This is a genomic window from Paraflavitalea sp. CAU 1676, from assembly GCF_029223285.1.
Lineage (GTDB): Bacteria > Bacteroidota > Bacteroidia > Chitinophagales > Chitinophagaceae > Paraflavitalea.
The window spans coordinates 519,042-576,712 of record NZ_JARHUJ010000006.1; the positions used below are offsets into that span (position 1 = coordinate 519,042).

Below are 57,671 nucleotides of genomic sequence, written 5' to 3' on the forward strand. Positions count from 1 at the left end.
GTCAGCATAAAGCTCGATTTGCCGGTGCTGCCAGAGAAGGAAACGTTGTGTTCCATAGCATTGTGTGTTTTCTTATAGAGCTCCTTGAACCAGTCGGTGCTTTCATAATAAACATATTCGCCGGCTCCATTCACTTCTACTTTGGGTAAGCTGGGGTCTTTTGACCTTTTCTCCAGTTCGGCGAGATAGGCCTGTGAAAACTTCACGGTCTTATTGACGTTCTGCGGTGTTTGGGAATAATCGTTCCAGGCAGTCCAGGCCTCGTTGAAGATCTTGGCAAACTGGTAGCCATCAGTCACGAGATCAGGCACACGGATCGGCTGCTTGATGGAATAGTTGGCAGAATAGGTAATGCTGGTTTTATCTTTTGAAGGGTTTTTGGTGGTGATCAGCACTACACCGAACACGCCTCTTGCACCGTAGATGGCTGCGGATGCCGCGTCTTTCAGTACCGATACCGTCGCTACGTCGGCCGGGTTGAGTAGACTGGGGTCGCCTTCTACCCCATCGATCAGCACGAGCGCGTTACCACCCTGGCCGATGGAGGTGTTACCGCGAATGTTGAAAGCGGCAGCCTGGATGGGTTTACCATCACCTGGTCTGATGTTCAGGTTGGCTATGGCGCCCTGCAGTCCCTGGTTGATATTGGGCAAGGAGCGGTTATTGAACACCTCGCCGCTCACCTGGTCAACGGCGCCGGTAAGGTTGAGTCGTTTTTGTGTACCATAACCTACCACGACTACATCGTTCATGCTGCTGGCGGCGGGATCGAGTTTTACCGACAGCGTGATCATTTCCCCTTGCTTATACTGATAACCTTCCAATACTTTCTTCTCATAACCAACAAATGAAAAGGTGAAGGAGAAAGCGCCGCCATCGGGGAGCGTGGCGAAGGTGAATACGCCATCTGCACCCGTTTGCGTGGAGCTCGAGTACTTGCTGTCTTTTTGCTGTACCTGAACGGTTACAGAAGGTAGGGGTGTTCCTTTTTCATCTTTGATAATGCCTTTTACGGCAGGCTGTTTCTCCTGCGAAAAGCTTTGGTGCGCCAGCAGCAGCCATAGCAGATAGCCGACCAGCTTTGCACATTGGTGAAAATGTTTCATGATATGTATGGTTTTGTGAGAATGCGCATTATTATCCCATATACCCGTGAGGTACAGGGATGCTCATAAATGCCGAATCGTTTATTGCTCGCTCAACCGGTAAACAGTTCCATCATAGGAAACTGTGATGTTGTTCAATCCGGCAATCGTGCTGAACACATCTTCCAGACTTTGCTGCTTTGAAAAGTTGCCCGTGAATCTTCTTCCTGTCAGGTTGATGGTTTCGGGATCGATAATGACCTTATATGCCTGGGCAATTTTTTTTAATACTGCGGGTAATGGAGTATTCGCAAAACGGATTTCTGTTTTACTCTCTGTAATAGTACTATCGATAGGATCAGGTATGATGGTCTTTGAAATTGCGTGCATAACGGGAATAATTCTGCGAAACGTGTTGCTGCCCTGCAAAAAAGCGCAGGATTGACCTGGCTTGAGGTAAACAGTTTTGCCAGGCAGCAGCAATGGCTTCAGCGCTACTTTTCCTTCCAGCAGCTTTACCGTGGAGCGTTTGCTGCTATCATAGGCGCTAATGCGAAAGGTAGTGCCCAATGCGGTGGTGGAAAACCCTTTTGCATACACGGTAAAGGGACGTGCTTTGTCTTTCGCTACTTTGAACAATGCTTTACCGCGAAGGGTAATATCCCTTTTGTTATTATCAAATGGCTGGTTGCAAATGATCTCGCTGCGTGCATACAGGGTTACCACCGAACCGTCGTCGAGTGTATAGGACACTTTATGCCTCGTATCGTTGCGGAATGTTGTTGCCGGGTTGACATAAACAGGAGCGGGCTTATTGGTAGCTGCAGTTTCCTGCATGGCCGGCTTCTTCCACGGGTACACAACCACGACAAAGGCTGCTACGGCGGCAGCTGCTGCCACCCTGATCCAGGGCCTTGACAAGATAGAACGGACCTTGGGTTGATTGGCGGCTTGTATGTTGGTAAATAACCGATTGCTATCCGCTTTATCCATGGGGTGGGTAGCCGTAAAGGTTTCCCATTCCTCATCAGGCAACCATTGGTCCAGTGCTTCCGGATGCTGCAACAGGTATTGCTGAACGCCGGCAGCCTCTTCGGCTGTGCATTTATTTTCGAGAAAGCGATTCATCATTGCTGGCGTTACCTGCATAAGGCAATTAGCTTGTACTATGTAATACGTTCCGTGTATTCCTTTGCACCCACGGTAACTTGAATTATTTTTTTGGAGATGATACTTGTCTCGTCGCAGCCCATCGGGCTGGTGGTTTTCTAGCGACAGCATTTCTACAGTCCGTCGCGGCCAGCCATCAGCAAGATCACCAGCGGAATGTATTCGTGCATCTTTCTGATCTCCCGCACCGCCCGGTTAATCTGGTTCTCCACGGTTTTTTTGGAGATGGAGAGACTATCAGCTATTTCTTTGTTGGATAATCCTTCGAGGCGAAAGCTGATGATGCGGCGGCGCATGGGCGATAAATGAGCCAGGCTGTCGAGCAAGGCCGATAATTGGCGGTCTTCTGCAGGTGGCGGCGAAGCTTCTTCGGCTATTTCGTGATAGGCGAGCGATTGCATGGACACCGTGCGGGTTTGTGCATGGCTGCGCAATATGTCTATGAGGCTTGTTTTGGCGATGCGGAATATTTGCCAGGATATCTGCAGGGTATCGTTGAGCCTGCTGCGATACCGCCAGAGTTTGATGAAGGTGAGCTGAACCAGCTCCTCGCTGATATCTACCGATTTCGTCTTGTGCAGGAAATACGCGTAGAGTTTTTCATGAAACAAATCATAAGCTTGCCGGAAGGCGAGGTCATCACCATTCCGGATGCTAGTTATCAGTGCCCTGTCCATTAGCTCCAATTGATTCGTTGGCAAGTTAGTTAGGATATAAAGTTAGCCGGATTAAGTGATTGTTAAGTCCATACCTGCGAAAACGGTTGAGTGCACGCCAGTAGCCGGTTTGCGGCTATTCGGCCAGGTGACCAGAGCGGGTTCCGGGGCAGAAAATATTTGGCTAAAAGGACCGATCGGTCTATTTTTGTTCTCCATGGCCACCAAAGCAGAAAGGACGAAAGAATACATTATTGAAAAGGCAGCTCCGCTTTTCAATAAGAAAGGATATGCGGGCACTTCCATGAACGATATCATGGAAGCGACCGGCCTGGCAAAAGGTGGGCTGTATGGTAACTTCAAGAATAAAGACGAGATAGCTGCTGCGGCCTTCAGCTATTCGTACCAGCGCCTGAAAGAGGATCTTGGCTCCAGGGTGGGACCGAAGAAAACGGCCACCGAGAAATTGCATGCCATTTTACAGTATTACAGGAACTATACGATCAACCCGCCCATCGAAGGGGGCTGCCCGTTGATGAATACAGGCCTGGATGCCGACGACAGTTATCCTTTTCTCAAAAAGAAGGCGAAGGAAGCCCTGCTCGAAATGCTCCATACCCTGCAACGGATCATCAAAAAAGGGGTAGACAATGGAGAGTTCAGGTCCGATCTCGACATTCGCCGGGAAGCAGAGATCTTCTATGCGCAGATTGAAGGAGCTATCATGATGGCAAAGGTGTCGGACGAAGTATCGCTGCTCAACCGCATGCTCGACAACCTGAAGGAGCGTATGAAAGAAGTATATAGGGTGTAACCCTTTTTTTTGTCGTATAAAAGACCGATTGGTCTAATTTAATAAACAATAACCTTTTGTATGGAACTTCAAAGCAGTTACAAAGTCCGGTTCAATGATTGTGATCCGCTTGGCCACCTCAACAATGCCCGGTATATCGATTACCTGCTCAATGCACGGGAAGATCACCTGGCGCAATACTACCATATCAGCCTGCCCCAGTTTCACCGGCAGGGCCTGGCCTGGGTAGTCAAAACCCACGAGATCCAGTATTTGCGGCCCGCTTATTACAATGAAAAAGTAACGATCGTGTCACGCTTGCTGGAGGTTACCGATACCTACCTGTTGGTAGAAATGGTGATGTACGATGAGAAGATGCAATCGCCCAAGGCGGTGTTGTGGACCAACTTCACCTGCGTGGATCCACAAACGGGTAAGCGGAAAAGCCATACGCCCGAATTTATGGAACTCGTGAAGACGATGGATGTTCACCCGGAAGATGCTATGGGCGGATTGGCCGAGCGCGTGCGTACGTTGCAAACGCTTGCCAAAGCCAATGCGGCCTGAGATGGGATTGGCACGGGAAAGATTCGTACGAAGGTGGAGACGGCTAGGCAACTTTGTTGCTTCGCCAGAGTTGATCGTCGACCCACGCACGCCTATCGAAGAACCACAAAATGTCCTTCAGTGCAGCCACCCTAAATTTTGAACGTGACGTTCATGCGGCACCCCTTGCCGGGTGCCGATTCCAGGTCTACCTGGCCGTTAAAGATCTCGGCCCGGTTGATGATATTGGTAATGCCGATGCCCGTACGCCGCTGCTGGAGGTCGAACCCTTTGCCATCGTCCGTAACAGACAGGATTAGTTGGCCGGCCAGCTGCCGGATAGAGATATCGATGTGCTTCGCTGCTGCATGGGTTTGTATATTGGTCAGCTGTTCCTGCAGAATGCGGAATAGGGTCATCTTTAGTTTATCATCCAGATTATGCTCTTCAGGTAATGAGAAGTCGACCCTGATATGGAACGACTTGCCCAGCCGCACGCTTTCTACCAGGTTCTCGATCGATAGCTGGAGGCCGATCTCCTGCTCATAAACATGGATCAAAGTTTTAGATAGTTCCCTGATCTCATTCATGGCATTGATGATGATCGACTCGGCCCGGTCGATCATGTGCGCCTGCTCGGCAGGATTGTCCCGCCCATATTCCAGGCAAACCTTGGCAGTGCTCAATATCTGCTTGACATTGTCGTGCAGCTCGCGCCCGATATGGGCCCTTTCCTTTTCCTGCGCATCGAGGGCTGCCTGCATGATCTCGCGCTGGCGGTTAAGCTTTTCTTCCATCAGCTGATGCCGTAATTCTTCCGACTCCAGGATGAGCCGTTCGGCTTTCTTCCGTTCGCTGATATCGCGGAAATTTCCTACCAGTGCATTGATGCCCGGCATATCCAGCAGGTTTGTAGCGATCCCTTCCACCCATAGTTCTTCCCCATTCTTGTGGATCAGCTTCAGGTAAATGGTAAAAGGCTGCCGGGGAAACTTCGAAAGCTCGCTTAACAGGCTTGTGGCTTCATCTACACTATCGGGGTGTATGAAGGTGTATACACTTTTATACAGGTATTCTTCTTCCGAATAGCCAAGGTATCTCTTAACCGATGGTGAGCCGTAGATAAAACAGCCTTCACCGTTGGCCATCATGATAAAGTCGGCACTGTTCTCGATGAGAGAACGAAACCGGATCTCACTCTCCTGCAGCATGCGGCTATTGGTAATGGCCTCTGTAACGTTGCGGGCAAAGCAGGAGATGCCATTGATGACGTTACCCTTTCGCATAGGGTTGATCGAGATCTCGAAGTAGGTAAGCTGCCCGTGTATGATGAAGTTAGAGAGGAAACGCTGTCCCTGCCCTTTGAATGCCTGTTGATAAATATCGTTCCACTCTTCGGTTTTGGAGGGATCGAAAATGCCAAGCACGTCAAGCATTTTATCGCCTGGGCCTGCATCGATGCCGATCACATCTTTAATCAGCTTCACCAGCGCACTATTAAGCACGATATAACGCATTTCGGTGTCGACACTCCAAACGTAACCGTCGAGGTTTTCGACGAGGGCGTCGAGGTTGGCCGCTTTTTTATGGATCTGTGGTGCCAGCGGACCAGCAATGAGGTATTGTTCTTCTGCCGCAGTAATGGCGGTTCCAGGAGCACTTTGCATAATACAGGTATTACTCAGTTAAATGGTTACACTATCTACCTGAATCAGAGAATCTTAGCCTTGATAATGGTATGCGTACGCGTGGTTGGGTGGCGAATGGAAGTCTATAAAATTAAAAAACTATACATTAAAATGCTAATATTCTTTTAAGGGGAACCCTGTAGAAGCAAAGGTGGTTAGGATGCCTTCTTTTTCTGTACCAGGTAAAGGCCGACGATTACCAACAGCATACCTGCAATGGCATAGAGACCAATAGGCTCTTTCATCATAACATTGGCGATAATATATCCCGATACAGGGCAAAGGAAAAGCCAGAATGCTGCTTTAACGGCATTGTCGCGCAATAAATAGAGCCAGAGCTGAACCGCCATAATGGATACAGGAATAGCGAGCCACAATACGGAACCGAAAAAGTGCTTATCCCATACATTCTTAGAAGGCTCGAAGGTAATGGCAGCAACTGGCAGCAGGAAAATGCCGCCCAGCAGCGTTTGCCAGCCATTAATGGAGAGTATATGCAGGTCGCTCCAGGGTTGGCGCGAAAAATACAAAGTACCTACAGAATAAATAAGCATGCTGCTCATGAGCAGGCCGATGCCGAACGGTGTAGCCATACTGTGTTGTATCAGCGGCCAGGCGGCGAGGGTAACGCCGGCGCTGCAAAGTAACAGGCTGATCAGGGTAGCAGGCTTTAATCGTTGTCCAAACAATATTGTCGACATCAAACTGATAAACACCGGGTTGGTAGCGATAGCCAGCGAGCCCAATCCGGGCGATACTTCCTGCATCGCCACAATATAAATACCGAGATACAGGGATATATTCAGCAATCCATAGATGCAGAGTTGTTTCCACTCCTTTCCTCTGGGCAGGCGTTTGCCCATGATCACGTGAGCGATCAATAACATCACCCCGCCTGCCAGGAAGAAACGCGCAATACAAATGGTAAAAGGCTGCGCCGATTGCAAACCGATCTTGGTAGCCGTGGCCGCTGATGACCACAATACGGCAAAGGCCAGGCCGATCGCAAACAGGAGTAACCCTTTCGATTTATCTGCATTCAATGTCGCTTCTTTGTCTGTCACACGATTTAATTTGATCCCTGATGGTCAATGGTTAAATTATCCTGTTATGATCAACAGGGCGCAAAAATAACACTGTAAAAGTTAAACACCCAATTAAGGCCCAATCAGGGTAAAAGGGGATTATTATGTGGTTTGCATGTGATGATCCCTGCCATTATACGATGCTGCTATACTTTTGCGGGGCATTGCATCGTTCATACGCTGCTCATTATTGCGTATGTTAATAATTTCTAAATAGTGTGTGCAACGTAGGGGTAAGGAAATCCTTCGTTGTCATACTCCAAACAAACTCTAGTATGTTACGTTCTTCCATTAGAATTTTATCCTTGTTCCTAACCCTGCTAACTTTTCATGATGCGCTTTACGCGCAGGGTGGAAAACCATTGACCATCAGTGGCTATGTTCGCGACGCCGCCAGTGGTGAAGTGCTCATCAATGCAACTATCACCGTAAGCCCGGTAAATGCTACCGTACAATCCAATGCCTACGGCTATTTTTCCGTTACCCTTCCCTCCGGTAAATACACCGTCAATGTGAGCTATACCGGGTATAGTTTATATAAAACAGAGATCGATCTTACCGAAAGTAAAGCACTCGAGGTTACCATGCAAACAGCCGCTGCCGAAATGGACAAGGTAGTGGTGACTGGTGAAAAAAGACTTCGCCGAACCAATACCGTGGCACTGGGCATTCAACAACTCAGCATGGGGCAGATCAAAAAGATACCCGCCTTTATGGGTGAGCCCGATGTAGTGAAAGCCCTGTTGACGCTGCCCGGCATTACTTCAGTAGGGGAAGGCGCATCTGGTTTCAACGTGCGGGGTGGCAATGTGGATGAGAACTTAATTATCATGGACGAAGCGCCGGTGTACAACAGCTCGCACCTGCTGGGCTTTTTCTCGGTGTTCAATCCCGATGCCGTAAAGAATGTAACACTGTACAAGAGTGCTTTCCCGGCAGAATATGGCGGCCGCACTTCTTCGGTACTCGACATTCGTATGAAGGAAGGAAATAACCAGAAGCTTACGGTGAATGGCGGCATCAGCACCATCTTCAGCCGACTGTCTATAGAAGGCCCTATCCAAAAAGATAAATCATCTTTCATAATTGCCGGCCGCCGTTCTTACATCGATGTGTTGTCTAAACCATTCCTGAAAGAAAAGGACCGCGACAATAAATTGTACTTCTACGATCTTACCGCCAAAGCCAACCTGGAGATCAATGACAAGAATACCATTTACCTGAGTGGTTATTTTGGCCGTGATGTATTTGGTTTTGGTAATGAAGCCGGCTTCGAGTGGGGCAATACAACCGGTACCTTCCGCTGGAACCACCTGTTTAACCCCCGGTTGTTCCTCAATACCAGTGTTTACTACTCCAAATACGATTACAAACTTTTCTTCAGCTCCACCCAAAACGATGAAGTGGATGAGAAGTACGATTGGAACTCGAATATTCAAACCTACGGTGTTAAACCCTCGCTTACCTGGTTCATCAACAACAAGCACCAGTTGAAAACGGGCGTGAATGTCGTGTTCTACGATTTCTATCCCGGCAAAGGCGTAGCCACCAGTGAAGGCGTTAAGAACGATATTACACTCAAGAAAAGATTTGGATCAGAAATGGCTGCTTACCTCGAAGACACCTGGAAGCTCAGCCGCAAATGGCAGATACAGGGTGGCGTTCGGGTGAACCAGTATGCTTATCTTGGAAACACAACCGTATATTATTTCAGAGATACCACGGCCAATGTACGCAAGCCACTCGACCGTGAAGAGGTGGTGACCAGTAAAAAGAAGGTAGCAGACTGGGCATTCTTCGAACCCCGTCTCTCTGTTAGGTACGAGTTGAAGAAGAATACTTTCCTGAAAGCCGGCTACGCACGCAGTTCACAATACCTGCACCTGCTGTCGAATACTGCATCGCCTACTCCCGTCGATCTGTATTTCCCCAGTACCAATAATATCAAACCTTCTGTAACAGACCAGGTGTCGGTAGGTATGGTTACCATTCCCGAAGCGTTACCGCTGGAGTTCTCGGCTGAAGTGTTTTACAAGAAGATGGACGATGTGCTGGATTATATCGACAATGCCAATCTCGAGCTGAACCAGATGGTAGAGGCCGACCTGCTTACTGGCAAAGGTCGTTCCTGGGGTGTGGAACTGGAAGTGAAGAAGGAAACCGGTAAATGGCAGGGCTGGGTAAACTATACCTATTCAAGGTCCGAGCGTCAAACACCCGGCATCAGTAAAGGCGAATGGTACCTGAGCCGATACGACCGCACCCATGTGGTGAATGCGGCAGTTACTTACTCGCACAATAAGAAATGGGATTTCTCAGCCAATTTCAACCTGGGTTCCGGTACGCCGGCAACTTTCCCCGATGTAAGGCTGGATATCCAGGGTATTCCTGTTCCCTACAATAGTTCCGAAAAACGCAACAATTTCCGCCTGCCGGCTTACCACCGCCTCGATGTGGCCGCTACTATGAAAGGCCGTCAGGGCAAGAAATTCAAGCAGGAGTGGGTATTTGGAATCTACAACCTCTATGCCCGCCAGAATGCTTACACCATTTATTTCCGTCAGAACCAGGATGAGCCGCAGAAAAAAGAAGCGGTGCGTTTGTCGATCCTTGGCTCCTTCATTCCTTCTATCACCTGGAACTTTAAATTTTAACAGTACGACCATGAAGAATCTTAAATTATATATTGCTTCGCTGATCGCTCTTTATAGCCTATCCTCCTGCGAGAAAGTAATAGATGTGAACATGCCCGATGGAGAGAAATTGCCCTATGTTGATGCCTGGATCACCAATAAGCCCGGTAAGCAGACCATTAAATTTCTGCGGGCTGTCAATTACCAGGAAAACAAAGCGCCCGAAGTGGTTGCCGGAGCGCAGATCGTGCTTACGGATGTAACAGCCAATAAAACCTACGATTTTACTTTTAAGAACGGTGCCTACGAGTTCGATGCCGGAGCCGATGCCATCGGCGTCATAGGCCACACATACAAATTGGCCATCAACTGGGATGGGCAGCAGTTCGAGGCTTCCGATGTACTGACCCGCGTTACGAAGATCGATTCGATATCAGTAGAATACCGCGGCAAAGAAGATGTTGAAGGGGATGAAAAGGAAGGATACTACGCCGAAATGCATGCCCGTGACCTGGTCGGCGGCACCGATTACTCGTGGATACGCACTTATCGCAATGGCCAACTCAATTATCATGTAACAGAAATGGTGGCCATCGATGCCTCTTTCTATGAGAACGTATCCGACGGATACACCTTCATCGAGCCATTCCGCGAAGGCATTACCTCGGGCGAAGAGCCCTACAAAAAAGGCGATGTGGTAAAGGTGATGATCCGCAGCGTGAGTAAACCCACCTACGATTTCCTCGACCAGCTGATCGATCAGCTGTACAGCGGTGGCCTTTTTGCGAAAGTGTTGCAGAACGTGCCCTCGAATATTTTCAATAAACAGGCCGATAGCAAGAAAAAGATCTACGGATGGTTTGGCACGGTAGCGGAAACCGAATCCTCCAGGGCCATTAACTAAGCAGTATTAACAACAGGTCAATAGTGAATGATCCGGAACCCACCCTCGCCGCGCATATACTATTGACCTTTTTTCAACCTATAGCAATCTAAAAAACAAAAAAGATGAAACGGAGTATTCTTGTGCTGAGTGTATTGTCAATGTTTTTGTTGACAGTTTCCTGTAAGAAAAAATTAGTCGGCGAGGGACCGTCTGTTACAGAAACCAGGGTGGTCACCAATTTTACAAAAGTGTCGATGGGCTTGCCAGGTATTATGTACGTAACGCAGGAGCCTGGGTATAAGCTTACGATCGATGCACAGCAAAATATCCTGGATAATATCCGCTCGGTCGTTTCGGGCGGAGAACTCAAACTTTATTTCGATTGGGACAAGCGCATCGGTAAGCACGACAAGGTCATTGTTCGGGTAAGTGCGCCCTTGTATGACCGGTTGAACCTAAGTGGTTCGGGCGATATCAGTTCCAGTAAGCCGATCGATGCCGATGTACTTGATCTAACTATCAGTGGTTCCGGATCGATTATGCTGGCGGATGCTGATGTTTCGGGCATACTGCATGCTGCCGTATCGGGATCGGGTACCATCCAGGTCAACAGCGGGGTTGCCAAAACTGGCAACTTCGAGGTCAGCGGCAGCGGTAACATGGAAATGCTGGGTGTTGGTTTTGAAAAGGTGGAAGCTCATATTAGTGGTTCGGGTAATATCAAAGCAACGGTGAGCCAGGAACTCAAGGCGCATATATCCGGCAGCGGATCAGTCTATTATAAAGGCAGTCCGGTAGTCGAATCGCATGTTTCGGGTTCCGGATCTGTTAAAAAGGTACAATAACGGCATTCGCGTTTCAGGTAACCGGTGCAACGCCACCCAACGGGTTGTTGTCAGGATGGTATTAAACCATAGTGGCATGAGATGGATGAAGATATTGGGATTAATCGCGTTATTGGCAACCTTTTCCTGCAAAAAAGACCAGTCGGGCGAACTCCGTTATTTTGAAGTGGGGCTAAGGCATTTGTCCCAGGATTGGAGAGACAGCTCTTTTGTAGTAGCTACTTCCAACCCCAATTTACTATACCAGGTAGAAGAACAATTAAAGCTGCCTGTAGAGAAAAGAAGCAATGTGAGCGGCAAATTGCTGGAAGGCAATGCCGGCTACAACAGGAATGGCAGTCACGTTTTTACCTGGCACCTGGACGAAAACGACTGGCAGCTGGTCAACCTGAGTGTTGAGATCTACGACGGAAGTCCATTTTCCGATGTAGAGCAAAACAAGATGTATTGGATGAACGATGTGAAGCGTTTTGCCCCCTGGGGCTCCTATATTAAACGCGAAATCCCGCGCCGATAAGTATTATGTGTAGTATATCCCTGGTCATTAGGTTATCTGTGTTGGCCAATGGATATGCTACACATAATAAAATTTAGCATACTGTTTTGGCATAACCGGTACCGGTATCGTAATTTTGAGGCGCACGCTTCTGTGCCCACCCAAATACCTCGTTATGTCATCATCCTTTAAAAGGATAACCATTAAACTGCTGAAACTAGGCGGCATTTCATTCGGCATCGCAATCCTCCTGATGTTTCTGCTACCCTATATCTTTCCCGGATTCGTTTCCAACAAGATCAAGGATTGGGCGAGAAGCAGCATCAACTCCGAACTCGATTTTTCACGCGCCCGCCTTTCCTTCTTCCGGCACTTCCCCGCGCTTACCCTCACTTTGTACGACCTGTCCCTGAAAGGATCAGCACCCTTCGAAAAGGCCACACTGGTGAATTCGGAGGAGCTTTCACTCGGCGTAAACCTGATGAGCCTCTTTACCAGCCAAACCAGCATTGACAAAGTATTCCTCACCGGCGCCGATATCAATATCCTGGTCGACAGTAGCGGCCGGGCCAACTATAATATTTACGAGTCCGGCAGCAAAGACACTACCCTTTCAACCGACTCTTCTTCTGTAGCCCTGAAGATCGAAAAGATCCTGATCGAAAAAAGCCAGCTTGTGTACAACGACCAGTCGGTACCCATGGTGATCAATATGAAGGGGCTCAACTACGAAGGCACCGGCGATCTCAGCAAAGCCATCTTCGACCTGCACACACATATGGTGGTCGATTCGCTCGATTTTTATTACGACGGCCAGCCCTACGTACAATCCAAAAAGATCAATGCCGACCTCATCACCAAGATCAATACGAACTCTTTGACCCTGCTCTTCGAGCAAAATGATCTTAAGATCAACAAACTGCCCCTGCGCTTCAACGGCATATTTGAAGTGCTCAGCAGCGGGTATAATATGGATTTCACATTGAAGTCGGCGGAAAGCGACCTGCATGATATCTTCACCGGGCTGCCACCAGATATAACCCAGTGGCTCGACAAAACAGATGTAAGGGGCCATGGGGATATCGACGCCACACTCAAAGGAAAGTACAACGCCGATAGCAGCCAGATGCCCGACCTCGCCCTCAATGTCAAGATCAGGAACGGATATATTGCTCACGCGTCGGCCCCCACACCCATCTCCAACCTCTTCCTGAACTTTCAGTCAAAACTACCACATCTCAATACCGATAGCCTGCAGGTAACGGTGGACTCTATCTTCTTCAATATCGAAAAGGACTATTTCAGCTCCGTCATTCGTTTGAAAGGATTGAACACGCCCACCCTCTATGCAAAAGTCGCCAGCGAAATGGATCTCGAAAAATGGGACCGCGCCCTGGGTTTTGCCCCGCTTGACCTGAAAGGGAAATACAAGATCAACCTGGAAGCCGATGGAATGGTGGCCCGAACGGTCGTACCGAAAGGTCTCCGCGGTACAGATACAGTGCTCAGCAGCATTCCAAAGTTTACACTCCGCTCTTCCCTCTCCAACGGCTACATTAAATACAAAGACCTGCCACAAGCGGTTGATCATATTAGTTTCGACCTTAACGCTTCCTGCCCCGACCATGACTATAAACACACCAGCCTGGCAATAGAAAACCTGAATGCACAGGTACTCAATAATTTCATCAAAGGTTTTTTCAGGATGGGCAACAGCAAGGACTTCCCCATCAATGCCGAACTGAAAAGTGTATTCAACCTGGCAGACATCAAACATTTCTATCCGCTCGATAGTCTTTCGCTCGCCGGCAATCTCGATATCGACATTCAAACAAACGGGAAATACATCCCGGCCAAAAAAGTATTTCCGGTCACCACGGCGAAGTTCAGTGTGCAGAACGGATCTATACAAACGCCATACTATCCCTCCCCCGTGGAGCAGATACAGGTAAGTGCACTGGTGTCCAGCAAAAAAGGATCGATGACCGACCTGGCGGTAGACATCACGCCGGTTTCCTTCCGTTTCGAGGGGCAGCCCTTTTTCATGAAAGCCGATCTGAAGAATTTCTCCAACCTGCGGTACAATATTGCCTCCAAAGGAACGCTCGATATCGGCAAGATCTACCAGGTGTTTGCAGTAAAGGGATACGAAGTAAGCGGGCTGATAGAGACCAATCTTGCGCTGCGTGGTTTGCAAAGCGATGCTACGGCAGGTCACTATGACCGGTTGTTCAATGCAGGAACCATGAAGGTGAAAGACATGGTGTTGCGGGCGGATTTGTTTCCCCAGCCCTTCTTTATCCGCTCGGGCAACTTTCGCTTCGAGCAGGATAAAATGTGGTTCAATGCTTTCAAGGTTAATTACGGAAAAAGCCAGCTCACACTCGATGGTTATCTCAGCAATGTGATCAACTACCTGATGGTGAAAGGTTCGCCGCTGCAAGGCAATTTTGATCTTGCGACCAATTATTTCCTGGTCGATGAGTTCATGGTATTTGCCGACGACAAATCGGCTCCGTCGGCGCCTGCTACATCCGGCGCCGATGGTGTAGTGCTGGTGCCAACCGACCTGGCAGTTACTTTTAAAGCCAACGCTAAAAAGGTTCATTACAATGGCATTGACCTCAACAATTTCAAAGGGCAGGTAACCATCGACAGCGGCGCTGTGAAACTCCAGGAAACAGGGTTCGAACTGGTTGGTGCGCCGGTGGTCATGAATGGCAGCTATAAAAGCATCTCTGCCACCAAGGCCCAGTTCGATTATCATATCGATGCCAAAGACTTTGATGTGAAACGGGCTTACAAAGAGATCAAGCTGTTTCATGATCTGGTGCCGGCGGGCGCAAATGCAGAAGGCATCGTTTCGCTCGATTACCAGCTGGCGGGCCGGCTCAACGAACACATGATGCCCGTATATCCTTCCTTAAAAGGCGGCGGTGTACTGTCGGTCAAGAAAGTGAAGATGAAAGGGTGGAAGCTGATGAACACGGTGAGTAAGGAAACAGAAAAAGAGATCGCCGATCCCGATTTGTCGAAAGTAGAGATCAAATCGAACATTCTAAATAACCTCATTACCATCGATCGCACCCGCGTACGGGTTTCTCCTTTCCGGCTTCGCTTCGAAGGCCAAACCAGCTTCGATGGCAAGCTTAACCTCAAAATGCGGATCGGCCTGCCGCCCTTCGGCATCTTCGGCATTCCGGTGCACATCAGTGGCACGCAGGATAAGCCAGTGATCAAACTGCGCCGTGGCAAAGATGGTCAGTTGGAACAAACGAAGGATGATGATGAGGCAGATACAACAGAACAATTGTAAGATTGGAGGCGACCTTTAAGGCGTTTGAGTCATAGTCGTAAGTGTTTAACGCATGGAACCATTCACGGCAACTATGATGGGTGTTCTGGAAATGCTTACTCCTCAAACCGGATGACGAATTCTGTATTACCCGCGCTGATCGTTCTCAGCGAAAACTCAAACCCGTGGTTGATCAGTATTTCACGGATCAGGGTAAGGCCAATGCCCTGACCGTCTTTCTTGGTACTGAAAAACGGTGAGAACAGTTGTTCTGCCTTGGATGCCGGAATGCCTTTGCCCGTATCGCGAATGATAAGGGTTTGAGGCCGGGCTGTGGTAATAAAAGTGATGGAGCCTCTTTCTTCGATGGCTTCAATGGCATTCTTAATAATATTGATCAGCGCCTGTTCCATTTGCAGGGAGTCGGCTTTGATAATAATGGGTTCTGCTTCAAGCTGAAATTCAAAAGCCACTTCTTTCTCTCCCGCTTTTAAGGTCATAAGCTGGCCAGTGGCATTTATCAGTTGATGCAGGTCGGTAGGTTTCAATTGCGGCTCCGGCAATCTCACAATTTCGGCAAAGTTGCGCATGAACAAATTCAGGTTGTGGTTGCGGTCGATGGCTACCTGCAGCGCCCTGCTGATGGTGGGGCTGTTCTCATGGGTTTGAAGCGTAGACTGCATAATGGAGTTTACCGGCCCCACGGTATTGTTCACCTCATGTGCCATCATCCGGATCACTTTGCCATAGGCTTTCTTTTCGGCTGCCAGCATTTCTGCCGTCAACTCCCCCAGCATGATGAAATAACGCGCAAAACCCCGGTCGATAAAGTGCGACTTCTGCAGCTTATAGGTCTCGATGCCGTTTACATGTACGATCTTGCTTTCGCCCGACCCAAGGCGACTGATCTCCTGAAGCAACGGATGAAAGATCGACTGCACCGGTTTGCCCAGCAGGGCCTTTTCACCCATGCCCAGCAAACGCAAAGCCTGTGGGTTGACCTGGTGAATACATTCGTCGTAGTCCAGGATGATGATGCCGGTAGGCGAGGTATTGATCAGTTTTTCGAGAAAGAAATGCTGTTGCTCCTGCTTGGTCCGCTCTTCACGCAACTCATCGATCATGGCATTGTACACGCTGATGAGTTCGTCCATCTCATATTTACCGGTCGTGAGGAATTTTACATTGAAGTCGCGGTCGCGGATGGCATCGATGCCCTGCATTAGGGTTTTCAACGGCGTGATCAGTTGCCGGTACAATTGCCAGGAAAACGCCAGCGATAGCAACACCAGCACCTCAGAAGCAATGAAAAGGATCTTATCTTCTTTGAATATGATGAAGGTAAGCACCAGGGTAACCAGGTGAATGATGCCAACAAAGAGAATATATTTAGTCCGAAGCCTCATCGAAAGGAATATTGTATTTCTCCAGGCGCCTGTATAGCGCGCTGCGGGTAATGCCCAGTGCTTTCGCCACCCGGGTGATGCGCCCTTTATGGAATTCCATCGCTTTGCGGATCATCTTTACTTCAAGTTCTTCCAGCGTAATACTACCCACTTCGGGCAACTCCAGGTTGCCTTTCTGGCGGGGCGATGTTTCCAGCTGCGATTGAAAATCGGCCACTTCAAGATAATCTTTTTTACTAACCAGTACGGACCGCTCCACGAGGTTCTTCAATTGCCTGATATTACCAGGCAAGGGCAGTTGCTTCAACCACTTCATGGCTTCCGGACTTACGCTGAGCCCCGGCCGGTTATAGATCTCCCGCAAGTTGTTGACGAAGAAATTGACAAGTAATGGAATGTCGCCGGGCCTTTCGCGCAGAGCGGGCAGGTGCACGGTGATCAGGTTGATCCGGTAAAGAAGGTCTTCCCGAAAGCTGCCCTTCGATACCATCTCATCCAACGAGCGGTTGGTGGCACAAACTACCCGTACATCGACCGTTTTTGTGCGGCTGCTGCCCAGCACCTCATATGTACGGTCCTGCAACACGCGCAACAGCTTAACCTGGCTGCCGGGATCGAGATCGCCGATCTCATCGAGGAAGATCGTGCCCTTATTGGCCATTTCGAAACGGCCCGTACGGTCGAAGCGGGCATCGGTAAAAGCGCCACGCACGTGGCCAAACATCTCACTATCGAAAAGCGAGGTCGAAATACCCCCAAGGTTCACTTTTACGAAAGGCTTGTTGCTGCGAAGGCTGTTGAGGTGAACACTTTCAGCGATCAGCTCCTTACCAGTACCGCTTTCTCCCATGATGAGCACGCTGGCATCGGTAGCAGCAACCCGCCCGACGGTTTCCAGTATGTCGAGCATCGACTCGTCTTCGCCGATGATTTGCTGAAAATTATACAAGCTGTCCAGCTTGCGTCGGCTAAGCTTCTCACTTTTCTTTTCCTGCAGGTTGAGCAAGGTATGCACAGACTGCATCAGGTGGTCATTGCTCCACGGTTTATTAATGAAGTCATTGGCGCCAAGCTTCATTCCTTTTACAGCCAGCTCAATGGTGGCCCAGCCGGTTATGAGTATCACGGGCACCAACGGATACAATTTCCTGATCTGCTGCAGCAGGGCCATGCCTTCGTTGCCCGATGTATCGATCGAAAAGTTCAGGTCGAGAATGATCAGCGCGGGGGCCTGCTTTTCCAGGAAGGCGATGGCAGGCACTGGTCCGTCCGCCACCTCCGTGGAAAATCCCTGCTGTTCCAGCAACAATTGCAGGGAGGTTCTTACCGCAATATCATCGTCTATAATGAAGATCATAAAAGCAAAAAGAATTCAAGTTACTGGTAATTCCTAACACGGCTATCCTATTCTTCATGCAATGCCACCGCCGGATAGATCGTAGCCGCCTGCTTGCCGGGATAGAAAGAACAGGCCGCAACCAGAAGGTAAATAAAGATCACCGACAGCCCGATGGCGATGAGGTAAACGCTGGCCGGCATATCGAACACATTCATCAAGGGGAATTGCACGGCGAAAAAGCAACCTACGATCAGCGCCATCGTCGCCAATACAAGCGCTTCACTCACAAGCTGCCGTGATACCGATTGGCCGGTGGCCCCAACAGCCCTGCGCAATCCGATCTCCCCGCGGCGCCGGTTGATATTGTACCACAGTACGCCAAAGAGGCCGAGCGCCACATTGACCACAAAAAATCCGGCAACGATCATCAGGATGATCATGGGCACCAGCGTCATGCTGTTCCTGGATACGAGTTTGTCGGTCAGGTGTTCGATCTCGAGTGTACCGTGGTTGATAAAATTGGGCAGTGATTTATACAGTCTGCTCTCAAAAGCAACATCAGCAGTCGGTTTTACCCGCACAAGCGCATTGCTAAGCCAATAATAGTCCGCTGTGTCTGCCCGCCTGTACAGTTCCGGTTCCACGAGTTGATAGTCGCCTTTGGTCTTCATGTCGGTTACCACACCTACAACCTTGTAGGGATGGTCCGACTCCTTATTTAAGATCTTGCCAATGGCATCTCCGTTTCCAAACCACCTTTTCTTTAGCTCCTCGTTGATCACTACAGGGCGGTATTTCGAGGCATTGTCTTCTTTCGAGAACCAACGGCCGGCGGCCATCTTCGCGCCCAACACCCTGGCATGCTCCCCTTCGCAGATATAATCGTTCAGGGTAATGCCTTTGCCGTCATAGTTAAAATTGTTTTGCATGGTGCTCATGGAAAAGGGAACATTGCTGCTGGTAATACTCACAGCTTCGATCTCCGGCATCGACTTGATCTGGTTGCGCAGGTTTTCGTAAAACAGGAGCAGCGAGTCGCGATTCGGGGGGCGCGACGGTATTTCAAAATGTATAGCCCATACCCTTTCGTATTGGAGGTTTAGGGGTTTTCGGTAGTTCTTATAATAATAGACCACCATCGTGAACACCGCAAAGATCACGAGGAACGAAACCAGGATCTCGAGCATCAGCACGAAGTTTTGCTTCTTTTTATTCCAGATCAGTTTAAACAAATGTTTCAGCATACAACTCAGTTGAATAGATAATAAAATGAACGACTAAGAGGCTTTGAGCGCCGTAACTACCTGCAGGCGCGACATGCGCCAGGCGGGATACACGCCCGAAAACAAGCCCAACAGCAGACAAGCCGCCAGGGTCCACAGCAGCACCGTGAAATTGATGGTGAGATACATACTCGGCAACACCTGGCTATGGTTCAGGATGGCGATAATGGTCGCCGAAAACGCAAGGCCCAGCAAACCGCCGATTAAAGTAAGGATGATGTTCTCGATGATGAATTGATACACCAGCGTTCGCGACGAGGCGCCAAATGCCTTGCGAACTCCTATCTCTGAGGAACGTTCCATAATACGGCTGATGTTGATGTTGATAAGGTTGAGTGTGGGGAGCAGGAGAATGAATAGCACAACAAGAGATAACCCCAACATAAATCGCGCCGTACCCGATTTTTCATCGGTACCCATCATGGTGCGGGTAAAGCTGGCAAGATAGGTATCTGCGAAACTATGGATCTTATCGAACTCGTCGCTATTAAGTGGATACCGGGCGATCACCTGCTGATATTCGGCCGCCATTTTGGGGAGATCTGCCGCCGACCGACCCTGCAATACAGCAAAGTATTCGCCGCCAAGATCAGTATTGTTCCTGTTCGACTTAGACAAAGTATAAGGAAGATACATGTCACCATAACAGAAAAGGAGGGTAATGGGCACACTTTTTACCACGCCGGTTACCCGGTACCGCTCGTTGTCGGTTTCGATATACTTGCCCACGGCACTTGCGTCGCCAAAATAATCCTGTCGTGTACGTTCCGAAATTACTGCAACATGATCGCCATTAGTGATCTCCTGCGCGGTGTAAGGTCTGCCCTCCAGGAACCGGAATTCATTCACCTCCCAGAATTCGGCATTGGTGTATTTTACATCAATGTTCAACTTCTTGTTGTTTACATAGGTGTTTGTTGCCGTAAAGATGGAAGCGATTCCTACTTTGGCAGGCGTTTTCATGGTATACACATACTTATTGAGAAAGTGAATACTCATGGGGCCGTTGCTAAAAGACTGTCTTGTACTATGCGTACGGATCATGGTACTGATGTACAAAGATTGGTTGCGCTTGGTGTCGGGGTATTGCGGGCTGAGGAGATGGTCGAGGAAAGACGTCAGCACGATCAGGATGGTGAGCGTAAAGCTAATACCAAACAGGCTGATGAACGTGAAGAATTTTCTCCGCTTCAATACCGCAATGGCTATTTTGAAATAATTCTTTAACATAAAGGTTGATTGACTTTGGATGTAAAAAACAAGGGACTACCGTTAGGCCAAAAGCAGTACCGCTGCGCCAGGAGCTATCGTGCCAACGGCGGCCTTTTCACTAGACCACCTGCGGCAGGCGCCATCGCGATGGCCGCGGCAGCTTTCCTTAGCTTACCTGCGATCCGTCGAACAGGCGAACCAGGCGGTGTGTCTTCCGGGCCATCTGTTCATCGTGGGTTACCATCACGATCGTGGTTTTGTCGATGCTGTTCAGCTCCAGCAGAATGTCCATGATCTCATTGCCCATGGCGCTGTCAAGGTTGCCTGTAGGCTCATCGGCCAGTATGATCTCCGGCTCGCCCACGATAGCGCGGGCAATAGCCACGCGTTGCTTTTGGCCACCCGATAACTGGTTGGGAAAATGTTTCATGCGATTGCTGAGGCCTACTTTTTCAAGTGCTGCTTTGGCCAGGCGCGTGCGCTCCTTGGCGTTGCTATTGCGATACAGCAGCGGCAGTTCTACATTGTCCAGCACCTTCAGATCATTGATGAGATGATAGCTCTGGAAAATGAACCCCAGTTTCTTATTCCGGAAATGCGCCATCTGCTTGTCGGATAGGTTGACGGTTGCTTCATTGTCGATCCGCACCTCCCCCTTCGAGGGTACATCGAGCAGGCCCATGATATTAAGCAGGGTGCTTTTGCCGCAGCCCGAGGGGCCCATGATGGAAACAAACTCACCTTTGCGTACGGTAAGGTTCACGTTATTGAGGGCCAGCGTTTCTACAGAGCTGGTGCGGTATACTTTTTCGATATTTTGTAAGTGTATCATGATGTGGAAGGATTGTTTATTTATAGATGATTTTTTCGTTTTTCTCGAAGTCGTACAGTGAAAGATAGCGAAGCTGGTAATAAGCACCCCACAGATCGCGTAGCGCATAAATATAATCGCGCTTGGCCTGGTCTTTTTCCTGGAAAGCGATACTGAGATCAGTGATGCTTAAATGGCCCAAAACATAGCGTTCTTTGGCAATTTGATATTTCTCCGAAGCAATGCTGTCGGCCTGGGCCGTCAGCGTAAGCTGGTCCTGCATCATATCAAACAGCGTAACCTGCGTAAATATTTCCTGCCTGAACACCTGCTGATCCTGCTCAACGGCATATTGCACAAATTTCTGGTTGGCCTCGGCCGTCTTGAGACGGCTGCGCGAGCGGCCCCAATCAAGGATGGGAATGTCGAATACCAGTTGGATCAGTTGCTGGTCTTTGGGTGATTTGTACACGCCGGGCAGGTTCAGGGCGCTGTTCGAAAAGCCGAGCCTGGCCGTGAGGGTGGCATTCAGACTATTATCGCCGCGCGCCTTGGCCACATCGCGCTTAGCCTCGATGATCTTCCGTTCAAAAGCAATGGCGTCCGATCGGTTGGCAAATGCCTCAGCCAGCACCCTGTCGGCAGATACACTAAAATGATTGGCCCCACCCGGCAGGTCGAGCGACACTTTTTCATCGCCTTTCAAACCCACATAGGCCTTCAGGTTCAGAATCGCAATCTCCATGTCCCTTTTGGCGCTGGCCACCGACTTGCGGGATTTCAATAACTCCAGTTGCAACTGCAATATCTCATTGCGCGAAACCTTACCCAGCTCATGCTTCTCATTGGCAATGCGCAGGATATTCGTAGTGTTGTTGAAATTGGTTTCGGAGATCTGCAGGTTAACCTGGGCCAGCAACAGGTCGAAGAAATAGGCCGATGCCCGGATGGCGATCTGTTCCATCGATTCGATGAACTCCTGCCGGCTCTCGTTGTATTTCAGGGGCTCGATACGCCGGTCCCATTTCAGGGTATTGAACATGAACAGGGGCTGACTGTATCCTACAGCATATGGAACACCATTGTACAGCGTATTCTTCCGGTCGAAGTCATCGAAGCGTTGAAGCAGAGTAGTCCCGAAAATCTTGCCGCCTGTTTGGGCAATGCTTTGTTCCAGCGACAAATTGAGCGAAGAGTTATTGTTCCTTACCGGTTGAAAATCGATGGTGCCATTGGGTTGCAGGATCTCCTGGTAGGTTTTGCTGTAGGCAGGCAGGCGGCCGTCCAATACCAGCTGCGGTTTGTAGTTCGATTGATAGGTTCGGAACAGCCAGTAGCGATTTTCCTTTAAGGTTACCGCCTGCTTGGCGGCGATAGATTGTTCACGGGCCATACTGACCACTTGAGGCAAAGTGAGGCGCAGCGTGTCGACGATCGTTTCCTGGGTGGGTTGCGAGGTGCCCCGCGCGGGATCCTGAGCATATGCCCTACCCGCAAGGAGCATCAAAGCCAGGGCTGTAAACTTTATCCGTTTCATATTGCGGCTTAGTCTTTAAGAGTTATTTCCTGAAGGTGTTTGTATTGGCTCATATCGGTGGTGATGATGACCTCGCCAGGTGTTACCTGGTCTTTGAGTTCCACGTAGTCGAAGTTCGACAGGCCCAGATGTACCGTTCTGCGTACGGCCTTGTTGCCCTGAACCACAAAGATGTCCTGCACGGCCGTGCCTTTGAAGGCCGCTCCATTGGCTACACGCAACACGCCATTGCTGGTGGCCGTTACGAGGAAGATGTCGAGCTTCATATTGGGGCGCAACAGCTTGCTGCTGCGGTTGTCGAGCTGCACATCGAAAGACATGATATTGTTTTGAATGGTGGGATGAATATTGGCAACCGTGCCCCGAAGTAAAGAGTCGTTGATACGGGCAATCACCGGCATGCCGGTCTTCACCTGTTCTGCAAAGGCATCGGAAATGCTGCCTACAACCCGGTAGCTGGCGAGGTCGGCCACTTTTACCAGAGAGGCACCCACCCCGATCTGTGAACCAATATTCTTGTTTACCCAGGTGATCACCCCATCGCGTGAGGCAACGATATTGGCCTGTTGCAGCTTGCGTTCCAGTTCGTCGAGGTCTTTGCGTTGTATCTGCGCGGAGAGTTCTGAGTCTCGCATATCTGTGCGCATGGTCATTTGTTTGTTCCTGATCTCGTTTTCCAGCTGCCGTTTTTCCAGCTGGGCGATCTTCAGGTCTAATTCCGCCTGCTCCACTTCTTCGCGGGTACCGCCACCGGCTTTAAACAGCCGCTTGGCGTCCTGTACCGCTGCCTGAAGGCTGTTGATCCGAAGCTGCTTGATGGAATCATTGGCTTGCAGGTCATAAAAGCTTTTGTCCAGTTGGAGCTTTAGGCGGGCAATATTGTTCTCCTTCAACTCCAGCTGGAACTTGAGTTTGGCCAGCTCGATCTCCGTGAAGGCCTTGTCAAGCTCCAGCACCGATTGGCCCGATTTAACAGGCGAACCTGCATCGATCAGCACGCTTTTGATCACGGCATTGATCGGGCTGGTGATCACTTCTTCAAATTCGGGCTGTACCTCTCCTGTTGCGGTGATGGTATTGTCTACATTACCTTTTTCCACCCGCGCCGTAATGATCTCGGTGCGTTTGATGCTGGAGCTTAAAGATTGCCGGAAGATCCAGAGCAGGGTTATTAGTCCGGCCACTGCCAAAATGATCCAAAGGATCATTTTTCTTTTGCGTCGTTGAATGATGGCCGGGGCGATTGCACTATCCATGGCTATACGTTGGTTTGCATAGATCATCCAAGCCGGGTGCCAATCGTATTGAGCGCAAAATCAGCTACTTATGATAAATTTGCAAATGAGAAATGTTCGGAATCGAACATTTTGACCGGTAGCCTTTAACTAAAGTGATCGTTTTTCCTTAGATTTGAATACTCAACACCATTGTAATATGATGCTCTCCACATTCGCCGGATCCAGGGTTAAATAACCTCCACCGGAATTTTTGACTTCCCCCTTGTCCGCTTTTACCGCGGTCTTTACTGTATTTACTATTTATTTAATTCACACTCAGAAAAGAGTAACGTATGCCATTGAATGCAACGACCAGCAAAACGTCTGTTTGGTCATTTATTAAACAAGCGCTGAAAGGCGACGAACACCAGGACTTTACACAAGGCAGTATCCGCAAAGGCGTATTGATGCTGGCCATTCCCATGATCCTTGAAATGGTGATGGAGAGTGTATTTGCCGTAGTAGACATTTTCTTTGTAGGCAGAACCGAGCACGCGAAACAAGCGGTGTCCACGGTCGTGCTTACCGAGTCCGTACTCACCATATTATATTCCGTCGCCATTGCCCTTAGTATGGGCGCCACCGCTGTGGTAGCACGGCGAGTAGGCGAAAAGAACATCGATATGGCTGCACGGTCGGGCGCACAGGCTATCAACCTGGCGCTGATCATTACCGTCATCATCAGTTTGCTGGGTGGCTTTTTCGCTCCTTCCATTCTCGCTCTGATGGGTGGCTCACCCGAAGTGATCGCGTTGGGAACATCCTATACACGTATCATGTTTGGCGGCTCGGTAGTCATCATGCTGCTGTTCCTGATCAATGGGATATTCAGGGGCGCCGGTAATGCCGCTATTGCCATGCGGTCGTTGTGGCTCGCCAATGGCTGTAATATTATATTATGCCCCATCCTCATCCATTACTATGGACTTACCGGGGCGGCCATTGCCACCACCATCGGGCGCGGGGTGGGCGTATTGTACCAGCTGTACCACCTGTTCAAGGGTAAAGGATTGTTGCGGATCAATCGCTCGCATTTCAAACTCGATCTCGGAATATTCAAAACACTGTTCGATATATCGTGGGTAGGGTTTCTGCAGTTCTTCATAGCCTCTGCCAGCTGGATGTTCCTGGCCAGGCTCATGACCCGCTTCGGCGATGAAGCCGTTGCTGGATATGGCGTGGCCATCCGTATCCTCATGTTCTTCCTGCTGCCCGCGTGGGGCATGAGCAATGCGGCCGCAACACTGGTAGGACAAAACCTTGGTGCGCAGCAACCCGAAAGGGCCGAGCAATCGGTGTGGAAAACGGCCAAGTACAACGCCATTTTTATGGCGGTCGTTATCCTGCTATTTCTGGTAGGTTCCGAATATATCACCTCCTTCATGAATAAGGATGCCGGCGTAGTAAAAATCGCCACCGAAGCCCTGCACATCGTGAGCCTCGGGTATATATTTTATGGAGTGGGAATGGTGGTTACCAGTGCATTTAACGGCGCCGGCGACACCAAAACCCCCACCTTCATCAACCTCGTCGGCTTTTGGTTATTCCAGATTCCGGTAGCCTACCTGCTGGCGGTTACGCTTGGCTGGGGGCCTAAAGGCGTGTTCATAGCGATCCTCACGGCAGAAGCCGGCATCAGTATTGCTGGAGTGCTCATCTTCAGGCGTGGAGCCTGGAAGAAAGTCAAGATCTAAAACCTCTAACTGGTTACCGGTTTCTGGCAGTTTATATGTAGCTTGTTGATCAAATTTTCAGCAGGCAATATGTAAAACACCAGTTGCCGGTAACCAGAAACCAGTAACCAGTATGAATTCCATTCCCAATAACGCTATCAGGCAGGTCCTTTTATTGATCATTATCCTACTGATCGGATATGTGCTGTTCATGTACCTTAAAACCTTTTTGCCTGCCTTTCTCGGAGCTTATACCCTGTACGTGCTGATGCGCAAGTACATGTTCATACTCCAGGGCAAGCATAAATGGAACCGCAACCTGGCAGCCGCCGTGTTGATGTTGCTTTCTTTCCTGATCATCATGGTTCCCATTTTGATACTGGCCAATATGATGACCTCGCGAATCGCCTGGGCCATCAACCACTCTTCTGAAATACTCAACTCCATCAAGGATTTTATCGCCCAATACGAACGCCGGTACGAGATCCAGGTATTCACCGACGATAATATCAAGCGCATATCCGCCATGGGCGCCGAAACCCTGCCCAAAATACTGGGCGCCACTTTCGAAACCCTCACCACCATCCTGATCATGTATTTTATATTATACTTCATGCTGGTGGATGGCCGTAAAATGGAGTCGCTCTTTTACGAGTGGGTTCCCTTAAAGGATGAGAACATACTCTTGTTGCGGCGCGAGCTTAACCTGCTCGTCAACTCCAATGCCATCGGAATACCCCTGATAGCGTTGATACAGGGCATCGTAGCGCTGATCGGATATTTCCTGCTCGGTGTAGATAAACCTATTTTCTGGTTCGTGATCACCTGCATTGCTGCCATGATGCCCGTTGTGGGAGCCTCCCTGGCCTATATACCATTAAGTATCGTATTCTTCGCCAACGGCGCCTCCGGCAAGGGTATCATTATGCTGATCTATGGATTTGTCGTCATTGGGCTCTCCGATAATTTATTCCGCTTCTGGCTTCAAAAACGCCTGGGCGATGTACATCCGCTTATCACGGTATTCGGAGTCATTATAGGCGTCAATATGTTTGGATTCATCGGACTTATTTTCGGCCCCATCCTCATCTCCCTCTTCTTGCTTATGATCAAGATTTATGCAAATGAATTCAGTCCCAGGACACCGCATTGATTGCAACTCTGTTATTAACTCCCTGATAGCTATTGGATTTTAAGGAAATGACTGGGCTTAACAGCCAGCTGTTTTCGCAAAAGGAGCATGGTTGCCGATTCGCAACACAATAAAATACATCTGTTGTGCTGCCCCGGCTGAAATACTATTTTTTCCAAACAAGCCGTTTAATATTCGTTGGCGACCGGCAAAAAGCAGCAATTGATGCAGATCAAACAAGGAGGCCGGCGCTAAAATGCAGAGAGCAGAAATGTGAAGCATGACCGTATGATGAATGACTTTTAACAAGAGGCAGATGCCCCTGTGAAAACCAAGAGAACCCATGTTTCGCCCATTACAATCCATACTGGCTGTAATATTACTATGGATATTAACGATATGCCCGGCTTACATGTCGGGTAACAGTAAAGAGGACAAGATCGTAATCCAGTTGCCAACCCGCTTTGTGCTGTACGATTCTCCCACCAACACAACTGTAAAATCGGATGAGGAACGCCTTTGTGAAGATGCGGCATTCCTATACGATAGCCTGCGTCTGGGAAAGCTGGGGCTGCGTAAAGAAGCATTGGAGTATGGGTTGAAGGGGTTCAGGAAACTGATGTCGAATGAGGAATTGCCCAACGATAGTGTGTTGTCGATCGTCGACTTTAGTCAGTCGTCGCGCAAAAAGCGGCTGTATGTCATCGATCTCGCACGCACGAAAATATTGATCAATACCTATGTGGCCCACGGTAAACGGTCTGGTAAGGAGTATGCAAAATCATTCTCCAATACACCCGAATCGTTCAAAAGCAGTCTCGGGTTTTACATCACCCGCAATACGTACCAGGGAGCCAATGGACTTTCACTGAATATCGATGGGCTCGAGCAGGGCATCAATGACAAAGCATTCGAACGCCGCATCGTTATTCACAGTTCAAGGTACGTGGGCAACCGGTGGTTGAAGGAGAATAAAGTATTGGGTAACAGCCTCGGCTGTCCCGCAGTGCCGGTGAAAGTGCTGGATGAAATTATCGAAACAATTAAAGGTGGTTCATGCCTGTTCATCTACCACCCTACAAAATACTATCTGACAAAGTCCAACATATTGAACGGCTAGATTGGACATGAACTTCAGATGGTTTGAAGGCGGGAAAGCTCAATATAGGTTCGTACCCTATGGTTGGGCTTTTCTTTTTTTAAAACCAGGTAGCTATCAGCTGGCAGGCCATGCCAGTGAATAATCCAAGGTAGATCTCCACTTTAGAGTGGTCGCTAACAATGAAGCGCGCGGTACAAACTACACCCGCGATCAAAAAAGCGAATGCAAGGTATTGGCCCGTTTCGTCCTGGTGATTCAATGCCTGCAACAAAAAGAACATGACCAGGCCACCCATGCCCGTAGCATGCATACTGATCTTCAGTTTAATATTCCACATCCAGGCCGCACATACGCCCAGGAAACTCCCCAGTAAAAAATGTACAAAATAATCAGGCGTTCTTTGCTGATTGTGGAAGACATACCAGATCCAGAAGTAAAAGATGATGGCAGCGGCATAAGGAATGATCCGCTCTTTTTGTGTACGCAGAAAGATAGACGAAACAAAACCCAGGCGACCCATCAGAAACACCGAGAAGGCGGGTAAAAAGCTGCTGCTGAAGAAAACAGCCACCAGCACAAAGAATTTATCGCGTTCGCCATAGCCTGCAAACGCAAGGGGATGCAGGTAAAGCAGAAAAGCCGTTACATAAGTAGGAATAAGGATTGGATGGAAAACATACGAAAACAAATGCGCCAGGAAGCGGATCACTGCCGGTTGACGGTATTGATCACCACCGTTTAAAGAAGCCGGAATACTGATATTGTCCATTATAATTCTTTACGCAGCCTCGCTACCGGTATATTCAATTGCTCACGGTATTTGGCTACAGTTCTGCGTGCAATATTATAGCCTTTTTCCTGCAGCATATCGGTTAATTTTTCATCGCTCAGCGGTTTCTTCTTGCTTTCACCCTCGATGAGGTCGCTGAGGATCTTCTTCACCTCACGCGTACTCACTTCCTCCCCGCTATCGGTACTCAGCGATTCGCTGAAGAAGAATTTCAGGCGGTAAGTGCCGAACTCAGTTTGTACGAATTTGCTGTTGGCCACCCGGCTCACAGTAGAGATATCGAGCCCCGTACGCTCTGCTATATCCTTGAGGATCATGGGGCGCAGCGTGGTTTCATCACCTGTCAGGAAAAACTCGCGCTGGTAGTCCATGATGGTCTCCATAACGCTGGAGAGGGTATGCTGCCTTTGTTTGATGGCGTCGATAAACCACTTGGCGGCATCGATCTTCTGCTTGATGAACAGAACGGCTTCTTTCTGACGCTTGTCTTTCTTGCTTCCCCGGTCGTACTCCTTAAGCATGTCGCGGTACCCTTCGCTGATGCGCAGGTCCGGTGCGTTCTTGGAGTTAAGGGTAAGCTCCAGCTTGCCGCCGTTATTATAAATGAAGAAGTCGGGCACCACATAGCTCTCCGCTTTGTTGATATCGCCATGGTTGCCGCCCGGCTTGGGTGTAAGGCGGATGATATGACTGATGACATCTTTCAAGCCTTCGTCGCTGATATTGAGGCCGCGTTGGATCTTATCGTAATGCTTTTTGGTGAACTCGTCGAAATAATTGGTAAGCACTTCGATGGCGGTGTCTACTTTTCTGCCATGAACTTTTTGCCGGTGCAATTGCAGCAGCAGGCATTCCTGGAGATTGCGGGCGCCTACACCTGCCGGGTCGAATTGCTGGATCAGGCGGATCACGTTTTCCACTTCCTGCTCGTTGCTGTCGATATTCTGGCGGAAAGCGAGGTCATCCACGATGGCAGAGGCTTCCCGGCGTAAATAGCCGTCGTCGTCGATGCTTCCTACGATCTGCTCGGCAATCCGGCGGTGGCGGTCGTCCAGCTTCAGCATCCCCAGTTGCTCCAGCAAATGTTCGTGGAAGGAAGTTTCTATACGATACGGAACTACTTTATTATCATCGACTTCCGGATAGTTATCATCCTTCATCTTGTATTCCGCGATCTCCCCGTCGTCGTCACCCACGTATTCGCTAATATCAATATTGTCATACTCCTCCTCACTGCCATCAGGCTCAAAATCATCGTCGTTGCTTTCAAACTCGTCTTTCGTCTCAGCTTCGAATTGATCCTCATGATTCTCGTCCGACTGTTCCAGGGCAGGATTTTCTTCCAATTCCTCCTTGATCCGCTCTTCGAGGTTGGCAGTAGGTACCTGCAGCAACTTCATCAACTGAATTTGCTGAGGAGATAACTTTTGTAATAATTTTTGTTGTAAACTTTGACTCAGTGCCATTTTTCGTCAGGGGGGTTTTAGCCGCACTTTTGCCAAAAAAGTTGGAAAATCGGCGGCAACCACAAAAATCAGGCCGTAAATTTACGGACAAATGTAATGAACGTGCACCAACGATTTTATAAAATTATTGTTGCCCTGTTATTTTCTTTTAAAATGTTAATAGTACAGGGTCAGCAAAAGAGCACGCACTCGCCTTCAAATGCAGTGCCCGGGCAGCTTTGGGTGCAGCCCGTTAAAAAATGGTATGCACAAGGCCCCCGATATTTTAACATTTCGCAACAACTGATGCAGTCACCGCAGCAGACAACCCCATTATCTGTAAGCGCCTTGCAGAGGATGCAAAAATTAACAACAACTCCAGCCGGCATACGCGACGATCATTACACAAAGCATTTTGGGTTCTTCTGCCGCCAGGAGCTCCAGTTCGAGAAGGCTTCTGGCCTTCCACTCCGCTTCCGGCTGGGCTCGGTGAAAGATTGCGATTACCTCGAAGGGAAATAAAATGGGCCGCCAACCGGCGACCCATTTTCGATGATTTATGTATAGCTCCTTTAAACGGCCGCCTTTTGGCTGGCCAACACCTTCTTCACAGCTGCTACGATCTTCTCACCACGTTCTTTGATCTGCGCTTCCGTCCACAGGAGGCTGATAGAGGAAGAAATAACCCGGCTCATGATGGCATCGCTGGCAGAGAAATCCTTAGTGGCATGATGAATAACGGCCGCCTTCAGGTCGGGATGCAAAGCATTCAGCGTGAGCGACTCCTTCAGGTGATCCCATTTGCTGATATAGTGCCAGTTATTATGAAACCAGTAAAAATTGCCCGCGAGAATATTCTGCGCCTTCAGTTCGGCAACCACTGCTTCTGTAAGTTCCTGGGTAGGCAGAAACCAACTGAGGAAAGTGCAGCTATCGCCTGCTACGTCGTGAATGCGGCGGAAGCTGATTTCCGGCACCTGCGAAAGGATCGCCTTCAAAGCGCCGTGGTTCTTGCGCTGGATGCTCAGGAACTCCTGCAGCCTTTCTACCTGGGCCAATCCCACCGCTGCATGCAATTCCGAGATCCGGTAGTTGTAACCGATAAAAGGATGCAGATCAGCGCCGCGGTCTACCCCTAAGTGGTCATGGCCGTGATCGCTGTAGCCATCGCTTTTTACGTAAACATCTTCGTTATTGGTAAGCACCACGCCGCCTTCGGCACAAGTGATCGTCTTTACAAAGTCGAAAGAGAAAGTACCCGCATCTCCGATGGTACCAACGTATTTGCCTTTATACTGGGCGCCGATGCTTTGGCAGGCGTCTTCCAGCAGCAACAACTTATGCTCTTTGCAAATGGCCTGCAGTGCATCGAGGTCGGCCATACTGCCGCACATGTGTACGGGCATAATGCACTTGGTTTGTTTGGTAATGGCCTTGCGCACAGCTGCAGGGTCAAGCGTCAGCGAATCGTCTACATCCACCAAAACAGGCACCGCCCCCACACTCAGTACGGCTTCGAAGCTCGCTACGAACGTAAAAGACGGCATGATTACTTCATCGCCGTATCCAATACCTAAAGCGCTCAGGGCTGTAGTAAGAGCAGCCGTGCCGCTTGATACCAGTTGTGCATGCTTGGCGCCAAACGCGGTGCAGATCGCCTGCTCCAGTTCCTTTGCCTTCCAGATACCCTTGCGCGGACCGTCAAAACCATACCGCATCAGGATCCCTGTTTCCATAACATCATTCACATGTTTGCGCTCAGACGCACCAAATAATTCATAACCAGGCATATAACTAATTTTTTATTATCTAAATAGTCCCACAAAGGTAAACCCGAAAACATTACCGCACAATCCAGGCTTCATTCTCCAGCATTTCAAAACGCAGCGGCACCGGCCAGTCGGCATAAGGCAAACTCTCATTGCCGTCGCTATCTATCGCAGTCAGGTACACATGGGCAAACCGCTTGTTGTCGGGCAGCTGAACACGGAAAGTACAGGAGTCGGCACCGGGCTCGGTGCCGATGGCCTTGGCGCTATAGAAGTTCACGAAAGATTCGTTGGTGTCGGCGCTCACATACAGTTTAAACCACTTGATGGTACGTTTTTCCAGAACAGACTTATGTACTTTAATATCAAAAGTCGAACTGTCCACCACATCAAACGATTTCACCACAGGCGAAATCGGCCTCAACGAATCGATCCAGGGCATACCGGGAATGATCGCTGGTTCTTTATAATAGTTCAGTCGCAGGCTGTCGCCCCAGCCATTGGGGTTTCTGGTAAAGGAAGTACTGCTGAAATAGATGGCGCCCTGGATCTCCGGATGCTTGCGCAATTCCGCGATCTGCCGGGGTAACAGGGATTTATCGCGCCAGATGGCATTGCTGTTTGCCCTGAAAGGCGCCAGGCCGATATAACAATGCCTGCCATACGTGTGTTTTGCCCACCAATCCAGCAATACCTCATAGGCCGCCGCACGGTGACCAAATTCCCAGTATAATTGAGGCGCTACGTAATCGATCCATCCATTCTCGAGCCACAACAGGATATCCGCATACAGATCGTCGTAGTTCGTTTGGCCCGCCGTCGTGGCGCTGCCTTCCGGATCGTCGCGCTCATTGCGCCAAACGCCGAACGGAGAAATACCGAAGCGCACATACTTCTTTTCTTCCTTGATCGCTTTACTGAGCTTCACAATGATGGAGTCTACATTGCTTCTGCGCCAGTCATCGCGTTCGAGGCCATTGCCGTATTTTGCAAAACTCTTATTGTCGGGGAACTCCTTGCCGGCAATGCGGTAAGGATAGAAATAATCGTCAAAATGAATAGCGTCGACATTATAGCGCTTTACCACATCGCGGATCACCTTCACCACAAACTCCTGTGCTTCTTTATTGCCAGGGTCGAAATAACGCTTGCCGCCGTACGAGAGAAACCATTCCGGATGTGTTTTGGTAACGTGGTTGGAGGCGATCGACGATTTGCCGATCTGGAACTCGGCCCGGTAAGGATTACACCAGGCATGAAACTCCATGCCGCGCTTGTGCGTTTCCTCGATCATAAATTGCAGCGGATCATAAAAAGGGGAAGGCGCTTTACCTTGCTTGCCGGTAAGCCATTCGCTCCAGGGCTCATGCGGCGAGGGATAGAAGGCATCGGTAGCAGGTCTTATCTGCACGATCATTGCGTTCAGCCCATTGCGTTTGTGCATATCCAGCTGGGCGATGAATTCGGCCCTTTGCCGGGCGGGATCGAAGTTCCCTTTACTGGGCCAGTCTATATTATCGACCGTCGCGATCCAGGCGCCCCTGAACTCGTAGTTGGGTTGGGTAAAAGCGGTAACGGATGCCCATACACAGGCAGCAAAAGTTAAAAATTGTCTTTTCATAATGCGGATAAACTAACCTCTCATTTTGTCCAGCAGTTGGTTCAGTGTCGTGGCTTCAGTTTCGGTAAGGCTTCCTACAGAAGCGTCCATTTCATCATTACAGCCATCGAGGCTGTCCAATAAACTTAACCCTTTATCACTAATAGTAACGTCAACAAGGCGGCGATCTGTTTTACAGATCACTTTTTTAACAAGTTCTTTTTTGACAAGCCTGTCCACGATACGGCTGGTATCGCTCATTTTGTCAAGCATCCGCTGCCTTATCTGCAGCGTAGACAAAGGTGCACCCGCCCCGCGCAATATGCGAAGGATATTGAACTGCTGCGGCGTAATGTCGGCGTTGTCGAAGAACTTTTTGTGTTGCTCCATCATCCAGTTGCACGTATAGATGAGGTTCACCGAAACTTTGTGGTGCTCATTACGGAATTTCGCTTGTTGGATGTCATTTTCAATACTCATATTGCATCAGTAGTTGGGGTGTAAAATTAGCAATTTTAAGCGGGTTACGGCAGAAGCCGCGCAACGCTATTGGTCAATTGATCGTGCTATAACAGGGTAGGGTCGGGAGGCCAGGCAGGTTAATCACTCCACACTTTGGTGCCTTCACTGCAGTTGGCGCAAATGTCGATATTCTTGCGGCTTTGTAATATCTGGCGACGGAAATGCACATACTGGTCGCTGTGCCATACTTCCTTGAAAGGCTTGCCTTTCAGGTCGCCCAGCGTATGCTGGGCATCTTTATCGAAGCAACAGGGTACTACCAGGCCGTCCCAGCTGATCACCGTGGCATGCCACAAACGCCAGCAATGATTTTGCAGCGAATTCTTGAATACAAACTCGCCCTGCTCATTTTTGCGGTACCGGCTGAATTTGTCGAGGGTAGGGATCAGGTTATTGGGGTCCTGTTCATAATCATACACCTGCGCCGTCTTGAAGCGTACATCATCCACCCCTATCTCAGCTGCCAGGCGTTTCACATCTTCGATCTGGTGCTCGTTAGGCTTTACAACGAGGAACTGGAAAAAAACAAAAGGCGTTTTACTCCTCAGCTCTTTTTTCCACTTCATGATATTACGGGCCCCTTCCAGCACTTTCTCCAGCTTACCGCCTACACGATACTGCTGGTACACCTCCTGGGTGGTGCCATCAATAGAAATGATCAGGCGGTCAAGACCACTCTCTACGGTTCTTCGCGCATTGGCATCGTTCAGGTAGTGCGCGTTGGTAGACGTAGCAGTATAGATGCCTTTGCCCGAAGCATACTTCACCATGTCCAGGAAGCTGGGGTTGAGATAAGGTTCGCCCTGGAAATAAAAGATCAGGTATAGCAGGTCGCCCGACAATTGATCGATGGTGTCCCTGAAAAAATCTTTTTGTAACATGCCGGTTGGCCGGGTAAAGGCACGGAGTCCGCTCGGGCATTCGGGGCAGCGCAGGTTACAGGAAGTAGTAGGCTCAAAAGAGATCGAAACAGGATACCCCCATTGTACCGGCTTCTTGGTCCACTTGCTTAAATAGTAGCTGCTCAACACCTTACCAGCATTCCAGATACGGCGAAAGGTAAGTTTGGACATTAAATTGACACTATCGTTCCAGTTAAATGAGGGCATTGGTAATATAAAATTAGGGACACTTACTTAATGTACAATGTTTTATAGCCACTAACGTTAAAATAGTGGCATTGTTTGGGCATCTGCGCACCCTAAATACCGTATGTAATGGAAAGAATCACTCAATCCGCCACATAGTTATATGAAGAAATGGTACGCTATTCTGCTGTTTACGACCACCTGTGTGCAGGCGCAGGAACGGGTTTCCACCACCATGATCGGCGGCCAGCCGATGGTCAATATCGCCGAACTGGAAAAAAGATCACACCTCAAACTGCTTGGTGGCCAGGGCGGAGATGGCATTGCAGCGCACTCGGTAGCCACCGAAAATTTCGATATCCACTACTACCAGTGCGATTGGACCCTGAATCCCGAAATACGGTACATCAAAGGCAATATTACTCCACACTTCATCATGAAACAGGCTTCCGATAGCATCGTGTTCGATCTCGTGCGCGTATTGACGGTCGATAGTGTCCTGTTCAGAGGCAATAAGATCGCTTTTTATCAGTCGGCCGAAAACGGCCTGGTCATAAAATTCCCGGCTGCGCTCAGCGTCGGCAGTAAAGGGGCGGTAACCATTTGTTACCAGGGTGTTCCGCCCAACCTCACCAGTCCCAACGGCAATTTTTTTCAGGGACTTCATCGAAGCGTCTATGCTATATATACGCTTTCCGAACCTTACGGATCATCCGTCTGGTGGCCCTGCAAGAACGGCCTTACCGATAAGGCCGATTCCATCGACATATCCGTCACTACGCCGTCAATCTATACACCGTCCAGCAACGGATTACTGGAAAGAGAAGAGCGAGATGGTGACCAAACCACCAGCCATTTCAAGCACCGCTACCCGATAGCCACCTATCTTGTTGCGTTGGCCATCACTAAATACATAGTTGACAAAGACTCGGTAATGTTGGGCGATCGCAAAATGCCTGTATTGATGTACACCCATATCGCCAGTAAACCCGACTATTATAAACCTGCTACAGCACAAGTAATCCAATGCCTGCCTAAGTTTTCCGAACTATTTGGCATGTACCCCTTTCAAAAGGAACATTACGCTCAAACCCAATGGGGCCTCGGCGGTGGCATGGAGCACCAAACGAACAGCTTTATCGTCGACCGGTGGAATAACCTGGTTGCCCACGAGCTCGGTCACCAATGGTTTGGCAATAAAGTAACCTGCGGCAGCTGGTCCGACCTCTGGCTTAATGAAGGATTTGCCACCTATACCGAGTTTGCCTACTACGAGCACTTTATGCCGTCTGTCCACCTTTCTTACATCGCATCCATGATGAATGCCATTACCGCATCGCCGGGTGGCTCCGTATATACCACCGATACCACCAACTACAACCGTCTCTTCGGGCCGCTCACCTATTACAAAGGCGGCCTGGTAGTGCACATGCTGCGATGGGTACTGGGCGATGAAGTTTTTCATAAGGGTGTACGGGCCTATCTCGACGACCCTGCCGTAAAATACGGGTATGCCCGTACCGGCGATCTCAAACGGGTGATGGAGCAGGTAAGCGGCAAAAATCTCGACAGCTTCTTCGACAAGTGGATATATAAAGAAGGATATCCCAGTTACAAACTCACCTGGAGCCAAAACAACAACAACTGGGCATCCGTGAAACTGAACCAAACCACCTCCCATAGCTCCGTAGCCTTTTTTGAAATGCCGGTAGCCCTGAAATTCAAAAACGCCACCCGTGATACGATCCTCGTGGTCGACCATCGCTTCAGCGGACAAACATTTGCCCTCAATGTTGGCTTTGCCGCCGATACGGTATTGATCGATCCGCTGCTCAAAGTGATCTCTAAAGGAAATACCACCACCAAAGAAGCGGCGCCCACCACAGCCGACCAACTGAAGATATATCCCAATCCGGCGCCAGACAATCTCCAGATTGCGCTCGGCAACCCAACCGATAAAACAATGGTCATTCAATTATTCAATACCACCGGCCAGTTGGTATACCAGCGAAAGCTCAACATGGCCGGCAATGACGAACAATGGCAAATACCCATGCAGCAATACCCCAAAGGCGTTTATTACCTCAGGTTGAAAGGCGAAAAAAACATCGATCTCGTCCAGAAGATCCTGCACTGATCGCACATTTTATCATTTCTCCAACGAGATAATGCTTTAAAAAGAAAAGCTGACGACTATATTTGCAACCGCGCGCATGGCAGACAAGAAAAATAATATCGCCTGGAAGATCCTTATAACCCTTATACTCGCTGGCATCCTCGTCATGGGGGGCTTTCACCTGTATGAGTGGTGGCAAACAAGAAAGGCCCACTTTGTAAAATACGAGGCTTTCGGCATTGATATCCCCACCAATTACGGCATTCACGGAATCGACGTATCCAAATATCAGGAGGCCGTTGATTGGGAAAGCGTCAAGGGCATGAAGGTCGAAGATGTGCAGATTGGCTTCACCTTCATCAAAGCCACCGAAGGCAACAGCAACGAAGACCGCTGCTTTAAACGCAACTGGAAACAGTCAAAAGAAGCAGGTATACCGCGTGGTGCCTACCATTTCTTCATCGCCTCCAAAAGCGGTAAAACCCAGGCCGAGAATTTCATCTCAACGGTCGAACTGCAGCCCGGCGATCTTCCTCCGGTGCTAGATGTAGAGCAATCCAACGGCGTTAAGTCCGATAAACTTCGCCAACGGGTAAAAGAATGGCTCGAAACAGTGGAGAATTACTACGGAGTTCGTCCCATTATTTATACCAACGTAGATTTTTACAAGCAGATATTGAAAGACGAATTCGACCAATACCCGCTCTGGGTGGCACACTACCTGCAAAAAGAAAAACCCCGCATCTACCGCGACTGGCATTTCTGGCAGCACAGTGAGCAGGGGCATGTCAATGGAATATTATACAAGGTCGATTTCAATGTATTCAATGGCGACTCCTCCGAATTCAGGAACCTCCTCATCGACTAAAGCCCGTCCATAAAACAAGGCACACGGAGGCCCTGATTACACAAACAGCTAATTCCGTAATTTTATTCCATGCCGTACGAAGAAGATGATCCCCGCGACTTCCTAAGAAGGATAGTATGGTCCCTATCCCTTGGCCTCCTATGGCTGGTTACCAACATCGGTATCGGCATGTATAACGACCTCATCGTTCCACAGGGAAAGCTGACTTTGAGCAATTTCATATTCTATAGCTGGATGGCTGTTAGCCTCACAGCACTTATCTGGATCAATGTCCGCATCTGGAAGAAAAAATTCCCCCATGGCTAAGGCCTAACTGCTGTGATCGGCAATGATCACCCATTGGCCATTGATCTTGCGGAACATCAACGTGTAATGTCCACCCACATCACCGGCATTGCGTTTCAGGTGCCACTTGCCTACTACAAAATAATAGTCCTTGCTAAGGCGCTCTACCTTGATGAGGTTGAAGGTCAGCGTACCCATCTGGTCCGGACCATTATACCCCTTCTTATAATTGTTGAGCGTATTCTGGTAACCATAGGTAACCCCGCTTTTACCAATGAACATCAGGGAATCGTTGTTCCAGTAACCCTTCATGAACTCCTCGAGATTGCCCTTGTTCCAGGCTTCCGTTTGCTCCTGGAGAATTTGCCGGATGGCCTTTTCGTCGGCAGATTGGGCTTGAGTTGAAGTAAACGAGAAAGAAAGGATCGAAACAGTCAGCAGTAGGTATTTCATACAGAAGATTGAAACAGGAAGATACCACTGTTTCCAGTAACGGGCCTAACCTCAATTAACCATTAATCAGCAATGATTACCCGCACACCGCTCTTTTCGATCTTCGAAACGGTAGCCGGGTTAACCTCGTTGTCTGTAATGATATAATCTATCTGATCGAGGTTGCAGATCTTGCCCAGCCCCCGGCGGTCAAACTTGCTGCTGTCCGCAAGGACCACCACCGTTTGCGCCATACCGATCATCTTTTGGTTCAGACTGGCTTCCACGATATTGGTGATCGACAGGCCATGCTCCAGGTCAATGCCGTCCACACCGATAAAGAGTACGCCACAGGATAGTTCATCGAGTATCTTTTCGGCGAAAGAACCCGCCGTAGAGGAAGAACTTTGGTGCACCAGGCCACCCAGTTGCAGGATCTCGATATTAGGACGGTTGCAAAGCTCCATCGCTACTTTAAGCGCTGGGGTAATAACAATGATCCGTTTGTCCGACTGTAAACAACGCGCCAGTTCAAAAACCGTCGTGCCCGAACCTATAATGATGGAATCGTTTTGACCGATCAGGTTCAGCGCCGCCCGCGCGATCTTTTTCTTTTCTTCCGATTTGATGAACTCCTTTTCATTGATCGGGCGCTCGATGGTGTACGGATTATTCATCGAACCGCCGCCACGGGTACGGAACAATAGCTTCTTTTCTTCCAACAGCTTCAGGTCCTTTCGGATCGTTACCCCGCTCACCTGCATTTCATCGATCAGGTCCGGGATACTCACTTTTCCCGTTTCCCGCAGCTTGTTTAAGATGAACTGGTGCCTGTCTGTTATCGATTTCATACCATAAAGTTTAACCGGACACAAAATTCATAATAAAAGGTTGATATTTCAAAAACTTACAAAGAGTTTACAATAAATAAATACCCCAGCCTTAAAAATGGCCTGGTTTCCCTTTCATGGGCTTTCATTTGATTTTAATTTGTTTGTTTTGCTTTAAGTTTGTTACATTTGGTTTCACGAAACCGGTTAATAGGCACCAATTTAGACCCATTTACAGGTTTCAGATAACCCGATTGCTCTTTCAGGATGCTTTAATTCGCTAATTATTTGTTTACAGGATGGTAACATTTTGTTTAAACAGGTTTCATTCTTTTGCTTTTTCATTCAAATGAAATTGTAAATGAAACAAAAAGTAATCAGTATTAAACACCTGAAAGTATGTTGCTAATAAACTATGCTGTTATGAAAAGAACCCAAAGCCTCGCCATTGTGCGCAGGGCCCCTGCTGCCCTGCAGCGACTAACGCTCTCCCTGTTGCTCTTCCTGATGATCTATCCATTGGCCGCTCAGCAAACCGCAAACCTGCAGGTAAAAGGACAGGTCACCGACGAGAACGCCCAACCCCTTTCCGGCGTTAGTATTTACCTCAAAGGCGATCAAACCAACGGCACCACGACCAACGAGAATGGCGAATACGCAATCTCCCTTACCAACAGCAAAACCACCCTCGTATTTTCGTTTGTAGGATATGCCAACAAGGAAATGGCAGTCAATGGCACGGCCACTCTCAATGTAGCCCTGCAAAAAGACCAGACCAATCTTGGTGAAGTGGTGGTAGTAGGTTATGGCACGCAGAAAAAGGTAAACCTCACCGGATCGGTGGCCACCATCTCCTCCAAAAACCTGGCTTCCCGTCAGGTTGGTCAGGCATCCGCAGCCCTCCAGGGTCTTGCGCCAGGCGTTACCGTGGTACAGTCTACCGGCCGCCCCGGGGCCGACGGAGGCACCATCCGCATTCGCGGCATCGGTACCCTCAACGACTCCGATCCGATGGTACTCATCGATGGCATCGAAGGTTCGCTCAACAACATCGATCCCAATCTCATTGAGTCAATATCCATACTTAAAGATGCAGCCTCCTCTTCCATCTATGGTTCACGGGCTGCCAACGGCGTTATCCTCGTTACCACCAAAAGAGGAAAAGGCACCCGCATCAACGTGAATTATAGCGGCTACGTAGGCTGGCAAAAGCCCACCAACCTGCCCGATATCGTGAATGCCGTCGACCACATGGAAATGCTCAACGTAGCTTACAAAAACGTTGGCCTGGCACCCCTGTTTTCTGATGCCCTGCTCAACGACTATCGCACCAAAGGGGCCAGCGATCCCGACAACTATCCCGATGTGGACTGGCAAAAGGAATTGCTCACCGGCTCAGGATTGGTCAATAGCCATTTCATCAGCGTAGCCGGCGGATCTGAAAAGATCAAATTCCTTACCTCCTTCGGCTACTTCAAACAAGAGGGGATTATTGAAAGCTCCAGCTTCAAGCGCTTTACACTGCGTAATAATCTTGATATTAAGATATCCAACAAGCTCAGTCTGAAAGCTGATATACAGGTAGTCACCCGCACCACCAAAGAGCCCGGCCGTGGCAACGAACTCATCTTTTATTATATGAACCGCATGCCGGCTATTCAGCCCGGCGTCTTCACCAACGGAAACTATGGAGAAGGATGGAATGGTAACAACCCCATCGCCATCGCACGACCCGAGAGGGGCCTCAGAAAGAATAATGCGCAAAATGCCACTGCCAACGTCTTCCTCACCTGGAAACCGTTAAAGGAACTCCAGGTCGAGCTCAATGCATCGCCGCGCTACAATGAATCGAACGATAATGTATTTGTACGAACAGTGCGTACCTACAAAGCAGATGGAACGATAGCGTATGCTGCAGTTCCTGCTCAAAGCTCTCTCAACGTAACAGAAAGCAGCAGCTTCTACAACAATTTCCGTGGCATTATCACCTACACAAAGGAAATGGGCGATCATTCCCTCAAAGCGCTGGTGGGCGCTTCGCGCGAAGACATGCGCAATGAGTCTGTATCGGCCGCCCGTACCGGATTTACCCTGCCCGAATATCCCGTACTCGGCGCCGGCGCGTCCGACCAGCAAACCAATACAGGCGGAGTAGTCGATTGGGCCCTGCAATCATTCTTCGGCCGCATCAACTACGACTACAAACAACGCTACCTCCTGGAGTTGAATGCGCGTTACGATGGCTCCTCTCGTTTTGCCAAAGGCCATAAATACGGATTCTTCCCCTCCTTCTCCGCGGGTTGGAGGATATCCGAAGAAGCATTCATGCAACCACTCCGCGAAGTGGTGACCGAACTCAAGCTGCGTGGCTCCTGGGGCCGCCTCGGTAACCAGAACATCGGAAACTATCCATTCACCTCATCCATAGTACAGGGCTCTTATAGCATGGGCGGCGCAATCGTCAACACCGCCGCGCTAAATACACTGGCCAATAGCGATATCCGGTGGGAAACGACCGAGATGACCAACTTCGGCATCGACGCAACCCTCCTGAAAAACTTTACCGTCGTTGCTGATGTATATAGCCGCACAACCCGCGATATCCTGTACGATCTCGACATTCCCCTCACCATGGGCCTGGCCGCACCGCCACAAAATGCAGGCGTGGTACGCAACCGCGGTTGGGAACTCGGCCTCACCTATCGCAACAATGTCAGAGCGTTTCAATATGATGTGAACTTCAATATCTCCGATGTCATCAATCGGGTAATTGATCTAAAGGGAGTGAACAGATCGGGCCTCACGGTTAGCCGCGAAGGATATCCCATCAATGCCATCTATGGCTATGAATCAATCGGGTTCTTCCAGACCGATGAAGAAGCCGCTAAATATGCTACCCAGTTTGGCGTAACCAAAGCCGGTGACCTCAAATACAAAGACCAGAATGACGATGGGCAGATAAACGACGCCGACCTCAGGATCATCGGTAGCACCATACCCCGCTTTACTTACAGCGCCAACCTCAACGCATCGTATAAAGGATTTGGATTGAACATATTCTTCCAGGGAGTTGGCAAGGCCGATGGCTACATGTACGAACAAGGCATCATGCCGTTCTTCAACGGCGGAACCGTGCAGGAGCAACATAAGAATTACTGGAGGCCCGACAATACTAACGCAGCATTTCCGCGGCTCGCATTCGGACAGTCTAATAATGAAAAGAACTCCAGTTTCTGGATGAAGGACGCCGCCTACCTCCGCCTTAAAACACTCCAACTCAGCTACACGTTGCCTGCAGCCTGGATGAGCAATCTTAAGATCAGCAATATGAGGTTGTATGTGAGCGGACAGAACCTGCTCACCTGGGATAACTTCTGGAAAGGCTACGACGTGGAATCACCTGTCAATACCGGCACCGTATATCCACAGGTAAAAATGTACACCGTAGGATTGGATGTTAACTTCTAAAAAACAAAACCATGCGTAAGCAACTCTTATATATAGTATCATTCGCCAGCCTGCTGCTGTTAGCAACAGCCTGCAATAAAGATTATCTCGATCGTTATCCGCAATCTGGTCCTTCATCGGCCTCATTCTATACCAATGAAGATGAGCTCACGCTCGGTCTTATGGGCTGTTACAGCCAAATGAACTATGGCAATTCCAACCGCCTGCCCTGGCACCTGTTCATGGATGCAACATCCGATATCTGTTGGGAACGCACCAACGGAGCCCTGCAGGATATCGCCAAAGGAAGCCAGGATGTCAACAATGCCATAGCATTGCTCGGCTGGAAAGAATCCTACCAGGGCATTGGGCGCTGTAACTTCCTGCTGGATAATATAGAAAAGCTGTCCGGCAAAGTGTCCGACGCGGTGCTCAAACAAACCAGGGCCGAAGCAAGGTTCATCAGGGCATTTCAGTACCACTACCTGATAGAATTGTACGGCGGCGTACCCCTCATCACCAAAACACTCGAACTCTCCGAAGCACAGGTGGCCAAATCAACAAAAGCCCAGGTAGCCGATTTCATCATCAAAGAACTCTCCGAAGCGGCGGCCGATCTGCCCCTCAACCAGGCTGCCATCAACAACGGCCGTGCCACCAAAGGCGCCGCCCTTTTTTACAAGTCGCGCACCGCACTCTATAACGAACGGTGGGACGTGGCCATCGAAGCTGCCAAAGCAGTAATGGATCTTAAGAAATACGAGCTCCACAGCAGCTTTCCCGAACTCTTCACCTACGCAGGCAAGTCATCAAAAGAGGTGATACTCTCGCTCCAGTTCCTGCGCGGCATTAACACGCATTCAACACCACAATACCTGCTGCCACGACTGCCAGGCGGCGTATGTGATAAAGTACCCTTCCAGAGCTTCGTCGACTGCTACGAATGCACAGATGGCAAGCAGATCGACAAGTCCCCGCTTTACAATCCGGTAAAACCATTCGAAAACCGCGACCCCCGATTAGGGTATACAGTAGGCCTTCCAGGTTCCATCATCTTCGGATACCAGTTCGAAACGCACAAAGACAGCCTCAAGATCTGGAACTACAATACCACGCCGGCCACCCGCATTAACAATACCGAAGCAACACACGCATTCGCCACCTTCACGGGCTACGTGTGGCGAAAGTACACCGATGTAGCCGACGGTGCTTTCCGCACTACTTCCGAAATGCCCATCATCCTCGCCCGTTATGCAGAAGTGCTGCTCAACTATGCCGAAGCAAAGATTGAACTCAATCAACTTGATAATACCGTTTACGAAGCCATCAACGCCGTGCGTCAGCGTAAGTCGGTTACCATGCCGGCATTGCCCACGGGGCTTACTCAGCAGGAATTGAAGGCCGCCGTGCGCCGCGAAAGAAAATACGAACTGGCCATGGAAGGAACCCGCCTCTTCGACCTGCGCCGCTGGAAGCTGGCGGAAACATTGCTCAAGGGTGACTTCTACGGACGTATACCAAAGGGCCTGCTATCCGGTGCACCGGTCGTAGATCAGTACGGAACGCCCAATTACAGCAACGTCGCCAATGCCAAAGACATGCGGGTCATCGAAACCAAGACCTTCAAAACACCCCGCGATTATTTATGGCCCATACCCGGTATCGACATCCTGGCCAACAAAGCATTGGAACAAAACAAAGACTATTAATGAATGATCGGCTTGCCAACATACACAAAAGGATATACACTGGCTCCTGAAAAAAGAAGGTGGTTCATCATTGCCATCATCTTCATCGCTATCGTGTTCAATTACGTCGACAGGCAGGTAGTGTCTATCCTGAAACCCATATTGAAAACAGAGTTTAAACTGGATGATACTGGCTATGCCATGATCGTCAACATATTTACATTTTGCTACGCCGTCATGTATCCCGTAACAGGATGGCTCGTAGACAGGATAGGGGCCCGGCTGGTGATGTTTTACGGCATCATCACCTGGTCCCTCGCCTGCATCGGCGGCGGCCTCTCGCGATCGATAACCCAGTTCGGGTTGTTCAGAGGCATATTGGGCATGGCAGAGCCCACCAATTTTCCGGCACAATTGAAAGTGGTAACGGTTTGGTTCCCCGGTAAAATGCGGGCTACTGCGAATAGCCTATGCGTGGCGGGCAGTTCCATTGGCGCCATCATCGCTCCCCCGGCAGTAGCCTGGCTGGCGATAACATTCAACTGGCAAACGGCCTTCATTGTGCTTGGGGCCGTTGGGTTGTTGATCGCCATCGCGTGGAAACTCATTTACCGCGATCCACCGGCGCATATATTGAACGAAGCAGCCAGTACAGCCGCAGTACCTCAAACAACCGCATTCGCCTGGAAAGATCTATGGAAAACCAAAAGCCTGTGGGGAATCCTCCTCATTCGCTTTGTGAGCGATCCGGTATGGTACTTCTGCCTCTTCTGGTTGCCGGGCTATCTGCAGGAGCGATCGGGGCTCACCCTGGCGCAGGTAGGTATGTTTGGATGGATACCATTTCTCGTGGCAGACCTAGGCGCCATCGGCACCTCCGCCTGGTCCGATAAACTGGTGCGTCGGGGGCATGCTCCACTCAAGGCACGTAAGATCATGCTCACTTTGGTAGCTGTCTTCGCCCCGCTGTGTGTATTGGCGCCTTACCTGCCCAATGCAGCCAGCACACTCGCCGTGTTCAGCATCGTAGCAGTAGCCTGCCTTAGTTGGCTCTTTACCGTGAGCGTGGTGGTAGCCGAAGCATTCCCCGTCAACAATGTAGCCAGTGTACTGGGCATCGCCGGAGGTTTTGGCGCCCTCGGGGCTGTACTCTTCAACTATTTCGTGGGGCAGTTTATGGGAACACTGGGAGCCGCAAAGATTTTTATTGCCATGGCATTCCTGCACCCGATGGCTGTGCTCATACTCTGGACAATGGTAAAACCCGAACGACCAAAATCAAAAATCGAAACAAAACAATTCAATTGATATGAAAAGCAACCCAGGCACCATACAGGAACCAGCCCGGCAATTACCCGTTCGCAAGGAAGTAGATGTGTTGGTAGTAGGAGGAGGTCCCTCCGGCATCATGGCTGCACTCGCTGCCGCCGAAGATGGATTGAAAGTAATGCTCGTCGAAAGCCGCAGCTTCGTCGGCGGCAACATGACCATCGGCTTACCCATACTTGGATTCTTAGGACAAAAAGGTAATCAGATCATCAAAGGATTGCCCCAAAAATATATCGACCGCCTTAAAGCAGTGCAGGCATCCAGCGAGCACCGCCCCTGTCCGCTGCACATGAGTCTCACCCTCGTTGAGCCCGAGGCCGTAAAAACAGTAGCCCTGCAAATGTTGGTCGAAGCCAACGTTGAAGTGTTGTTTTACGCTTTTTGTGCAGGAGTGGTGATGGAGCGCGACGAACTCAAAGGCATCATCATTGAGAGCAAGGCAGGCCGCGAAGTAATACTCGCCAAAACCACCATCGATTGCAGCGGCGATGCCGACGTGGCTTTCAGAGCGGGAGTGCCGTGCGAATACGGCAATGAACAGGGCGGCGTACAACCGCCCACACTCATGTTTTGTCTCGGGGGCGTGGATACGGAAAAGCTTCGCCTCAGCATAGCCGAAGAACCCCGCACTTACCTCACCGATTTTATACCCGCCGAATACTTCGGGCAGAATAACCAATTCGTACTGGTGGGCATGCGCAACCTGGTAAAGAAAGCGCAGGATGCCGGGCTCACCCTCACCACCGAACGGACCATCCTGATTACCGGTCTGCGCAAGGGAGAGGTATGGGTAAACATGACGCGCGTTAGCGGCGTCAATGGCACCGATCCCGGAAGCCTTACGCATGGCGAAATAGAAGGCCGTAGGCAAATAACCGATATCCAGCGCTACCTCATTGAATATGTGCCCGGATTTGAGAATGCCTATTTCCTCAAAACAGCCCCCTTCCTGGGCATCCGCGAAACCAGACGCATCAATGGCCAATACACCATGACGCAGGAAGACATACTCAGTTGCGCGCACTTCAACGATGCCATCGCTGTAGCCAGCTACCCCCTGGATATTCACCACCCGCAGGGCGGCGGTTGCACCCTCGTTTGGTGTGGCGATTGTTATGATATCCCCTATCGGTCACTCGTGCCGCAAAAAGTAAAGAACCTGCTGGTGGCAGGCCGCAGCATATCCACCACCCATGAAGCCATGTCGGCCATCCGCGTCATGGCGCCCTGCATGGCGATGGGCGAAGCCGCCGGTCGCGCAGCTAAAATGGCCGTAAGGGAAAACAAACAACCAGCCGACATTGACGTGAAGAAATTACAGGCCGAGTTAACCGCCAAAGGCGCTTACCTCCGTACACCACAATCCGTAGCCAACCGTAAACAACCCAACACATGAACAACACCCGCAGAAAATTCATACAGGGAGTCAGTGCCGCAGCGCTCCTTCCACTCCTTCCGGCAAAGGCTTGGGCTGCCGCTGCAGCAGGCGCAACGGACACACAAGCCACAATCCACCGCATCCTCACCTGCAACATCCGCGTGGCCCTCGACGAAGATGAAGCAAAGGGTGTAGGCTGGTCGGCACGTAAAGACATTTGCTTAAAGATCATTAAACAACAGCAGCCCGATATTGTCGGCTTCCAGGAGGTGTTGAAACCACAGGCCGAAGACATCCGGAAGTACTTTGATAAATACGCCCTCTTCGGATTCGATGGACCCGAAATGGATGCCAACCCCACCGGCTATCATGGCATAGCAAAGAACCCCATTATGTATGCGCGGCACCGCTACGAACTATTGGCGGGAGGCACCTATTGGCTGTCCGAAACACCACTGGTGGCGGGCAGCAAATCCTGGGATACCGCTCGCGCACGGCATGCCAATTGGGTTCGTCTGCGCGAGCACAAAACCGGCAAGGAGCTGCGCATCATCAACCTTCACCTCGATCATATATCCGGCGAAGCCAAAATACAACAGGCAAAAATGGTGGTGCAGGAAAGCAGTCAGTACCAGCTGGGCCTGCCCCAATTGCTGACCGGCGACTTCAACACCCGTTTCGACAGCCGTGTGTTTGAAAGTGTACGTACCGGTGGTTGGAAGGATACCTATGAAGCAGTACACGGAGAAGGCGAAGCCGGCTATACCGGCCATGAATTTGAAGGCGAGAAGTATGAAAAGGGCCCCTCCAAAGGCCGCATCGATTATATCTGGGCTCATGGAGCCATACAGCCCAAAGCCTCGAAGATCATCAAAGATGCCATCCACGGGAAATACCCGAGCGATCATTACTTCGTCTCGGCCGATGTAGAGATCTGATCAAACATCAACCATAAAAACCAACGATTATGCCTTCCAATGAAAAAGTATTCAACAAGGTCGGGATACCTGCCACGCTCGTTTGGGGATACCTCGGTGTCCTCATCTTCATGATGGGCGATGGCATGGAAACCGGCTGGCTCAGCCCCTGGTTAATTGAAAAAGGAATGACCATCCAACACACAGCCTCCCTGTTTACAGCATACGGCATAACCATCGCCGTGTCGTCCTGGCTATCGGGCGTACTCGTAGAAACCTACGGGCCACGCCGCTCCATGCTGGCCGGGCTCTTGCTTTACATAGCAGGAACAGTGGGTTTTGTAGGCATGGGGCTCGGCAACATGAACTTTCCGGTGATGCTCGCCACCTACGCCTTGCGTGGATTGGGTTATCCCTTGTTCGCCTATTCATTCCTGGTGTGGATCTCTTACGCAACGCCAAAACATATGTTGGGCAGGGCCGTAGGTTGGTTCTGGTTCGTCTTCACCGGAGGGCTTAATGTACTGGGAGCCTTCTATTCCACCTGGGCCATCAAAAACCTCGGCAACGTCAACGCGCTCTGGAGCTCCATCGCCTGGGTGCTTATCGGTGCAGCATTCGCGTTGCTGTTCAACAAAACCCGGTTCACCATCAGGCGAAATAATGCCGGGAGCAAAATGCAGGAACTGAAGAAAGGACTTACGATCATCCGCGAAGAACCTAAAGTAATGATCGCCGGCATCGTACGGGTGATCAACACTACGGCGCAATTTGCCTTTCCGGTATTCCTGCCCACCTATATGGCACAACACGGCTTTTCCACTACCGCTTGGCTATATATATGGGGCACTATATTCACCAGCAACATCGCCTTCAACCTAATCTTTGGATTTGTAGGTGACCGCCTCGGCTGGCGGCAAACCATTGGCTGGTTTGGTGGCGTAGGCTGCGCCATCACCACCCTGCTGCTTTATTATATACCGCAACAGGCCGCTGGTAACTACACCATCGTCATGACGGCCGGAATCCTCTGGGGCGCCTGTCTGGCAGGTTATGTGCCCCTCTCGGCACTCGTTCCTTCGCTGGTGAAAAAAGACAAAGGGGCCGCCATGTCTATCCTCAACCTCGGCGCCGGTCTCGCTGTATTTACTGGCCCCGCCATCGTTGGCTTGTTCATCGGAACCGTAGGCAGCGAAGGCGTCATCTGGATACTCGCAGGCCTGTACCTGCTGAGCGCCGTCCTTACCTATTTTATTCGAACGCCCGAAGAAACCTACACAGCAACAACCACAGCGCCACTCGCAATGGTCGCTGAAAATCCATAGACTATAATATTAAAGAAGAATATGAAGATCTTAATTACAGCACCTTATCACGAACAGGGCATCGCAGAACTGCAGGAGAGCCTGGGAGAAGTGATCTACAAACCCTGGAAGATCAACAACAGGGCCTACAATGAAGAAGAATTGCTAAACCTGTTGTACGAAACCGAAGCAGAGGCACTCATCACAGAACATGATCACGTAACCGAAAAAGTGATACAGGCCAATCGTCACCTCCGGTTCATCGGTGTTTGCCGCGGCACGCCGTCCAATGTAGCACTCAAAACAGCTACCGAAAGCAATATTCCTGTATTCTATACACCGGCACGCAATGCACAGGCCGTGGCCGAAATGTTCATCGCCAACGTCATCACCTTTATGCGCCATACGCTTCCAGGCATCGACTGGCTCAAAGGGCGCAAATGGGAAGCAGGCGCACATACCTCCTATCTGCAATTCAAAGGCAATGAACTGGCAGGCAAAACCATCGGGCTCGTAGGCTTTGGCGCCATAGGACAACTCATTGCAAAATTAGTAGCGCCCTATCCCTGCAATATTCAGTATTACGATCCTTTTGTGGATGCAGCAACCTTCCCGGCCTACAAAAAGACATCACTCGAAGAGGTGTTCGCCAGCAGTGATATCGTCTCGATCCATTTGCCGGTAACACCCGATACCCAAAGGCTCATCGATGTCAGCCTTTTCGCACTTATGAAAGCAGATGCCCTCTTTGTAAATACCGCCCGCGCCGTGGTCGTAGACCGTGAAGCGCTCTACGCCGCACTGTCTGCCAATAAAATAAAAGGGGCAATCCTCGATGTATTCGACAACGAACCGCCGGATGAATTAGATTACAGTATCATCGACCTGCCCAATGTATTGGCAACCCCGCACATCGCAGGCGCCACCTTCGAGGTAGAAGATCACCATGTTCGCATCCTCAATGAAGCGCTCATCAATTGGTTTGTCAAAGGCAAAAAGGTTGCTGATAAGATCTATAACAAAGAAGTCATCACCGCAAAAGTGTAAAACCCAATGCAAACAGCTTATTGTGTCATAGATATAGGAACCGGCAACGTGCGCGTGGCCATTGTAAAACCCGATGGCGAAGTGCTGGGGGTTGGCCGGGGCGATATACAGTACCTGCGCGACGATCGATATCCCGACTCCATTTATTTCGATCCGGAACAGTTATATGGACAGTTGATACAATTGGGGCGCGAGGCCGCGCAGCAGGCCGGTCCGGTAACCATCGCCGCCTTTACGGCCACCAGCCAGCGTGAAGGCATCGTCCTGATCAGTAAAACAGGTCAGTCACTCATCGGGCTGCCCAATATCGACCACCGCGGGCGCGAATGGGAAGGCCAGCTGGCCAACAAAAGCCGCGTGTACCAACTCACCGGCCGCTATCCAACATCATTGTTCTCTGCATTCAAACTCGAAGGTATCCGCCAACGCCGTACTGAGTTGTGGAACGAACTGTCAACATTTCTCAGCATCAGCGATTGGGTCGAATACAAACTCAGCGGCATCGCGAAATACGAACATGCACAGGCATCTGAAACCCTGCTCTACGATGTTGCAGCAGGCGCCTGGAGCAATGAACTCGCTGACCTTTTCAATATCCCCGGACAAATGATGCCACCGTTGATGGCATCGGCCACCATCATAGGCCCAATGACACCCGAAGCCGCCGCAAGCTGGAAAACGACGACGGCCGCTGTGGTCATCACAGGCGGAGGCGATACCCAGCTCGCGATAAAGAGTACCCTGCCGGCTGTCGATGACATGGTCATCGTTTCCGGTACCACAACACCCATCGTCAAGCTCGTAGGCAAATACCTCACCGACACGGAAGAAAGAACCTGGACCAGCCGCGACATAGAAGGCAACCGCTTCGTATTCGAAGCCAATGCTGGCGTAACCGGGCTTAATTATCAGCGCCTCAAGGAAGTGTTTTATCCCAATGAGGGCTATGATGTCATTGAGAAAGAGCTGGCCCAAAATCCGCATCGCCATTGTGCAGCTTCACTCGGATCGCTCATAGCATCCGAGCGATCACCCGTCATCAGGGGAGGATTTGTATTCCCCGCACCGGTTAACCACGAGCTCACACGCAGTTGTTTTGTGTGGGCCACCTTGCTCGATATCGCATTTTCCATAGCAGAGAACTTCAAAGTCCTACAGGAAGTAGCAGGCCATAAAGCCAACTATGTGTGGGCCTGCGGAGGCGGATTGCAAAGCAAAGCCCTTCGCCAGCTCATCGCCAATATAATCGGTAAAAAGGTTCAGGTACGCAACGGCTTCCAGCAATCCTCGGCGGTTGGCGGTGCGCTGGTGTGCAATGAGGCATTGCAAACCGGGATCCAACTGGCCGATACGACGATCGAAGTGGTTTCACCACAAGAGGAAGAAGCAGTCGCTATCGGCAGGCTCTATGAACAATGGCGGCAAACCCGCAATTACTTCCACCAAATCAGTGCATCCGCATAATCCATGGAACCAACCTATTTCATCGGCATCGACATCGGTACGCAGGGCGCCAGGGTCGTCCTGCTCGACGACGCAGGTAACCAGCTCGGCGCCCGTGAAGAAGCTTTTGTGCTCGACAGCCGCTCACGCGAAGAACAGGATCCGCAACAATGGTATACGTCTTGCCTGCGCTCCCTCAAATCAATGCTGATGCAGCTACCCGAAAGTGTCGATCGTACCCGCATTAAAGCGATTGGCGTCACGTCCACTTCAGGCACCATCATCCCTATCGATAAAGAAGGCTACCCGCTGCACGCCGCCATCATGTACAGCGATAGTCGATCGGCCCAGGAGGCTGCTCTGTGCCGCACTATAGCCCTTAATTCGGGTACACAGGGATACACCGCTTACAATGCCTCCAGCGGCCTGCCCAAAATGATCTGGTGGCTCAACAACTATCCGGCAAAGAAGAGTAAGCTCGCACGCTTCATACACGCAGCCGACTTCATCACCGGCAGGCTTTCTGGCAATTTTAGCGTTACAGATTATACCAATGCGCTAAAGTCCGGTTTCGACCTCCACACAAAGCAATGGCCGGCATACATAGTTAGCGAACTGCCTATCGAGCCGCAGTGGTTGCAAAATGTAGTGCCTAGCGGAGAAGTGATAGGCGTGCTGAAGTCCGACCTGGCAGCCCAGCTGAACCTGCCAAAAGAAGTACTGATTACTGCAGGCATCACCGATGGATGCGCCTCGCAGGTAGCCTCGGGCGCCATGCAGCCCGGCGATTGGAACACCACCATCGGTACAACACTCGTGATAAAGGGAGTTACAAAAAAAGAGATCATCGATCCCGCCGGCGCCATTTATTGTCATCGACATCCCCAGGGATACTGGATGCCCGGCGGCGCCAGCAACACCGGCGCCGATTGGGTGAGCCGTTTATTTGCCGGCGGCAACCTGGAGGCACTCAACGAAGCAGCTGCTAGGAAGATACCCGGCAAGTATTTCGCATGGCCCTTGCTGCAGCAAGGCGAGCGATTCCCCTTTGTGGCGCCACAGGCCATTGGATTCGCACCAGAGAATATTTCACGCGAAGAGCTCTTTTTGATCAGCATGGAAGGAGTGGCCTATATCGAACGCTACGCCTACGAACGCATAAAAAAGCTATCGGGCGAAACCATCACCCAGGTATCCTCAGCCGGCGGAGGCAGCAACAGCGACACCTGGCTCAGCATTCGCAGCAATGTGCTCAACCTGCCCATGCGCAAAATGCAAAACGTAACAGGAGCAGCCGGCGCTGCAGTGCTGGCAGCATCCAAAACACATTTCAGCAACATCACTACAGCGGCTTGCGCTATGATCAGACCCGAAAAGACCATCAAACCGCACGCACCGCTGGCAGCACGCTATGAAAAGAACTACCATACCTTCGTGGAATTGTTAAAACAAAAAGGCTACATCACGCATTGATATGCTAACCGTTTACTTACTTCGCCACGGACAAACACCGTGGAACGCCGACAACAATCGCTACTGCGGTCGCACCGACATTCCCCTCACAGAAAAAGGAGTGCAGCAGGCACATGAAGTGCGCCGGCAGTTGGAAGGCGTGCAAATAGACGCCGTCTATAGCTCACCCCTGCAACGTGCCCTCAAAACGGCAGAAATAGCATCGGGGCAAAAGGTTATAGCCGATCAGCGGCTCATTGAGGTCGACTTTGGAGAGTGGGAATACAAAACCCGCGAACAGTTTGTTGCCGAAGACCCCGAGACCTGGCAGCGTTGGGAGAGTGATCCGTTAATGGCACCGGCCGGCCGCACCGGCGAAACCGGCCAGCAGATACTCAGTCGCGTAGTTGATTTCTTTGCCGAAAAGCTTAACGAACATAAAAACGGAACCATCCTTGTCGCAGCGCACAACGGCGTCAACAGGCTTTACCTCGCCCATAAGCTGGGCATGCCCTTAAAGAACTACCGTCAATTGATACAACATAATTCGGCGATCACCCGCTTCACGCTCGATGAGGAGAATGTTCTTTCACTCGAGTACCTCAACGCAAAACTCAAATAAGCTCATGTCAAAATACCTGGCAGCTCTTATCCTTACAGCAGGCCTCATCAGCACGGCCAACGGCCAAACGCTCAAGACCATCAACACCAATACCCCGGCCGACCTTCAGGGATACTTTAAATACACAGGCAAAGACATACCACTCGTGAGCGGGCATCGCGGTTGTCATATAGAGCGCTATCCCGAAAACTCCATCGAGGCCATGGAAGAAGTGCTGAAGCATACCCCCGCCTTCTTCGAGATCGACCCGCGCCTCACGAAAGACAGCGTCGTGGTCCTGTTGCACGATGCCACCCTCGATCGTACCACCACCGGCAAAGGCAAACTGTCCGATTATACCTGGGAAGAAATAAAGAAGCTGAAGTTGAAGGATAAACTGGGCAACGTAACCCCCTATCGCATACCCACATTGGCCGAAGCCATCGAATGGGCCCGCGGAAAAACCATCCTCAATCTCGATAAGAAAGATGTGCCCCTTACAACAACAGCAAAGATCATTCGTGAACACAAGGCAGGTGCATTCGTGATGGTCACCGTACACAATGCGAAGCAGGCAAAATTTTATTACGACGACGACAACAACCGCATGATGTCGGCTTTCGTAAAAACAGATACAGCCATGCAGGAATACGAAGCCGCCGGAATACCCTGGAAGAACATGATCGCCTACATCGGCCCCGAAAACAAACCCGACAATAAAAAGATGTTCGACCTCCTGCACAGCAGGGGCGTTATGTGTATGATCTCCGCCGCGCCAACCTACGATAAACTGGCCGATAGCAGCGCCCGCGCCAACGCTTACCGCGAAACCTTTACCCAGGGAGCCGATATCCTAGAGTCAGATCTCCCCATCGAAACAGCCGCCGCCATTCAAACACTGTTGCCGCCGGCGAGCGCCAAAAAGAAATACTTCAGCAAAACAAAAGGCCGCAAATAAAAAAGCTGATAAGAAGGCGAACGATCAACCCTCTTATCAGCCATATTCCAGGTAAAGTTCAGCCACCGCTATAAGGCGGTGCCGCACCAAACATTAAATGCTCAGTTTCTTCATATAAGCAGCATCCACCTCAGCCGCTTTCAGCGGTGTAGTGCCTTCATAGCGCTCCTGCTCTACGATATAGTATTGCATGCCCTGCTTTTTCGCTTCCTTCAGGATCTTAGTGAAGTCCAGCGACCCGGTACCCAGGTTTACAGAAGCATCGTGCTCCTTGGGGTCAGCGCCCTTCTGCCTGTCTTTCACATGGCAAAGACGCCAGCGGTTAGGATACTTCTTCAGCCAGGCAATCGGATCTTCACCCGGTGTAGCTACCCAGTAAATGTCCATTTCAAAATCCACGGTATCAGCATTCGTGTTCTGCATCAGCGTATCCTGTGGCATCACCCCATTGAGGGCCGTGAAAGTATAGCCATGGTTGTGGTAGGCAAAGCGCAGGCCGTTCTTCTTGCAGATATCACCCAACGAGTTGAATTTGTCGGCGTAGCGCTTGTAATCATCGAGCGTTTTCTGTGCGCCGATATACGGAGAGATCAGGTACTTCATGCCGATCTCGCCAGCCTCGGCCGCTTTCCGCTCAAAATCCTTGTTGATATCGCAATGCGTGGAGATCATCGTAATGCCCAAATCGTCGGCAAACTTCTTGAAATCCTTATGGCCCATGCCCCAGTAAATGCCCTGACCGCCTTCATATCCTTCAATTTGCTGGTAGCCCATCGCAGCTACCTGCTTCAACACACCCTTGGGGTCTTTCGGAAGATCATCACGCAGCGTATATAGTTGAAGGCCGAATTGCCTTAATGGTTTATAGGCTGCAAACAGGTCCGAACCCGAACCCATCGCCAGCGCGGAAGCAAGAACACCTCCCGTTTTCAGAAATTGTCTCCGGTTGTAACTCATGGTACAAATCAATAGTGTTAATGAATAGAAAAAGCAAAGCATAGAAAAGAGCAGCCGGTCTTAAAGAAGAACAGCTGCTCTCGATATCATCAGAAAAGACTTTCAAACTAGGTAGCCCAGGCCTTGTCGCCTTTTTTGTAAGGCAAACAACCATCGTAGCGGCCGGGGATAGCTTCATAACGCAAAGCCTTGGTAGCGCCGATCTCCGAAGTGAAATATCCCAGCAACGTCAATTGCTTCATCAGCGCGAAATAATGAGGAGGATCTTCCTTCTTTTTATTCTTATTGTATTCCTTCTGCTCATTATCCAGTGTGATCAGCAAAGCCTTACGTTGCTCGGGGGTAGCACTGGTGAACGATTTGTCATGCGTCTTACGCGAAGCCTCGTCCAGCTTGCTCATACCTTCCAGGAAGATCTTCTGGTTCTTCTCATCATAGCAGTCCTTCACCATCACCGTCATGAAAGTGCCCACACCTGCTGCCTTGGCACCGGGTGAATCCGTTGTAGGGATAATCGTTTCGGCAATCTCATCCAGGTAAGCGATATCAGACGGTTTAAAGTCCAGTGTAGTCGCGATCTTATCATCACTGGCTTTACATCCCGACAGAAAAAATTCGGCTCCGATAACCGTGGTTCCCAGCAACAGGGCTACCCGCGATACGGCTTCTCTTCTGTTCATATGCGTAATTTTTAAAGATACTTAATTGAAATACGGACAGGTATTGATCAAAGCCCTACCTGCAAAGGCCAGTCACTACAAATTACCTTTCTTCAGTTCGCTTACAGCATGGTCGGCAGCACGCGCCGTCAAAGCCATATAGGTCAACGAAGGGTTCTGGCAGGCCGATGAAGCCATTGCCGATCCATCGGTGATGAATACGTTCTGAACATCATGCATCTGGTTCCATTTGTTCAATACAGAAGTCTTCGGATCCTTACCCATCCGGGCCGTACCCATTTCATGGATACAGAAACCTGGAGGAGGAGCATTGTCATACGACTTCACATTCTTTGCGCCGGCAGCTTCCAGCATCTCAACCGCCGCATTCTTCATGTCCTCACGCATCTTCTTCTCGTTTTCCTTGAACTCACAGTCGATGTCGAGCGTTGGTAAGCCCCATTTATCTTTCTTGTCCTTGTTCAAAGTAGCCTTGTTCTCGTAATAAGGCAAGTGCTCGCCCCACGAGCCCATACCCATGGTCCATACGCCCGGCTCAAGCAAACTTTCCTTCAGTTCAGCACCGATACCTTCGCCGCCACGGCTGCGGCCACGGTTGGCGCCGCCCTGGTAACCAAAGCCACGTACGTAATCCTTGCGCATCGTGTCCGGACTGATATTCCTGAACCGCGGGATATAAATGCCATTGGGCCTGCGGCCAAAGAAATACTTGTCTTCAAAACCTTCCATTTCCCCATTGGCGCCCACACCATAGTGGTGGTCCATCAGGTTGTGC

At 50.1% G+C, this 57,671-nt stretch carries 49 protein-coding genes (2 of these 49 cut by a window edge); 25 read left to right on the plus strand and 24 right to left on the minus strand.

Translation table 11 applies throughout. The annotated features are described in order from the left end of the window. From P2H89_RS21885 to P2H89_RS21895, 3 genes are all read right to left on the minus strand, one after another. On the minus strand, positions 1-1,106 hold the beginning of the coding sequence (locus P2H89_RS21885) for a TonB-dependent receptor (RefSeq protein ID WP_275830892.1). Its footprint begins 2,155 nt before the window's first position; only the first 1,106 of its 3,261 coding nucleotides appear in the window; it begins with the start codon at positions 1,104-1,106; the stop codon falls past the left edge of the window. A gap of 81 nt (positions 1,107-1,187) precedes the next feature. Next, entirely contained in the window at positions 1,188-2,216 is a 1,029-nt protein-coding gene (locus tag P2H89_RS21890) for a FecR domain-containing protein (protein ID WP_275830894.1), read from the minus strand. Between the two features lie 152 nt (positions 2,217-2,368). Then, positions 2,369-2,932, minus strand: a complete 564-nt coding sequence (locus tag P2H89_RS21895; RefSeq protein ID WP_275830896.1) for a sigma-70 family RNA polymerase sigma factor — start codon at positions 2,930-2,932, stop codon at positions 2,369-2,371. A 196-nt stretch (positions 2,933-3,128) separates the two neighbouring features. On the opposite strand from P2H89_RS21895, the gene P2H89_RS21900 reads away from it, so the two are divergent. Together P2H89_RS21900 and P2H89_RS21905 are read left to right on the plus strand one after the other, a co-directional pair. After that, positions 3,129-3,725, plus strand: a complete 597-nt coding sequence (locus P2H89_RS21900) for a TetR/AcrR family transcriptional regulator (protein ID WP_275830898.1) — start codon at positions 3,129-3,131, stop codon at positions 3,723-3,725. A gap of 60 nt (positions 3,726-3,785) precedes the next feature. After that, on the plus strand, positions 3,786-4,271 hold the full coding sequence (locus P2H89_RS21905; protein WP_275830900.1) for an acyl-CoA thioesterase: 486 nt from the start codon (positions 3,786-3,788) through the stop codon (positions 4,269-4,271). Between the two features lie 131 nt (positions 4,272-4,402). On the opposite strand, the gene P2H89_RS21910 is transcribed toward P2H89_RS21905, so the two are convergent. Together P2H89_RS21910 and P2H89_RS21915 are read right to left on the minus strand one after the other, a co-directional pair. Then, positions 4,403-5,917 carry a PAS domain S-box protein gene (locus P2H89_RS21910; protein ID WP_275830902.1) on the minus strand — a complete coding sequence of 505 codons (1,515 nt, stop codon included), beginning with the start codon at positions 5,915-5,917 and terminating at the stop codon, positions 4,403-4,405. 176 nt (positions 5,918-6,093) lie between these two features. Beyond that, positions 6,094-7,002 carry an EamA family transporter gene (locus tag P2H89_RS21915; RefSeq protein ID WP_275830903.1) on the minus strand — a complete coding sequence of 303 codons (909 nt, stop codon included), beginning with the start codon at positions 7,000-7,002 and terminating at the stop codon, positions 6,094-6,096. A 296-nt stretch (positions 7,003-7,298) separates the two neighbouring features. On the opposite strand from P2H89_RS21915, the gene P2H89_RS21920 reads away from it, so the two are divergent. From P2H89_RS21920 to P2H89_RS21940, 5 genes are all read left to right on the plus strand, one after another. After that, a complete protein-coding gene (locus tag P2H89_RS21920; RefSeq protein WP_275830905.1) occupies positions 7,299-9,677 on the plus strand; it encodes a TonB-dependent receptor in 2,379 nt (792 codons plus the stop codon). Between the two features lie 10 nt (positions 9,678-9,687). After that, positions 9,688-10,560 (plus strand): DUF4249 family protein, encoded by an 873-nt coding sequence (locus P2H89_RS21925; protein ID WP_275830907.1) that lies wholly within the window; start codon positions 9,688-9,690, stop codon positions 10,558-10,560. 104 nt (positions 10,561-10,664) lie between these two features. Beyond that, positions 10,665-11,387, plus strand: coding sequence for a head GIN domain-containing protein (locus P2H89_RS21930; RefSeq protein WP_275830909.1), 723 nt, complete (start codon positions 10,665-10,667; stop codon positions 11,385-11,387). Positions 11,388-11,463: 76 nt separating this feature from the next. Beyond that, positions 11,464-11,904, plus strand: a complete 441-nt coding sequence (locus P2H89_RS21935) for a hypothetical protein (RefSeq protein ID WP_275830911.1) — start codon at positions 11,464-11,466, stop codon at positions 11,902-11,904. Positions 11,905-12,058: 154 nt separating this feature from the next. After that, positions 12,059-15,199, plus strand: coding sequence for an AsmA-like C-terminal region-containing protein (locus P2H89_RS21940; RefSeq protein ID WP_275830913.1), 3,141 nt, complete (start codon positions 12,059-12,061; stop codon positions 15,197-15,199). A 95-nt stretch (positions 15,200-15,294) separates the two neighbouring features. Here the strand turns inward: P2H89_RS21940 and P2H89_RS21945 are convergent, their stop codons facing one another. The 7 genes from P2H89_RS21945 to P2H89_RS21975 form a co-directional block, all read right to left on the minus strand. Further along, on the minus strand, positions 15,295-16,584 hold the full coding sequence (locus P2H89_RS21945) for an ATP-binding protein (RefSeq protein WP_275830915.1): 1,290 nt from the start codon (positions 16,582-16,584) through the stop codon (positions 15,295-15,297). After that, positions 16,568-17,941: a sigma-54 dependent transcriptional regulator gene (locus tag P2H89_RS21950; RefSeq protein ID WP_275830917.1), complete on the minus strand. Its 1,374-nt coding sequence runs from the start codon at positions 17,939-17,941 to the stop codon at positions 16,568-16,570. The genes P2H89_RS21945 and P2H89_RS21950 overlap by 17 nt, the downstream gene beginning before the upstream one ends. 47 nt (positions 17,942-17,988) lie before the next feature. Beyond that, positions 17,989-19,167, minus strand: a complete 1,179-nt coding sequence (locus P2H89_RS21955) for an FtsX-like permease family protein (RefSeq protein ID WP_275830919.1) — start codon at positions 19,165-19,167, stop codon at positions 17,989-17,991. 33 nt (positions 19,168-19,200) lie between these two features. Next, a complete protein-coding gene (locus P2H89_RS21960; RefSeq protein ID WP_275830921.1) occupies positions 19,201-20,436 on the minus strand; it encodes an ABC transporter permease in 1,236 nt (411 codons plus the stop codon). Positions 20,437-20,584: 148 nt separating this feature from the next. Continuing rightward, positions 20,585-21,250 carry an ABC transporter ATP-binding protein gene (locus P2H89_RS21965; RefSeq protein ID WP_275830923.1) on the minus strand — a complete coding sequence of 222 codons (666 nt, stop codon included), beginning with the start codon at positions 21,248-21,250 and terminating at the stop codon, positions 20,585-20,587. A 16-nt stretch (positions 21,251-21,266) separates the two neighbouring features. Next, a complete protein-coding gene (locus P2H89_RS21970; protein ID WP_275830925.1) occupies positions 21,267-22,766 on the minus strand; it encodes a TolC family protein in 1,500 nt (499 codons plus the stop codon). An 8-nt stretch (positions 22,767-22,774) separates the two neighbouring features. After that, positions 22,775-24,022, minus strand: coding sequence for an HlyD family efflux transporter periplasmic adaptor subunit (locus tag P2H89_RS21975; RefSeq protein WP_275830927.1), 1,248 nt, complete (start codon positions 24,020-24,022; stop codon positions 22,775-22,777). 314 nt (positions 24,023-24,336) lie between these two features. Here P2H89_RS21975 and P2H89_RS21980 point away from each other — a divergent pair, with 314 nt between their 5' ends. Together P2H89_RS21980 and P2H89_RS21985 are read left to right on the plus strand one after the other, a co-directional pair. Beyond that, positions 24,337-25,737 carry an MATE family efflux transporter gene (locus P2H89_RS21980; RefSeq protein ID WP_275830929.1) on the plus strand — a complete coding sequence of 467 codons (1,401 nt, stop codon included), beginning with the start codon at positions 24,337-24,339 and terminating at the stop codon, positions 25,735-25,737. A 112-nt stretch (positions 25,738-25,849) separates the two neighbouring features. Then, positions 25,850-26,869 (plus strand): AI-2E family transporter, encoded by a 1,020-nt coding sequence (locus P2H89_RS21985; protein ID WP_275830931.1) that lies wholly within the window; start codon positions 25,850-25,852, stop codon positions 26,867-26,869. A 57-nt stretch (positions 26,870-26,926) separates the two neighbouring features. On the opposite strand, the gene P2H89_RS21990 is transcribed toward P2H89_RS21985, so the two are convergent. Continuing rightward, positions 26,927-27,193 (minus strand): hypothetical protein, encoded by a 267-nt coding sequence (locus P2H89_RS21990; RefSeq protein ID WP_275830933.1) that lies wholly within the window; start codon positions 27,191-27,193, stop codon positions 26,927-26,929. On the opposite strand from P2H89_RS21990, the gene P2H89_RS21995 reads away from it, so the two are divergent. Next, positions 27,192-27,968, plus strand: a complete 777-nt coding sequence (locus P2H89_RS21995; RefSeq protein WP_275830936.1) for a murein L,D-transpeptidase catalytic domain family protein — start codon at positions 27,192-27,194, stop codon at positions 27,966-27,968. The genes P2H89_RS21990 and P2H89_RS21995 overlap by 2 nt on opposite strands. A 79-nt stretch (positions 27,969-28,047) precedes the next feature. Here the strand turns inward: P2H89_RS21995 and P2H89_RS22000 are convergent, their stop codons facing one another. Beyond that, positions 28,048-28,719, minus strand: coding sequence for a hypothetical protein (locus P2H89_RS22000; RefSeq protein ID WP_275830939.1), 672 nt, complete (start codon positions 28,717-28,719; stop codon positions 28,048-28,050). Beyond that, positions 28,719-30,206 (minus strand): RNA polymerase factor sigma-54, encoded by a 1,488-nt coding sequence (rpoN, locus tag P2H89_RS22005; protein ID WP_275830941.1) that lies wholly within the window; start codon positions 30,204-30,206, stop codon positions 28,719-28,721. Before rpoN ends, P2H89_RS22000 begins: the two co-directional genes overlap by 1 nt. A 336-nt stretch (positions 30,207-30,542) precedes the next feature. On the opposite strand from rpoN, the gene P2H89_RS22010 reads away from it, so the two are divergent. Next, entirely contained in the window at positions 30,543-30,707 is a 165-nt protein-coding gene (locus P2H89_RS22010; protein WP_275830943.1) for a hypothetical protein, read from the plus strand. A 50-nt stretch (positions 30,708-30,757) separates the two neighbouring features. On the opposite strand, the gene P2H89_RS22015 is transcribed toward P2H89_RS22010, so the two are convergent. From P2H89_RS22015 to P2H89_RS22030, 4 genes are all read right to left on the minus strand, one after another. After that, positions 30,758-31,975 (minus strand): DegT/DnrJ/EryC1/StrS family aminotransferase, encoded by a 1,218-nt coding sequence (locus P2H89_RS22015; protein ID WP_275830945.1) that lies wholly within the window; start codon positions 31,973-31,975, stop codon positions 30,758-30,760. Positions 31,976-32,027: 52 nt separating this feature from the next. Next, complete coding sequence (locus P2H89_RS22020) at positions 32,028-33,575, minus strand: family 10 glycosylhydrolase (protein ID WP_275830947.1); 1,548 nt, start codon at positions 33,573-33,575, stop codon at positions 32,028-32,030. A 12-nt stretch (positions 33,576-33,587) separates the two neighbouring features. Next, on the minus strand, positions 33,588-34,034 hold the full coding sequence (locus tag P2H89_RS22025; RefSeq protein ID WP_275830949.1) for a MarR family transcriptional regulator: 447 nt from the start codon (positions 34,032-34,034) through the stop codon (positions 33,588-33,590). Positions 34,035-34,153: 119 nt separating this feature from the next. Next, a complete protein-coding gene (locus P2H89_RS22030; protein ID WP_275830951.1) occupies positions 34,154-35,185 on the minus strand; it encodes a radical SAM/SPASM domain-containing protein in 1,032 nt (343 codons plus the stop codon). 142 nt (positions 35,186-35,327) lie between these two features. On the opposite strand from P2H89_RS22030, the gene P2H89_RS22035 reads away from it, so the two are divergent. From P2H89_RS22035 to P2H89_RS22045, 3 genes are all read left to right on the plus strand, one after another. Next, positions 35,328-37,301: a M1 family aminopeptidase gene (locus P2H89_RS22035; RefSeq protein WP_275830953.1), complete on the plus strand. Its 1,974-nt coding sequence runs from the start codon at positions 35,328-35,330 to the stop codon at positions 37,299-37,301. A 76-nt stretch (positions 37,302-37,377) separates the two neighbouring features. After that, complete coding sequence (locus P2H89_RS22040) at positions 37,378-38,148, plus strand: glycoside hydrolase family 25 protein (RefSeq protein WP_275830955.1); 771 nt, start codon at positions 37,378-37,380, stop codon at positions 38,146-38,148. Between the two features lie 69 nt (positions 38,149-38,217). Then, positions 38,218-38,454 carry a hypothetical protein gene (locus P2H89_RS22045; protein WP_275830957.1) on the plus strand — a complete coding sequence of 79 codons (237 nt, stop codon included), beginning with the start codon at positions 38,218-38,220 and terminating at the stop codon, positions 38,452-38,454. 3 nt (positions 38,455-38,457) lie between these two features. Here P2H89_RS22045 and P2H89_RS22050 read toward each other — a convergent pair whose 3' ends face one another. Continuing rightward, positions 38,458-38,886, minus strand: coding sequence for an SgcJ/EcaC family oxidoreductase (locus P2H89_RS22050; RefSeq protein WP_275830959.1), 429 nt, complete (start codon positions 38,884-38,886; stop codon positions 38,458-38,460). Between the two features lie 62 nt (positions 38,887-38,948). Further along, positions 38,949-39,716, minus strand: a complete 768-nt coding sequence (locus P2H89_RS22055; protein WP_275830961.1) for a DeoR/GlpR family DNA-binding transcription regulator — start codon at positions 39,714-39,716, stop codon at positions 38,949-38,951. A 402-nt stretch (positions 39,717-40,118) separates the two neighbouring features. On the opposite strand from P2H89_RS22055, the gene P2H89_RS22060 reads away from it, so the two are divergent. The 11 genes from P2H89_RS22060 to P2H89_RS22110 are packed head-to-tail and all read left to right on the plus strand — an operon-like array spanning position 40,119 to position 55,259. After that, entirely contained in the window at positions 40,119-43,163 is a 3,045-nt protein-coding gene (locus P2H89_RS22060) for a TonB-dependent receptor (RefSeq protein WP_275830963.1), read from the plus strand. Positions 43,164-43,174: 11 nt separating this feature from the next. After that, a complete protein-coding gene (locus P2H89_RS22065; RefSeq protein ID WP_275830965.1) occupies positions 43,175-44,851 on the plus strand; it encodes a RagB/SusD family nutrient uptake outer membrane protein in 1,677 nt (558 codons plus the stop codon). A gap of 12 nt (positions 44,852-44,863) precedes the next feature. After that, positions 44,864-46,138 carry an MFS transporter gene (locus tag P2H89_RS22070; RefSeq protein WP_275830967.1) on the plus strand — a complete coding sequence of 425 codons (1,275 nt, stop codon included), beginning with the start codon at positions 44,864-44,866 and terminating at the stop codon, positions 46,136-46,138. Position 46,139: 1 nt separating this feature from the next. Further along, a complete protein-coding gene (locus tag P2H89_RS22075) occupies positions 46,140-47,555 on the plus strand; it encodes an FAD-dependent oxidoreductase (protein WP_275830969.1) in 1,416 nt (471 codons plus the stop codon). After that, positions 47,552-48,475 (plus strand): endonuclease/exonuclease/phosphatase family protein, encoded by a 924-nt coding sequence (locus P2H89_RS22080; RefSeq protein ID WP_275830971.1) that lies wholly within the window; start codon positions 47,552-47,554, stop codon positions 48,473-48,475. Before P2H89_RS22075 ends, P2H89_RS22080 begins: the two co-directional genes overlap by 4 nt. 29 nt (positions 48,476-48,504) lie before the next feature. Further along, entirely contained in the window at positions 48,505-49,779 is a 1,275-nt protein-coding gene (locus P2H89_RS22085; RefSeq protein WP_275830973.1) for an MFS transporter, read from the plus strand. 21 nt (positions 49,780-49,800) lie between these two features. Further along, positions 49,801-50,805 (plus strand): 2-hydroxyacid dehydrogenase, encoded by a 1,005-nt coding sequence (locus P2H89_RS22090; RefSeq protein WP_275830975.1) that lies wholly within the window; start codon positions 49,801-49,803, stop codon positions 50,803-50,805. Between the two features lie 6 nt (positions 50,806-50,811). After that, on the plus strand, positions 50,812-52,269 hold the full coding sequence (locus P2H89_RS22095) for an FGGY family carbohydrate kinase (RefSeq protein ID WP_275830977.1): 1,458 nt from the start codon (positions 50,812-50,814) through the stop codon (positions 52,267-52,269). Positions 52,270-52,272: 3 nt separating this feature from the next. After that, a complete protein-coding gene (locus tag P2H89_RS22100; RefSeq protein ID WP_275830979.1) occupies positions 52,273-53,721 on the plus strand; it encodes an FGGY-family carbohydrate kinase in 1,449 nt (482 codons plus the stop codon). A 1-nt stretch (position 53,722) separates the two neighbouring features. Next, a complete protein-coding gene (locus tag P2H89_RS22105; protein ID WP_275830981.1) occupies positions 53,723-54,322 on the plus strand; it encodes a histidine phosphatase family protein in 600 nt (199 codons plus the stop codon). Between the two features lie 4 nt (positions 54,323-54,326). Next, complete coding sequence (locus tag P2H89_RS22110; protein WP_275830983.1) at positions 54,327-55,259, plus strand: glycerophosphodiester phosphodiesterase family protein; 933 nt, start codon at positions 54,327-54,329, stop codon at positions 55,257-55,259. 93 nt (positions 55,260-55,352) lie between these two features. Here the strand turns inward: P2H89_RS22110 and P2H89_RS22115 are convergent, their stop codons facing one another. The 3 genes from P2H89_RS22115 to P2H89_RS22125 all read right to left on the minus strand — a co-directional run. Continuing rightward, a complete protein-coding gene (locus P2H89_RS22115; RefSeq protein WP_275830985.1) occupies positions 55,353-56,216 on the minus strand; it encodes a TIM barrel protein in 864 nt (287 codons plus the stop codon). Positions 56,217-56,323: 107 nt separating this feature from the next. After that, a complete protein-coding gene (locus tag P2H89_RS22120; protein ID WP_275830987.1) occupies positions 56,324-56,896 on the minus strand; it encodes a gluconate 2-dehydrogenase subunit 3 family protein in 573 nt (190 codons plus the stop codon). A gap of 75 nt (positions 56,897-56,971) precedes the next feature. Next, positions 56,972-57,671, minus strand: partial view of a GMC family oxidoreductase gene (locus P2H89_RS22125; RefSeq protein ID WP_275830989.1) — the 3' portion only. Its footprint extends 1,016 nt past the window's final position; 700 of the gene's 1,716 nt are visible here — the last part of the coding sequence; the start codon falls outside the window, past its right edge — the gene reads right to left on this strand; its stop codon occupies positions 56,972-56,974.

Coding starts and splice junctions, on each gene's coding strand:
- P2H89_RS21890 (WP_275830894.1), bottom strand. CDS start 2,216: ATGATGAATCGCTTTCTCGAAAATAAATGCACAGCCGAAGAGGCTGCC.
- P2H89_RS21895 (WP_275830896.1), bottom strand. CDS start 2,932: ATGGACAGGGCACTGATAACTAGCATCCGGAATGGTGATGACCTCGCC.
- P2H89_RS21900 (WP_275830898.1), top strand. CDS start 3,129: ATGGCCACCAAAGCAGAAAGGACGAAAGAATACATTATTGAAAAGGCA.
- P2H89_RS21905 (WP_275830900.1), top strand. CDS start 3,786: ATGGAACTTCAAAGCAGTTACAAAGTCCGGTTCAATGATTGTGATCCG.
- P2H89_RS21910 (WP_275830902.1), bottom strand. CDS start 5,917: ATGCAAAGTGCTCCTGGAACCGCCATTACTGCGGCAGAAGAACAATAC.
- P2H89_RS21920 (WP_275830905.1), top strand. CDS start 7,299: ATGTTACGTTCTTCCATTAGAATTTTATCCTTGTTCCTAACCCTGCTA.
- P2H89_RS21925 (WP_275830907.1), top strand. CDS start 9,688: ATGAAGAATCTTAAATTATATATTGCTTCGCTGATCGCTCTTTATAGC.
- P2H89_RS21930 (WP_275830909.1), top strand. CDS start 10,665: ATGAAACGGAGTATTCTTGTGCTGAGTGTATTGTCAATGTTTTTGTTG.
- P2H89_RS21935 (WP_275830911.1), top strand. CDS start 11,464: ATGAGATGGATGAAGATATTGGGATTAATCGCGTTATTGGCAACCTTT.
- P2H89_RS21940 (WP_275830913.1), top strand. CDS start 12,059: ATGTCATCATCCTTTAAAAGGATAACCATTAAACTGCTGAAACTAGGC.
- P2H89_RS21945 (WP_275830915.1), bottom strand. CDS start 16,584: ATGAGGCTTCGGACTAAATATATTCTCTTTGTTGGCATCATTCACCTG.
- P2H89_RS21950 (WP_275830917.1), bottom strand. CDS start 17,941: ATGATCTTCATTATAGACGATGATATTGCGGTAAGAACCTCCCTGCAA.
- P2H89_RS21955 (WP_275830919.1), bottom strand. CDS start 19,167: ATGCTGAAACATTTGTTTAAACTGATCTGGAATAAAAAGAAGCAAAAC.
- P2H89_RS21960 (WP_275830921.1), bottom strand. CDS start 20,436: ATGTTAAAGAATTATTTCAAAATAGCCATTGCGGTATTGAAGCGGAGA.
- P2H89_RS21965 (WP_275830923.1), bottom strand. CDS start 21,250: ATGATACACTTACAAAATATCGAAAAAGTATACCGCACCAGCTCTGTA.
- P2H89_RS21970 (WP_275830925.1), bottom strand. CDS start 22,766: ATGAAACGGATAAAGTTTACAGCCCTGGCTTTGATGCTCCTTGCGGGT.
- P2H89_RS21975 (WP_275830927.1), bottom strand. CDS start 24,022: ATGGATAGTGCAATCGCCCCGGCCATCATTCAACGACGCAAAAGAAAA.
- P2H89_RS21980 (WP_275830929.1), top strand. CDS start 24,337: ATGCCATTGAATGCAACGACCAGCAAAACGTCTGTTTGGTCATTTATT.
- P2H89_RS21985 (WP_275830931.1), top strand. CDS start 25,850: ATGAATTCCATTCCCAATAACGCTATCAGGCAGGTCCTTTTATTGATC.
- P2H89_RS21995 (WP_275830936.1), top strand. CDS start 27,192: ATGTTTCGCCCATTACAATCCATACTGGCTGTAATATTACTATGGATA.
- P2H89_RS21990 (WP_275830933.1), bottom strand. CDS start 27,193: ATGGGTTCTCTTGGTTTTCACAGGGGCATCTGCCTCTTGTTAAAAGTC.
- P2H89_RS22000 (WP_275830939.1), bottom strand. CDS start 28,719: ATGGACAATATCAGTATTCCGGCTTCTTTAAACGGTGGTGATCAATAC.
- rpoN (WP_275830941.1), bottom strand. CDS start 30,206: ATGGCACTGAGTCAAAGTTTACAACAAAAATTATTACAAAAGTTATCT.
- P2H89_RS22010 (WP_275830943.1), top strand. CDS start 30,543: ATGCAAAAATTAACAACAACTCCAGCCGGCATACGCGACGATCATTAC.
- P2H89_RS22015 (WP_275830945.1), bottom strand. CDS start 31,975: ATGCCTGGTTATGAATTATTTGGTGCGTCTGAGCGCAAACATGTGAAT.
- P2H89_RS22020 (WP_275830947.1), bottom strand. CDS start 33,575: ATGAAAAGACAATTTTTAACTTTTGCTGCCTGTGTATGGGCATCCGTT.
- P2H89_RS22025 (WP_275830949.1), bottom strand. CDS start 34,034: ATGAGTATTGAAAATGACATCCAACAAGCGAAATTCCGTAATGAGCAC.
- P2H89_RS22030 (WP_275830951.1), bottom strand. CDS start 35,185: ATGCCCTCATTTAACTGGAACGATAGTGTCAATTTAATGTCCAAACTT.
- P2H89_RS22035 (WP_275830953.1), top strand. CDS start 35,328: ATGAAGAAATGGTACGCTATTCTGCTGTTTACGACCACCTGTGTGCAG.
- P2H89_RS22040 (WP_275830955.1), top strand. CDS start 37,378: ATGGCAGACAAGAAAAATAATATCGCCTGGAAGATCCTTATAACCCTT.
- P2H89_RS22045 (WP_275830957.1), top strand. CDS start 38,218: ATGCCGTACGAAGAAGATGATCCCCGCGACTTCCTAAGAAGGATAGTA.
- P2H89_RS22050 (WP_275830959.1), bottom strand. CDS start 38,886: ATGAAATACCTACTGCTGACTGTTTCGATCCTTTCTTTCTCGTTTACT.
- P2H89_RS22055 (WP_275830961.1), bottom strand. CDS start 39,716: ATGAAATCGATAACAGACAGGCACCAGTTCATCTTAAACAAGCTGCGG.
- P2H89_RS22060 (WP_275830963.1), top strand. CDS start 40,119: ATGAAAAGAACCCAAAGCCTCGCCATTGTGCGCAGGGCCCCTGCTGCC.
- P2H89_RS22065 (WP_275830965.1), top strand. CDS start 43,175: ATGCGTAAGCAACTCTTATATATAGTATCATTCGCCAGCCTGCTGCTG.
- P2H89_RS22075 (WP_275830969.1), top strand. CDS start 46,140: ATGAAAAGCAACCCAGGCACCATACAGGAACCAGCCCGGCAATTACCC.
- P2H89_RS22080 (WP_275830971.1), top strand. CDS start 47,552: ATGAACAACACCCGCAGAAAATTCATACAGGGAGTCAGTGCCGCAGCG.
- P2H89_RS22085 (WP_275830973.1), top strand. CDS start 48,505: ATGCCTTCCAATGAAAAAGTATTCAACAAGGTCGGGATACCTGCCACG.
- P2H89_RS22090 (WP_275830975.1), top strand. CDS start 49,801: ATGAAGATCTTAATTACAGCACCTTATCACGAACAGGGCATCGCAGAA.
- P2H89_RS22095 (WP_275830977.1), top strand. CDS start 50,812: ATGCAAACAGCTTATTGTGTCATAGATATAGGAACCGGCAACGTGCGC.
- P2H89_RS22100 (WP_275830979.1), top strand. CDS start 52,273: ATGGAACCAACCTATTTCATCGGCATCGACATCGGTACGCAGGGCGCC.
- P2H89_RS22105 (WP_275830981.1), top strand. CDS start 53,723: ATGCTAACCGTTTACTTACTTCGCCACGGACAAACACCGTGGAACGCC.
- P2H89_RS22110 (WP_275830983.1), top strand. CDS start 54,327: ATGTCAAAATACCTGGCAGCTCTTATCCTTACAGCAGGCCTCATCAGC.
- P2H89_RS22115 (WP_275830985.1), bottom strand. CDS start 56,216: ATGAGTTACAACCGGAGACAATTTCTGAAAACGGGAGGTGTTCTTGCT.
- P2H89_RS22120 (WP_275830987.1), bottom strand. CDS start 56,896: ATGAACAGAAGAGAAGCCGTATCGCGGGTAGCCCTGTTGCTGGGAACC.